The sequence below is a fragment of the Argonema antarcticum A004/B2 genome (genome assembly GCF_023333585.1).
GTDB classification, from domain to species: domain Bacteria; phylum Cyanobacteriota; class Cyanobacteriia; order Cyanobacteriales; family Aerosakkonemataceae; genus Argonema; species Argonema antarcticum.
This window is the reverse complement of record NZ_JAIQZN010000032.1, coordinates 17,569-71,587: the sequence shown is the minus strand read 5'-3', so window position 1 is coordinate 71,587 and position 54,019 is coordinate 17,569. Positions and strand designations below refer to the sequence as shown.

Annotated in this window: 55 protein-coding genes; 24 read left to right on the top strand and 31 right to left on the bottom strand. The window is 45.0% G+C overall.

Going from position 1 to position 54,019, the window contains the following annotated elements:
• The 5 genes from LAY57_RS15660 to LAY57_RS15640 all read right to left on the bottom strand — a co-directional run.
• Nucleotides 1-3,342 (bottom strand): CHAT domain-containing protein (locus LAY57_RS15660; RefSeq protein WP_249067713.1); only part of this gene is annotated, 3,342 nt, incomplete at its 3' end.
• Nucleotides 3,343-3,721: 379 nt separating this feature from the next.
• Complete coding sequence (locus tag LAY57_RS15655; RefSeq protein ID WP_249067712.1) at nt 3,722-3,988, bottom strand: hypothetical protein; 267 nt, start codon at nt 3,986-3,988, stop codon at nt 3,722-3,724.
• A 185-nt stretch (nt 3,989-4,173) separates the two neighbouring features.
• Nucleotides 4,174-4,374, bottom strand: coding sequence for a hypothetical protein (locus tag LAY57_RS15650; RefSeq protein ID WP_249067711.1), 201 nt, complete (start codon nt 4,372-4,374; stop codon nt 4,174-4,176).
• 134 nt (nt 4,375-4,508) lie between these two features.
• Complete coding sequence (locus tag LAY57_RS15645; RefSeq protein ID WP_249067710.1) at nt 4,509-4,742, bottom strand: hypothetical protein; 234 nt, start codon at nt 4,740-4,742, stop codon at nt 4,509-4,511.
• A complete protein-coding gene (locus LAY57_RS15640) occupies nt 4,739-5,083 on the bottom strand; it encodes a hypothetical protein (RefSeq protein WP_249067709.1) in 345 nt (114 codons plus the stop codon). Before LAY57_RS15640 ends, LAY57_RS15645 begins: the two co-directional genes overlap by 4 nt.
• 315 nt (nt 5,084-5,398) lie before the next feature.
• Between LAY57_RS15640 and LAY57_RS15635 the strand changes: the two genes are divergently transcribed.
• From LAY57_RS15635 to LAY57_RS15600, 8 genes are all read left to right on the top strand, one after another.
• Nucleotides 5,399-6,364, top strand: a complete 966-nt coding sequence (locus tag LAY57_RS15635) for a glutathione S-transferase family protein (RefSeq protein ID WP_249067708.1) — start codon at nt 5,399-5,401, stop codon at nt 6,362-6,364.
• A gap of 176 nt (nt 6,365-6,540) precedes the next feature.
• Nucleotides 6,541-7,254: a Uma2 family endonuclease gene (locus LAY57_RS15630; protein ID WP_249067707.1), complete on the top strand. Its 714-nt coding sequence runs from the start codon at nt 6,541-6,543 to the stop codon at nt 7,252-7,254.
• 138 nt (nt 7,255-7,392) lie between these two features.
• The gene (locus LAY57_RS15625; RefSeq protein ID WP_249067706.1) at nt 7,393-8,055 is read left to right on the top strand and encodes a DUF3318 domain-containing protein; all 663 of its coding nucleotides are present in this window, start codon (nt 7,393-7,395) and stop codon (nt 8,053-8,055) included.
• 177 nt (nt 8,056-8,232) lie between these two features.
• The gene (locus tag LAY57_RS15620) at nt 8,233-8,883 is read left to right on the top strand and encodes a Uma2 family endonuclease (protein ID WP_249067705.1); all 651 of its coding nucleotides are present in this window, start codon (nt 8,233-8,235) and stop codon (nt 8,881-8,883) included.
• A gap of 31 nt (nt 8,884-8,914) precedes the next feature.
• Entirely contained in the window at nt 8,915-9,268 is a 354-nt protein-coding gene (locus LAY57_RS15615) for a flavoredoxin (RefSeq protein WP_249067704.1), read from the top strand.
• Nucleotides 9,269-9,284: 16 nt separating this feature from the next.
• A complete protein-coding gene (locus LAY57_RS15610; RefSeq protein WP_249067703.1) occupies nt 9,285-9,542 on the top strand; it encodes a hypothetical protein in 258 nt (85 codons plus the stop codon).
• Nucleotides 9,543-9,586: 44 nt separating this feature from the next.
• Entirely contained in the window at nt 9,587-10,144 is a 558-nt protein-coding gene (locus tag LAY57_RS15605) for a hypothetical protein (RefSeq protein WP_249067702.1), read from the top strand.
• A gap of 207 nt (nt 10,145-10,351) precedes the next feature.
• A complete protein-coding gene (locus LAY57_RS15600) occupies nt 10,352-10,891 on the top strand; it encodes a Uma2 family endonuclease (RefSeq protein WP_249067701.1) in 540 nt (179 codons plus the stop codon).
• 18 nt (nt 10,892-10,909) lie between these two features.
• Here the strand turns inward: LAY57_RS15600 and LAY57_RS15595 are convergent, their stop codons facing one another.
• The 5 genes from LAY57_RS15595 to LAY57_RS15575 form a co-directional block, all read right to left on the bottom strand.
• Complete coding sequence (locus tag LAY57_RS15595; RefSeq protein WP_249067700.1) at nt 10,910-11,104, bottom strand: prevent-host-death protein; 195 nt, start codon at nt 11,102-11,104, stop codon at nt 10,910-10,912.
• A 35-nt stretch (nt 11,105-11,139) separates the two neighbouring features.
• Nucleotides 11,140-11,922 carry a 7-carboxy-7-deazaguanine synthase QueE gene (locus LAY57_RS15590; protein ID WP_249067699.1) on the bottom strand — a complete coding sequence of 261 codons (783 nt, stop codon included), beginning with the start codon at nt 11,920-11,922 and terminating at the stop codon, nt 11,140-11,142.
• Nucleotides 11,923-11,931: 9 nt separating this feature from the next.
• Nucleotides 11,932-12,825, bottom strand: a complete 894-nt coding sequence (locus LAY57_RS15585; RefSeq protein WP_249067698.1) for a hypothetical protein — start codon at nt 12,823-12,825, stop codon at nt 11,932-11,934.
• Nucleotides 12,826-13,016: 191 nt separating this feature from the next.
• The gene (locus LAY57_RS15580; protein ID WP_249067697.1) at nt 13,017-13,904 is read right to left on the bottom strand and encodes a hypothetical protein; all 888 of its coding nucleotides are present in this window, start codon (nt 13,902-13,904) and stop codon (nt 13,017-13,019) included.
• A gap of 52 nt (nt 13,905-13,956) precedes the next feature.
• Nucleotides 13,957-14,469 carry a hypothetical protein gene (locus LAY57_RS15575; protein ID WP_249067696.1) on the bottom strand — a complete coding sequence of 171 codons (513 nt, stop codon included), beginning with the start codon at nt 14,467-14,469 and terminating at the stop codon, nt 13,957-13,959.
• A gap of 622 nt (nt 14,470-15,091) precedes the next feature.
• Between LAY57_RS15575 and LAY57_RS15570 the strand changes: the two genes are divergently transcribed.
• The 5 genes from LAY57_RS15570 to sipA all read left to right on the top strand — a co-directional run bounded on the left by LAY57_RS15570 (nt 15,092) and on the right by sipA (nt 19,211).
• Nucleotides 15,092-16,090, top strand: coding sequence for an anti-sigma factor antagonist (locus tag LAY57_RS15570; protein WP_249067695.1), 999 nt, complete (start codon nt 15,092-15,094; stop codon nt 16,088-16,090).
• A gap of 376 nt (nt 16,091-16,466) precedes the next feature.
• On the top strand, nt 16,467-16,649 hold the full coding sequence (locus tag LAY57_RS15565; RefSeq protein ID WP_249067694.1) for a hypothetical protein: 183 nt from the start codon (nt 16,467-16,469) through the stop codon (nt 16,647-16,649).
• A gap of 158 nt (nt 16,650-16,807) precedes the next feature.
• Nucleotides 16,808-17,233 carry a nucleoside deaminase gene (locus LAY57_RS15560; protein ID WP_249067693.1) on the top strand — a complete coding sequence of 142 codons (426 nt, stop codon included), beginning with the start codon at nt 16,808-16,810 and terminating at the stop codon, nt 17,231-17,233.
• A 421-nt stretch (nt 17,234-17,654) separates the two neighbouring features.
• Nucleotides 17,655-18,782: a sirohydrochlorin chelatase gene (locus LAY57_RS15555; protein WP_249067692.1), complete on the top strand. Its 1,128-nt coding sequence runs from the start codon at nt 17,655-17,657 to the stop codon at nt 18,780-18,782.
• 180 nt (nt 18,783-18,962) lie between these two features.
• Complete coding sequence (gene sipA, locus LAY57_RS15550) at nt 18,963-19,211, top strand: regulatory protein SipA (protein WP_249067691.1); 249 nt, start codon at nt 18,963-18,965, stop codon at nt 19,209-19,211.
• A 531-nt stretch (nt 19,212-19,742) separates the two neighbouring features.
• Here sipA and LAY57_RS15545 read toward each other — a convergent pair.
• Nucleotides 19,743-20,495, bottom strand: a complete 753-nt coding sequence (locus tag LAY57_RS15545) for a HEAT repeat domain-containing protein (protein ID WP_249067690.1) — start codon at nt 20,493-20,495, stop codon at nt 19,743-19,745.
• Nucleotides 20,496-20,715: 220 nt separating this feature from the next.
• Between LAY57_RS15545 and LAY57_RS15540 the strand changes: the two genes are divergently transcribed.
• Nucleotides 20,716-22,296: an IS1/IS1595 family N-terminal zinc-binding domain-containing protein gene (locus LAY57_RS15540; protein WP_249067689.1), complete on the top strand. Its 1,581-nt coding sequence runs from the start codon at nt 20,716-20,718 to the stop codon at nt 22,294-22,296.
• A gap of 209 nt (nt 22,297-22,505) precedes the next feature.
• Here the strand turns inward: LAY57_RS15540 and LAY57_RS15535 are convergent, their stop codons facing one another.
• From LAY57_RS15535 to argF, 7 genes are all read right to left on the bottom strand, one after another.
• Nucleotides 22,506-23,048, bottom strand: coding sequence for a GNAT family N-acetyltransferase (locus LAY57_RS15535; protein ID WP_249067688.1), 543 nt, complete (start codon nt 23,046-23,048; stop codon nt 22,506-22,508).
• Nucleotides 23,049-23,237 carry a DUF8624 family small hydrophobic protein gene (locus tag LAY57_RS15530; RefSeq protein ID WP_249067687.1) on the bottom strand — a complete coding sequence of 63 codons (189 nt, stop codon included), beginning with the start codon at nt 23,235-23,237 and terminating at the stop codon, nt 23,049-23,051.
• Nucleotides 23,238-23,296: 59 nt separating this feature from the next.
• A complete protein-coding gene (locus LAY57_RS15525) occupies nt 23,297-24,565 on the bottom strand; it encodes an AmpG family muropeptide MFS transporter (protein ID WP_249067686.1) in 1,269 nt (422 codons plus the stop codon).
• Nucleotides 24,566-24,783: 218 nt separating this feature from the next.
• Complete coding sequence (gene lexA / locus LAY57_RS15520) at nt 24,784-25,419, bottom strand: transcriptional repressor LexA (protein WP_249067685.1); 636 nt, start codon at nt 25,417-25,419, stop codon at nt 24,784-24,786.
• A 298-nt stretch (nt 25,420-25,717) separates the two neighbouring features.
• A complete protein-coding gene (locus LAY57_RS15515; RefSeq protein ID WP_249067684.1) occupies nt 25,718-26,029 on the bottom strand; it encodes a type II toxin-antitoxin system RelE/ParE family toxin in 312 nt (103 codons plus the stop codon).
• The gene (locus LAY57_RS15510) at nt 26,026-26,295 is read right to left on the bottom strand and encodes a type II toxin-antitoxin system ParD family antitoxin (RefSeq protein WP_249067683.1); all 270 of its coding nucleotides are present in this window, start codon (nt 26,293-26,295) and stop codon (nt 26,026-26,028) included. Before LAY57_RS15510 ends, LAY57_RS15515 begins: the two co-directional genes overlap by 4 nt.
• Before the next feature lie 184 nt (nt 26,296-26,479).
• A complete protein-coding gene (gene argF, locus LAY57_RS15505; protein WP_249067682.1) occupies nt 26,480-27,403 on the bottom strand; it encodes an ornithine carbamoyltransferase in 924 nt (307 codons plus the stop codon).
• Nucleotides 27,404-28,054: 651 nt separating this feature from the next.
• Between argF and LAY57_RS15500 the strand changes: the two genes are divergently transcribed.
• Entirely contained in the window at nt 28,055-30,406 is a 2,352-nt protein-coding gene (locus tag LAY57_RS15500; protein ID WP_249067681.1) for an ATP-binding protein, read from the top strand.
• Between the two features lie 62 nt (nt 30,407-30,468).
• On the opposite strand, the gene LAY57_RS15495 is transcribed toward LAY57_RS15500, so the two are convergent.
• Both LAY57_RS15495 and LAY57_RS15490 read right to left on the bottom strand, forming a co-directional pair.
• Nucleotides 30,469-30,888: a hypothetical protein gene (locus LAY57_RS15495; protein WP_249067680.1), complete on the bottom strand. Its 420-nt coding sequence runs from the start codon at nt 30,886-30,888 to the stop codon at nt 30,469-30,471.
• A 56-nt stretch (nt 30,889-30,944) separates the two neighbouring features.
• Nucleotides 30,945-31,772 (bottom strand): FAD-binding domain-containing protein, encoded by an 828-nt coding sequence (locus tag LAY57_RS15490; protein WP_249067679.1) that lies wholly within the window; start codon nt 31,770-31,772, stop codon nt 30,945-30,947.
• A gap of 124 nt (nt 31,773-31,896) precedes the next feature.
• On the opposite strand from LAY57_RS15490, the gene LAY57_RS15485 reads away from it, so the two are divergent.
• Nucleotides 31,897-32,997 (top strand): WD40 repeat domain-containing protein, encoded by a 1,101-nt coding sequence (locus tag LAY57_RS15485; RefSeq protein WP_249067678.1) that lies wholly within the window; start codon nt 31,897-31,899, stop codon nt 32,995-32,997.
• 469 nt (nt 32,998-33,466) lie between these two features.
• On the opposite strand, the gene LAY57_RS15480 is transcribed toward LAY57_RS15485, so the two are convergent.
• Entirely contained in the window at nt 33,467-34,021 is a 555-nt protein-coding gene (locus LAY57_RS15480) for a Uma2 family endonuclease (protein ID WP_249067677.1), read from the bottom strand.
• Nucleotides 34,022-34,420: 399 nt separating this feature from the next.
• Here LAY57_RS15480 and LAY57_RS15475 point away from each other — a divergent pair, with 399 nt between their 5' ends.
• Both LAY57_RS15475 and iscB read left to right on the top strand, forming a co-directional pair.
• Nucleotides 34,421-35,584: a cysteine desulfurase family protein gene (locus tag LAY57_RS15475; protein ID WP_249067676.1), complete on the top strand. Its 1,164-nt coding sequence runs from the start codon at nt 34,421-34,423 to the stop codon at nt 35,582-35,584.
• A 225-nt stretch (nt 35,585-35,809) separates the two neighbouring features.
• A complete protein-coding gene (gene iscB, locus LAY57_RS15470) occupies nt 35,810-37,084 on the top strand; it encodes an RNA-guided endonuclease IscB (RefSeq protein ID WP_249067675.1) in 1,275 nt (424 codons plus the stop codon).
• A 93-nt stretch (nt 37,085-37,177) separates the two neighbouring features.
• Here iscB and LAY57_RS15465 read toward each other — a convergent pair whose 3' ends face one another.
• Together LAY57_RS15465 and LAY57_RS15460 are read right to left on the bottom strand one after the other, a co-directional pair.
• Nucleotides 37,178-38,365: a glycosyltransferase family 4 protein gene (locus tag LAY57_RS15465; RefSeq protein ID WP_249067674.1), complete on the bottom strand. Its 1,188-nt coding sequence runs from the start codon at nt 38,363-38,365 to the stop codon at nt 37,178-37,180.
• Between the two features lie 130 nt (nt 38,366-38,495).
• Nucleotides 38,496-40,142, bottom strand: coding sequence for a DUF2079 domain-containing protein (locus tag LAY57_RS15460; protein ID WP_249067673.1), 1,647 nt, complete (start codon nt 40,140-40,142; stop codon nt 38,496-38,498).
• Nucleotides 40,143-40,347: 205 nt separating this feature from the next.
• On the opposite strand from LAY57_RS15460, the gene LAY57_RS15455 reads away from it, so the two are divergent.
• Nucleotides 40,348-41,514 carry a histidine kinase gene (locus tag LAY57_RS15455; RefSeq protein WP_249067672.1) on the top strand — a complete coding sequence of 389 codons (1,167 nt, stop codon included), beginning with the start codon at nt 40,348-40,350 and terminating at the stop codon, nt 41,512-41,514.
• A gap of 130 nt (nt 41,515-41,644) precedes the next feature.
• Here the strand turns inward: LAY57_RS15455 and mutT are convergent, their stop codons facing one another.
• The 3 genes from mutT to LAY57_RS15440 form a co-directional block, all read right to left on the bottom strand.
• Nucleotides 41,645-42,040: an 8-oxo-dGTP diphosphatase MutT gene (gene mutT / locus LAY57_RS15450; protein ID WP_249067671.1), complete on the bottom strand. Its 396-nt coding sequence runs from the start codon at nt 42,038-42,040 to the stop codon at nt 41,645-41,647.
• Nucleotides 42,041-42,178: 138 nt separating this feature from the next.
• A complete protein-coding gene (locus LAY57_RS15445; RefSeq protein WP_249067670.1) occupies nt 42,179-42,523 on the bottom strand; it encodes a DUF760 domain-containing protein in 345 nt (114 codons plus the stop codon).
• A gap of 211 nt (nt 42,524-42,734) precedes the next feature.
• Entirely contained in the window at nt 42,735-43,691 is a 957-nt protein-coding gene (locus tag LAY57_RS15440; RefSeq protein WP_249067669.1) for an RNA polymerase sigma factor, RpoD/SigA family, read from the bottom strand.
• Nucleotides 43,692-43,959: 268 nt separating this feature from the next.
• On the opposite strand from LAY57_RS15440, the gene LAY57_RS15435 reads away from it, so the two are divergent.
• Nucleotides 43,960-44,709: a DUF561 domain-containing protein gene (locus tag LAY57_RS15435; RefSeq protein ID WP_249067668.1), complete on the top strand. Its 750-nt coding sequence runs from the start codon at nt 43,960-43,962 to the stop codon at nt 44,707-44,709.
• 138 nt (nt 44,710-44,847) lie between these two features.
• Here the strand turns inward: LAY57_RS15435 and LAY57_RS15430 are convergent, their stop codons facing one another.
• Nucleotides 44,848-46,017: a DegT/DnrJ/EryC1/StrS family aminotransferase gene (locus LAY57_RS15430; RefSeq protein ID WP_249067667.1), complete on the bottom strand. Its 1,170-nt coding sequence runs from the start codon at nt 46,015-46,017 to the stop codon at nt 44,848-44,850.
• A 183-nt stretch (nt 46,018-46,200) separates the two neighbouring features.
• Here LAY57_RS15430 and LAY57_RS15425 point away from each other — a divergent pair, with 183 nt between their 5' ends.
• Nucleotides 46,201-47,016 carry an ABC transporter permease gene (locus tag LAY57_RS15425; RefSeq protein WP_338022421.1) on the top strand — a complete coding sequence of 272 codons (816 nt, stop codon included), beginning with the start codon at nt 46,201-46,203 and terminating at the stop codon, nt 47,014-47,016.
• A gap of 114 nt (nt 47,017-47,130) precedes the next feature.
• Here the strand turns inward: LAY57_RS15425 and LAY57_RS15420 are convergent, their stop codons facing one another.
• The 3 genes from LAY57_RS15420 to LAY57_RS15410 form a co-directional block, all read right to left on the bottom strand.
• Entirely contained in the window at nt 47,131-47,298 is a 168-nt protein-coding gene (locus LAY57_RS15420; RefSeq protein WP_249067666.1) for a hypothetical protein, read from the bottom strand.
• A complete protein-coding gene (locus LAY57_RS15415; protein ID WP_249067665.1) occupies nt 47,295-47,645 on the bottom strand; it encodes a hypothetical protein in 351 nt (116 codons plus the stop codon). The genes LAY57_RS15420 and LAY57_RS15415 overlap by 4 nt, the downstream gene beginning before the upstream one ends.
• 161 nt (nt 47,646-47,806) lie before the next feature.
• Nucleotides 47,807-49,720, bottom strand: a complete 1,914-nt coding sequence (locus tag LAY57_RS15410) for a hypothetical protein (RefSeq protein ID WP_249067664.1) — start codon at nt 49,718-49,720, stop codon at nt 47,807-47,809.
• Nucleotides 49,721-49,905: 185 nt separating this feature from the next.
• Here LAY57_RS15410 and LAY57_RS15405 point away from each other — a divergent pair, with 185 nt between their 5' ends.
• The 3 genes from LAY57_RS15405 to LAY57_RS15395 all read left to right on the top strand — a co-directional run bounded on the left by LAY57_RS15405 (nt 49,906) and on the right by LAY57_RS15395 (nt 52,848).
• Entirely contained in the window at nt 49,906-50,823 is a 918-nt protein-coding gene (locus LAY57_RS15405; RefSeq protein WP_249067663.1) for an SDR family oxidoreductase, read from the top strand.
• Nucleotides 50,824-50,945: 122 nt separating this feature from the next.
• On the top strand, nt 50,946-52,178 hold the full coding sequence (locus LAY57_RS15400) for a succinate--CoA ligase subunit beta (protein WP_249067662.1): 1,233 nt from the start codon (nt 50,946-50,948) through the stop codon (nt 52,176-52,178).
• Between the two features lie 28 nt (nt 52,179-52,206).
• A complete protein-coding gene (locus LAY57_RS15395) occupies nt 52,207-52,848 on the top strand; it encodes a Uma2 family endonuclease (protein ID WP_249067661.1) in 642 nt (213 codons plus the stop codon).
• Between the two features lie 194 nt (nt 52,849-53,042).
• Here the strand turns inward: LAY57_RS15395 and LAY57_RS15390 are convergent.
• The coding region (locus LAY57_RS15390; RefSeq protein WP_275994026.1) for a calcium-binding protein at nt 53,043-54,019 on the bottom strand (977 nt) is incomplete at its 5' end.

Sequence of the window (54,019 nt, the reverse complement as noted above, 5' to 3'; positions counted from 1 at the left end):
CACTGAGATCTCTAACACATTGATGCTCAAACTCCTCTTGGGGTGGTGCGCCGCAGGCGCACCCCCTGAACGGTTACCTTCTACTTTAGCAGATTCTTGGCGATACCATTGGATTAAATCGGCGAAGGTGAGAGTAGAAAGCCAAGTTTGAGTTTGTTGGATTGCCAAAGCGGGAGGAATGTTATCCTTATATAATTGGTGAAATTTAATCATCATCAAAGCTGTTTCAATTTCCTCAACTTGCCAAAGCGTGCTGATAACATGAGTAACGCCTGTTGCCAAAAAGCCACTGACTAAACCAACATATTCATCGATGATACCTTGTTTGCTGGTAAGACCTGTTTCGCAAGCGGAAAGACAAGCGAGTTGGTAGCCTTTTAAGTTTAGTTGGAAGATATCTTGCAAAGTCAACATTTCTTTGTTGGCTAATTCCAAAGCTGACTCTAGGGGTTGATGGATATTGTGTTCGCCATGTCCGGTAAAATGGAAGATGTCGGCAGAATTGGAGAAAGCGGCGATAACTGTATTTTTGGTAGCTTTACCGCTTTTAATCCAGGTGAGATTATCGTAAAGTTGGGCAATAATTTGCGATTCGGTTTCGGCATATTCTAAACGACTGGGACTTTCGATGCTGAGGAGTTTTGTGGGAGTGGATTTGGCGACGGGGAAGGGCGAAGCAGATAAATCAATCCCAACTTTCAAACTGGGGAGATAAGTAATCGTAAAATCTTTTTCCCGCCACAGGTAATGCAGGGGTAGCAGGTGCAAGTCGCGATGGGGAATCAAAATTAAGTGCGTGATATCATCGCCTATCTTATTTAATATCCCCTCAACATCGAGTATGTTACCTAACTCATCCAACCTATCCGCCATTTTATCTCGCCAAGTTTGTTTTTCTTTCTTCGCGCCCTTCCCGTCTTTGGGGTTGGTTTGGTAGTCTTCTTTCCATTTTTTTAACCAATCTTCAAACTTTTGGAGTTGCTTAGCGGCGGAACCCCACCCCCAGCCCCTCCCCGCAACGGGGAGGGGGGCAAGAGTGTAGGTTGTTTTTTCTGTTTGTGTTTGAGTTTCATCTTCTCCTTCTCCCCTTCCTCCGTTGCGAGGGAAGGGGTTGGGGGATGGGGGTTCTTCATCTTCACCTTCTCCCTTTTCTCTTTGCAGGGGCCAGGGGGTAAGAGAATCCCTGTCATCTTCTCCTTCTCCCCTTCCTCCGTTGCGGGGGAAGGGGTTGGGGGATGGGGGTTCTTCTGCTAAATGAATCTGAATGCCATCATATTTGATAATAAAAGTAGTAATCGCAGCAGGACTGTAGTGCCAGTAAATTGCTGCAATACCCGGAGAGAGAAATTGTTCGATTTCGGGATATTGTAGCGGCGTTTCATCCCTCATCCCCACATAACGGGATTCGCGCAACCAACGCAAGCAGAGATTTTTCCGTTTTTCCGCTAACAAAAGTGCTTCTTTTGGTTGCGATGACTGCGCTAACAGCACTACTCGCAATTGACTGAATGTAGCGAACTTTTTGGCTAACTGGATTTTCCTTTCTTGTGATTCAGTTTCCAGTAGCAAGTTTTCCAGCATGGTATCGCCAATATCCAAACATTGCTGAAAATCTTCTTGGTAGTTGAGGGCGTTACAGACTTTGGCTAAGTCTTGCAATATTTCCAGATATCGTAACTGGAAGCGGGGGCTAACTTGTGCTACCAGAACTTCTCCTAAGATGGAAGTTTGGGAACCGGAAAGTGTTTTTAGGGCGGTGATATAACTGTTTCTTGATTCGCGCCAGTAGGGGTGGGGATTTGGTTGTCGTTTTCCGTAACGATAGTGGGCATCGCCTTTACACTGATGTAAAACAGTGCAACCTTCCTGATAGTCGGGTGTTTCTGGTTGGAGAGATTGCAACCCCTCATCCCAGTTTCGCAATGCTGCTTGATAGCCGTGTAAGTAATAGATTGCCTCACCTCGATTTGCCCAAGCATTAGCGTGTTGATAATTTGTTAACTGCAAGGCACGTTCAGAAGAAGTAATCGCTTTTTCATAAAGCCCTAATTGTAACTCTACAATTCCCTTATTATTCCAGGCATAATGGTGGTTAGAATTTATCTTCAAAGCGTATTCAACACTTGACAAAGCTTCTTTATAGCGCCCTAATGTGGTGAGCGTATCACCTTGATTATTCAAAGCAAAATAGTCGGGTTCAATATCTATAACACGACGATAGCTTGCCAGTGCCTCTTCATAACGTCCTAAGTTATGCAACGCCCAGCCCTCACGAATCAAAAGATTGATGTAGTTACGGAATGACCGACTCTCACGAGTCAAAAAAGTGATGTTATTAGGATAATTTTTTAAAACATAACGATAGCTTTCTAGGGCTTTTTCATAGTAACCTAAACTATTCATTAATTCCCCCAACCTATACCAAGCATATTCATGGTTAGGGGAGATTTCCATAACTTTTTCAAAAGCATTAATTGCTTGTTGGTACTGCCCTAATTCACTCAGCGTAGCACCTAAATTATACCAAGCATCTTCGTCGCCAGGGGAGATTTCTGTAACCTTTTGAAAAGCATTAATTGCTTGTTGGTACTGCCCTAATTCACTCAGCGTAGCACCTAAATTATACCAAGCTATGTGGAAATTAGGAGAAATTTTAACAGCTTTTTGAAAGGCATCAATTGCTTGTTGATACTGCTCTAAAACTCTCAGCGTAGTCCCCAAATTGTTCCAGGCATAGTGTAAGTTAGGGTAAATTTTGATCGCTCTTTGAAAGTAAGCAAGTGCCACGTCAAAATTTCCAACATTAGCTTCATAAATACCTTGGTTATACCACTCCGCAGCTTCCTGATTTTCGGGAACTTCTAGAATATCATCAGAAACCGAAATTGTTGTATTGGCAGTTTGCTTATCAACAGTTGGGATAACAGATGTGGCGGCAATGCTTGTTTGAGTTTCTGAATTTCCCAATAATTCCCTACCAATTTCTCCCGCCACAGCTCCCAATTCCCCACCAGCAACCTTACCCAATTGCACCATCCGCCGCCCTAATTCCTGATGAGTTTCTGGTGATTCCAATAACTTGCTGCCAAAGCGACGCAACCACGCCACCAACTCATCTTCATCAATTAGTTTGGTAATAAAAAAGCCTTTAATATTCTCCCGACTTGCGCCTTCTGCCACTATATCCAGCAGTTGCAAAAAGAAATTTTTATATTCTGCATCGCTGAGGCGTGGATTTGGTTTACTCCCAGAAGTTTCCGCGCCACGGGGGGAAGGTTGGGGTGGTTTTCCCAATAGTTGCTGCCACAATTTTTTCAGCCAGCGCCAGATTTTTGCCAACATCTGCTGCACCCAAGGGTTGCGAATATTGTCGATTGTAGCGATTTTTGGGGTTAAGAAACCCGGTTTTTCCAAAAAACCGGGTTTCTGGGGTTGCTACAACGTACCTGGGAAAGAGCGCTAAAGCGCAACAACATACCTGGGCCTGGGGAGATGCAGGTTATTAGTGTAGCGTTATAGCGAAGGTAAGGGCGGGTTTTGTTGTGAGATTATTTGTAAGAAACAAAGGATATCTGCTAAACCCGCCCCTACAAGTGGACTTAATATTAATCTTTCAGTCCGTTTAAACGGACTTTCGCTATTAGCCAAGGAATTGATTCCTTGGCGGGTGTGGGGCAAAATTAGGAGTGCGATCGCCATCTTTCACTTCATACCTACACCATCACTCTTTGCTTTCTGAAGCAATCACTAGCTTATTTCTTCTCTCAAGTCTTTCTAACCGCTGGCGACGCAAATCTACTTCCACCATTGCGTTTAATTCATCCAACTTCAAATTCAACATATCCAGTTGGTAGATAGTTTGCTGAAAGCGTTGGTGCGTCCGCTTTAATTTTTCCGGGTCTGGTAATCTTTTGGGCTGATTCATAGTAAATCCATGTCTCAACAGATTGAAAATTGTAGTTTTAGTTTCTCCTGGTAATTTTGCCATTAATTTTCATTCCCAATCCATCACTTTTACATATTAATATAGCGATCGAACCACGTAAGCGCGATCTCTTTCAGTCCGTTTTAACGGACTTTCGCTATTAGACAGGGAATAAATTCCCTGTCGGGTGTGGTGGGAAAGCAAGGGCCGATCGGGCGATCGTCTTTTTTCTCTCCCCACCCAGACTATCACTCTTTGGTTTCTGATGCGATCAACTTCTTTCGCCTCTCAAGTCTTTCTAACCGCTGTTGACACAATTCTACTTCCATCATGGCGTTTAATTGTTCCAACTTCAAATTCCAAATATCAAGCTGGCGGATAGTTTCCTGAAAGCGTTCGTGGGTGCGCTTGAATTTTTCTGGATCTGGTATTCTTTTTGGCTGGTTCATAGTAAGTCTAAGTCTCTTTTTGCTTCTCGAATACTTGCATCTCCTGCATCGAGGTTAGCTTGTCCTTCCTCGATGGACAAAAGAGGATTTAAAAATAGTGCGATCGCACTCTATAACTTCCCTATCTTTGGCTTTTAAAGTTCTTTGTTTTCCACCTCTAAATTTTGTTTTTTTAAAGCTTCTAACTGTTTCTCTACTCGACGGCGACGGCTGGCATAAAGGGGGCTATTTTGCAAATCCATTTCAGCTTGTGCGATCGCTTGATCCAGCATCATATTCAGTTCATCCCACATTAGATTAACTTCGCGCCACCTCGCAATAGACTTGGCTCTAGTTTCCGCATCAGGGATCTTTTTTTCGTTATTCATGGTAAACTCCAATTCCTTTTTGTTTCTAGGGCAGTTGCTTCTGTAGCATCGGCTGTTGCCTCTGCCTGTTCGATTGAGCGATATAGTAAATCTATGGTAGCAGAATTCGCTACTGGTTGAGACTCTGCTACTTGCAATACTAGCCCGTAAAGACGATTGTAGTAATTTCTTGCTCTTTCGGCTGCATTTTTCACTTGTTCTAGTTCGCCAATCGTTTCCTCTGTTTCTCCATACCGATCCATTAACTTAGCCTCTGTTTGCAGCGCCAGGTTTATGACCTTAAACAGGCGCGGTAGCAAGTTAGCGATCGTTCTTAAAGTTTCTTCTGGTAAATCTGCCATTATTGTCGATTTATTTCTCTGCAATTTAAATAATACACTTATTAATCGGCTATGTCTACATCTGATAAATTATGGCTTTTACCATTACAAATATAAATTGCCAATATAGTTTTGTGGTACTTATTTAATCGTTGAAATTTATCAAAATAAAAATACTAAGTGGGTGGACATAATTAAACGTAAAACTCCAGGCTCTTAGAAACCCGGTTTCTTGGAGAAACCGGGTTTCTGGAAGTTAAGTTTATTTACGCCCACCTACTTACCTTTGCCGATGCTGTTGATATAATCAATTATATAAACACAAAGGAGTTAATTATGGGTTTAGGTCTTCTCGCTGATGGTAGATGGGTATCCGAACGGGAACAAGAAGATTCCCAAGGAAAATTTATCCGACCAGTGACCAGTTTTCGCAACAAAATTACTGCTGATGGTTCCAGCGGCTTTAAAGCTGAGGCGGGTCGCTATCATCTTTATATCTCTTGGGCTTGTCCTTGGGCGCACCGCACTGCAATTATGCGAAAATTGAAGGGACTGGAAGATGTGATCGGTCTTTCAGTTGTTCATCCCGTAATCGATCAAAATAGCTGGGAATTCGCCGAGGAACCGGGTTGTATTCCGGATACCGTTAATGGTACAAACTATCTTTGGCAAATCTATCTCAAAGGCGATCCAAACTATGAGGGACGAGTCACGGTTCCCGTACTTTGGGATAAAGAAACGGGGACGATCGTAAATAACGAATCCCGCGAAATTATCCGAATGTTTGATACGCAATTTCAAGATTTTGCTAAGTCAGATTTGCATTTCTATCCTGATGATTTGCATGAAGTTATTGAGCAAACGATCGACGCCATCTATCAACCTGTGAATAATGGTGTTTATCGAGCGGGATTTGCTACCACTCAGATGGCTTATGAAGAAGGTGTGACAGATTTATTCAACGCCTTGGAACACTGGGATAAATTGTTGGGTAACCAGCGATATTTGTGCGGATCGCGCATTACGGAAGCCGACTGGTGTATGTTTACAACTCTTCTGCGTTTCGACCCGGTTTACTACGGTCATTTCAAATGCAATTTACGTCATATTTGGGATTACCCAAATCTTTGGAATTACCTTAAGGAACTGTACCAATTTCCAGGAGTTAAGGAAACCTGCAATCTCGATCACATCAAACGTCACTACTATATCAGTCATAACAAAATCAATCCCACTCGGATTGTTCCCAAAGGGCCGATAATTGATTTGGAGTCACCGCACGATCGCGACAAGCTTGGATAGGTGTTAGAAATAATTGGTAATTTTTTTTACCACAGATATCCACAGATAAACACAGATGAACACAGATAATTATCTGCGTTCATCTATGGTTTATATAAAAAATATGCTTTGATGAGATAGCGCTAAGATAAAAGTTGGCTATGCTGTAGTATTATGAATGGGGGAGAAAAGGCAGTATGTCAGTTAATCCCACAGAATTAAATATAACTTGGGAAAAATTACCAGACAATTTTGTTTTGGATGACGAACCCGTGGACAATATCAACCAGCCAGTGTTAGCATCTGCACTGACGGAAGCTTTGGAACTATCGGGAAAGCTACAGGAATCAATGCTAGTAGGAACTAATTTTGGGATTTGTGCGACTGTCGAGGGAAAAACGGTCGTGAAAGCGCCTGATTGGTTTTATGTGAGCAATGTATTGCCTACCACTCCTCCAAATCAAAACCGTCGCAGCTATACTCCCAATTTAGAAGGGGAAGTTCCGGGTGCAGTGATGGAGTTTTTGTCTGAGACTGAGGGAGGCGAATACTCAATCAAGTCAAAATATCCGCCAGGTAAGTGGTATTACTACGAGCGGATATTGCAAGTGCCGAACTATTTCATTTTCGAGCCAAATGCAGGATGGCTAGAATTATATCAATTAAATGCTTCGGGAAGATACCAAGTAGCTCCAGCGGATGCTAACAATCGCTACTGGATTCCTCAAATCGGACTATTTCTGGGAGTTTGGCAGGGAACTAAGGCAAACAGGACGGGATTTTGGTTGCGTTGGTGGGATGAAACCGGACAGATGTTATTGTGGGGAACGGAGTTAGTGGAACGGGAACGCCAACGGGCTGAACGTTTGGCAGCTCAGTTGCGATCGGCTGGGATTGAGCCAGCAGTGTGAGGGCGAATGGCGTCTAAGCGCTACTACAAAGCGGTTTATCGCCACTCAAGTCAGACTTCTGTGTTAACCCATACAATTGTAAAGGTATACTCTAAAATAGACCTTTTTTTCTGCTGCTAACTTGCTGGGGTTGGACTTATGACATCTTATGCAACTTCCTCTGCTAGATCCGAAATGAGTGAACTGCGGCGTTTGAAAAGCTTATTGCCGCCAGAAATGCAGAGTTGGGTCACAGTTGAAGGAACGACTGAAGTAAATCCAACCCTGATCCGCTGCGAAGAAATCGGGAAAGACCAGGTGGAAATTCAAATAGACTTGGTGAAATGGGAGCAATTGGCGCTGGATCAGCGCAATTTGCTGTTTTGGCACGAGGTCGCCCGCGTTCAAAACGATACAATTCCCAGAGATGGGTGGGAAATGGCGGCGCTAGCGATCGGTTTGGGTGGCGCGGTGGGAGAATTGTGGGTGCAAGATGGCTTGTTGCTGGTGTTGGCGCTGGCGCTGTGCGGCGTGTCGGGTTGGCGGCTGTATCAGAAAAATAATGCCGATCGCACCTTGAAGGAAGCTTACGACGCCGATGAGAAAGCGATCGCACTCGCTACCCGTTTCGGCTACTCTCTCCCCAACGCCTACAAAAGTCTGGGAAGCGCCTTGAAAGCGATGATCGACCTCACCCCCGCTAAACGCCAGCGCAACAAGTACGAAGCGCGACTGCAAGCCCTCAAACGCAGCGCCAACAAGGCCAAAGCCAAAATCAAATCCAATCGCGAAGTTTCCCAATCGGAAGATATTTACGGTTAGGCGATCGGTTTTGCAAAAGAAACCCGGTTTCTTGAAGAAACCGGGTTTCTGGACTCAAGTCAAAATTTAACAGCTTATTTTTTATCCTATTTATCATCAAGAAATTATTGGTTTGGTCGCCAGATCTATTCATCCTTGTGGTCAATCCAAAATCCAAAATCCAAAATCTAAAATCCTATGACCACTCTTACCCTTACCCTCAAACCTGTTAGCCAGATAAAATTAGATCCCGGTAGTGTGGTAACGATCTCAAACGTGAGTTGGTTAGAATTTGAATCGATTTTGCAGGAATTGGGAGAAAAGCGAAGCACAAGAATTGCCTACAGCAAAGGTACTTTACAAATCATGGTTCCTTTACCAGAACACGAAATTCCCAAAGATCTGATCTCGGATATTGTTAAAACATTGCTAAAGGCAGTAGGCATTCGATACCAGCCTTTTGGCTCAACTACATTTAAACGTGAAGGAGTAGCAGGTGTTGAACCGGATGCTTGCTTTTATATTGAAAATTATCAAATTATGATCGGTCGTCGCCGACTTGAACCAGGCGATCCGCCACCCGATCTGGCGATCGAGACAGATGTTACTTCTAAAACTACTCTCAATGCTTATGAAGCGATCGCAGTTCCAGAATTATGGGTTTACGATCGTGGTAAACTCACTATCTATTTGCTTAGAGATGGAAAGTACATCAAATCTGACACCAGTCCTAATTTTCCAGATATTGCGATCGCGCAGATAATTCCCCCTGTGGTAGAACGTGCTTGGCAAGTGGGAAGTTATCAAGCTTTGGAAGAGTTTGAAACTGCGATCGCTGAGGGAAAATAGCAACAAACTTAGTTTTAGTAACTAAACTGTAATGAGTGCCCAAGAAGAACCTATAATTGTAGAGAGAATTCATGATGACGCTTTAGTGGTTCGAGGGGGTGCTAACCGTCCGGCAGACATTCAACGAGGAATAGGAACTCATCCCAGTGGTGTAACTGGAGTATCAGTACAGAGTGCAGCAGGAGTATCTTTAGCAGAATTGGCAGCAGGAATTCCTCACCGACTTGTCGGTGTTACAACTGTTAAAGAAGTTCGTTTATCGGGTGGAGATGTAATTCGCACTTCTGGAAGGACTCCATATCATGCAACTTTGACGGGATTATCTCCAGAACAGATAAGCAATCTTTTAATACCTACGATTTCCAATCCAATAATAGAACGATAAGTAATGGAGAAAAGAAATGGAACAGTTGAAAGTTTTTGCAGATTTCCATAATGCAGATGTGCAGGGACGACTGCGTTTAAACTGCATTGGAACGCTAGAAGATCTAGCCCTTCAGAAAATCTCATTGCAAAAGGGACAACTTCTGAGAATCTACAGCGAGGATTTGCAAGTTGATGGTGTAGTTGAGTATTCTGAACAAGAAAAACTATGGGTGGCGGTAATAGATTGGAATGCCATTCGAGAAAGAGAGCTAGTAATCCAAACAGAAAAATAAGGGGAGAATTATCATAAGTTTATCTAGGATCTAAAGGTAAGTTAATGGCTAAATATTTTGAACGCCAAACCTTAGAAACGACGGAGGTTGTATTCAATGCTAAAAAGGTTAAATGGGATATGCCTTGCATCCAAGTCACCCATAAAGCACCGAAAGCATTACGAGCGACAATGTTGCTAATGGGTCGAAACATGAAGATAGAAACAAAAGCGTTTAATGTTACGCCCTATTCAGTTGCACTGAATGAAGGCGCTGACTGCATTGGCTACTTGATCCATGACCAGACATTAGGCGATTATGAAGAGATGTACGCTAACATTGTGGGCGGTGCGTGTTTTCGTTGGCGTCAGTGGGAAGGTCAAAACCCAAATTGGTGGTTGCAGTGGGTTTGGATTTTTCCCTCTTACCGCAATCACGGGATGTTCGATCGTATAAAAATGGGCAGGAATTTGAGCCTGATGGATAAAGCTTGGGAGGTGTTTGAGCGGCATCATCCTGAGTTTATCGTTGAAGGGCCTTACAGCCAAGCTATGAGGGCGTTTCTCAAAAAATCTCCTGACAGAATGAAGCGATGTCCTAATCCTAAATGGCTAGAAAAGTAGTGGATTGTATTATTCTTAAAGATGTATAGCAGCCGCCAAGGCGGTTAAGACAACTCCAACTCTTACCTCTGGTTCATAATCCCTTACGGAGTAACCTTTTCCCTCTTAGATCTTCCCTAGCCCCTAGCCCCTAGTCCCTAGCTATAGCAGGTGGGCAATGTCTACCTGATTTTAACCACTAATTAATATGAAATAAACCGAAACCTGATGGCTACCTCTACCCAAAGACTCACCCTGCAAGACTTCCTGAAACTGCCCAATATTGAGGAGTCGCCAGCTTGGGAATTCGTAGACGGACAAGCAAATCAAAAACATATACCCACAATTCACCATAGCATTTTGCAGAAACGCTTGACTGCTGCGATCGATCGAGCAAACTCACCCTACGAAGCTTTTCCAGAACTACGCTGTACTCTCAGCAGCAATTCTGTCGTTCCCGATATTACAGTTATCCACAAAAACCGAGTTCCTACTGGGAATACTCCTGTTGAAGGCCCACCCGATTGGATGATTGAAATCCTTTCTCCTGACCAAAGTACTACTAAATTGATTGCCAAAATTCAAACCTGCTTGCAAGAGGGGACAAAGCTAGGATGGTTGATCGATCCGACCGAGGAGGTGATTGTGGTGCTGTGGCCCGATGCTCGTATTGGTTTGCACAAAAACAGCCATCGCCTGCCTGTCCTGCCGGACATGACCTTAGATTTGACCGTTGTGCAGGTGTTTGGTTGGGTACGCGATCGATGATATTATGGTGGCGCTTTTCTATTCCCATTTAATATCTTCTAAACGAATTCCCTCACCAGAACGGATGCCTTTTCTTGCTGCTGCAATTCGTTTCAAAAAGCGAGGATCTTTTTCTAGTTGATAATCTGCCAAATCTTCTTGTGATTGCAAACCAAGCAACATTCCGACAGGTTTTCCTTGATGGGTGATGAGAATATCTTCTTGTTCTGCCATTTGTAAAAATATCGATAGGTTATGGCGGACGTAATTTACAGTTGATTCATCATTTTATGAGTCTGCGGGATAACTCGCACTTGTTTGACGAAACGCTTCATCAATGATTGCCATTCTAATACGCGATCGGGCCTTGGCGCAACCACCGACTCCTTACCCGGTATTGGCGTTACGGGTTGCAAAAATACTGGAATTGAGGCATCTACAGAAGCTACCAACTCTCCCGCCTGTTCTAACTCGGCTGGATTGGTTTGGCTGGAAATAATTATTTTGATAAATACTTCTACTTGTGCATCGTGACAAAGATGTAAAAATTCCTGATGAACTTGCCAGCGATTTTCGCCACTGACGCTAGGCAACTTGATGTCCATACCAACGGAATCCAAGTATGGCAAAACCTGGGATAATTGCTGTGGACGATGACCGCCAGTTTCCAAGTATATTGGCAAATCGGTGAGCGATCGCACTTCTGGCAAAAATTGCACCAAAAAAGGCACAGAAAGCAGCGGTTCCCCACCAGTCAAACTAATGCTATCGTGCAATCCCGGTTGATTTTGCCTCTCCACCCATGACAGCAAATCTGGTAGCGCCACGGGATTGGGGTGAGTTTCAAAGTCGCGCAATCCCGGCGTTTTCTCAATTTGGCATATCTCTGGAAGACTCCAAGTATGAGCGCTATCGCAAAAATGGCAGCGCAAATCGCACAACGCAAAACGGATGAAAATTTGCCGCGTACCCACATTGAGTCCCTCCCCTTGAATAGCGGAGAACACCTCAATTAAACGCGCCTTTGGTTGTTCTGTGATTTGCGTTGCCATATTTTTTCTCTAAATTTCAGAAGCAGCTCGTTCGATTAAGCGACGAGCCACAGTTTGAGTTCCTGTATGTTCAAAATAGTTGGTTGTCATGTCCAGAAAAGCAGCCACATAATCCAACTTATCATCAGCTATGTCCACATATTGTTTCAAATTGCCAAGAAAAATTTGTGGCGTTAAATGATGAGAACCTACGAAATTACCCATCCAGCCTTGCACCGAGGCAAAGCTTGCACCGATAAAGCCCAGTTTGTCCCCTGCACTACCTCCTGGAATCAAGTTGCTCAGGTTTTGAAAAGTAGAATTTTGTTGTAATAGTGAAGGATTAAGTCCGCCGAGAGTTGACTGCACTTTCATAATAAAATCGGGGCCAAGCGGAACCAAGCCATCTACGCAAACCAACGCTGCCATCCTAATGAGAGATTCATGATGATAACTGCTCAATGCTGCTTTAAAATCATCAAGTTCGATCGCAGCAGAGCCATTCATTTTGGAGAACGCGATTAACTCTGCTACCAATTTTATCGCCAAATCAATAGTTTGAACAGTATCAGCCTTGGGAGTTAGCTTGTTTAAAAAAGACAGAAAACCAACCTTTTCGCCAATTTTGTTAGCCATTGCGGCTGCACCCAGCGCACTATCCGCATTATCTACCGTTTGGTAGATCCACATAGCCTGCTGGTATGGTAAGGAGCGATCGCTGTACAGATCCAGAGCGCGATCGCGTATTTTCTTCACCGTTTTTTTATCCGTTTCACCAGTAACAGCCCGAATGGTGTTTTCAAAACCAACTAAATTTTCCCACTCGCCAGGAACAACAGAATCCAAAGCTCGCAACAAATAAACCGTCACATTTTTAGTTGATAGATTATCAACTAACTCATCAATCGATTTAGTCTGACTCATCTCGATTTTAGATTTTGGATTTTAGATTTTGGATTGCTTGTGCATTTAAAGCAGCCTATTGAAGAAGGGGCTAGGGAAGAGGGAAGAGAGAAGAGGGGGAAATTCGGCTCCTCTGTTCCTCCGATCCTCTGCTTCTTTTGAATGAGTGACTTTTGAATGAGTGACTTTTCTAGACCCTAGCCTCTTCTCGATCAAATTTCGGCAACAGCGCGTTCAATTAGACGACGAGCCAAAGTTTGAATGCCAGTGTGTTCGTAGTAGTTGGTTGACACATCAAGGAAAGCACCGAGATAATCTAGTTTGTCATCAGCAACGTCTATAAAGCTTGACAAATTTTTGGCAACATTGTTTGGTGTCAAACCGCGAGAGTTAACGAAGTCGCTCATCCAACCAGAAACGGAACTAAAGCTTTCGTTAATAAAACCCAGTTTACCTGAAGAATTACCGCCCGGAATCAAATCATTAACACCTTTAAAAGTCTGATTTTGTTCCAACTCCTGCGGGCTCATGTTGTTGAACTTTGAGAGAACCATTTGGATAAAGTCCGGGCCAAGGGGAATCAGACCATCAAAGCAAACTAGCGCCGCCATCCGCATCAGAGACTCGCCGCTGTAATCGCCTAAAGCTCCCAAAAAATCGCCAATGCTATCACCGGGAATCCCGTTAATTTGGCAAAAAGCTACTAACTCAACCACCAATTTGACAGCTAGATCAATAGTTTGAGCTTTGTCCGCTTTGGGAGTGATATTGCCTAAGAAACCCAAAAGAGGAATCTTCTCACCAACTTTGTTGGCTAAAGCAGCTGCACCCAACGCAGAAGAAGCGCTATCAACAGTTTGATATAGCCACAGGGCTGTTTGGTATCCCTGAGATTTGTCGTTGTACAGATAGATGGCGCGTTCGCCAATTTGTCGGATTAAATCTGGGTCGGTTTCGCCAGTGACAGCACGAATGGTGTTGTCAAAGCCAACCAAATTTTGCCACTCGCCAGGAACGGCAAAATCGAGCGCGCGCAGCGACATCACCGTCAGTCCGCCAGTAGGCAGTTCATCCACCAATTGATAAATCGTTTTGCTCACAAAAAAAATCCTTGTTTAATGGTTGCGATCGGTCACGGTACAGCCAGAAAATTTACTTGAGTTGGGCAAGTCCGCTCAGGTTAAATTTTTGCAGCCAAGCTACGCGATCGTTCTTCGTAAACGAGTCGTCGCGTGATGCCACTTTTACCTGGTAGCGATTATTTACAAGAATCCCAGTACCTTTACCCGGAGCTTCAGCAGCTGGATAACCGGCAATTTTTTCGGTGCTGTTCTGGTATTTATCCTTTGCAGTTGGGGTGCTGGTTATATCGTTAATAGACAGCATGGCAACATTCTTGCCGCCTTTGTTCAGCTTATACTCGGCAAACCCTTTCTTTTCCTGTGCTGCTACGACTTGGTAGCCATCAGCAGATTTGGGAAAGAATTTGTTAAAGCTGCTGCCCTGTTCGGCTTTCCTGGCAACAGCCGGAGTAGCACCCCTCTGGGTACTTTCCTGCTGTGTCTTGGCATAAGGAGAGGTATCCTGCGCCCTACAGGAAGTTACAAGCAGCAACACGGCCAGTAGGAAGGCAGGTAGAATTCTACGCAAACGACGAAAAATCATTTAAAACCTCGCGGGAATATGGAAACCACCATCTTTTAAGTGGTGGAGGAAATGTGGTGCGGCATTTTTAAATGCCGTCCCCTTTTTGGGGTGGACAAGCAGAGGAATAGTGCTTGTCCAATTTCCCTGTATGCCGGGAACGCCTTGCTATTCCAGTAAAGTTAGCCTTGCCAATGTTATCGGTCGGTACTATCCAGACAGCACTGTCTTACCCCTCGTAAAACTGTTTAACCATTTGGTTCTAGAGCAGGGAGCTGGCTACGCACTCCTTGGTAGGAACTTCAACACTTGCCGATAACGTAGTCCTGTATAGGACTGAGGCTGGTCAGCTAACTGAAGATGGAGGTATGATACCCAGTCATTTCAGTGCGGGGTGCTGACCGCATTCTCCAAACGATCGGGGTTACAGTACCAATTTTCGCTTACACTTTGCCGATCTGTGTTGAATAAGTGGGGACACAACACGGATTTAAACACAGATGTACTGATGAGCCCCTACAAACTCAAAACTCACCCTTCCCCTTTCCTCGCTATAATCATTAAAACTATAATTTGTCAATAGACCCTAAACAGTTTCTGGCGTTTGCTTTCCATACTGCTGTATGGTTATATTTAGTTCCTCGTGATTAGTCACATCTCAAAGGTAGATTTTCGGGTTAAGTTCTTGAAAGAAATTCCCTTGATTCAAGTACCCCCTCGTTTAAGCGTGCTGGAGGCAGTGGCCTTCAAGCAAAACTTTAAACAGCTTTGCCAGGGAAGTCCTCTTCCCAACCAAATTATCATTGATTTTAGCCAGACCACTTTTATGGATAGCAGTGGTTTGGGCGCTCTGGTCAGTAATCTCAAAACCGCACAGCAGCAAGGGATTAACTTAGTACTCCGCCACGTTCAACCTCAAGTTATGGCGGTGTTGTCTCTCACGGGACTGGACGCAGTTTTTACTATTGAGCAAGCCCGCGAACCCGTTACGCCTACAGTAAACCGCCGCAGCGAATGGAAGCCCCCAGTTACCCATCCTTCTGTCCGTTCCTGGGTTAAACGTGCCATAGACGTTGTGGGGGCGCTGGTAGGTTTGGGAATTACGGCGATTTTGTTTATTCCGATCGCAGTCGCGATTAAGCTGGATAGTCAAGGGCCCATTTTCTTCGGTCAAATCCGCTGCGGCTGGATGGGAAGGCGGTTTCGGATTTGGAAGTTCCGCTCAATGTGTACCAATGCCGAAGCCCTCAAGTCAACCGTCGAAAACCAAGTATCGGGAGCCATTTTCAAAAATGATAAAGACCCCCGCGTTACAAGGTTAGGCCGCTTTATGCGTCGAACCAGTCTGGATGAACTGCCTCAGTTTTGGAATGTGTTGATTGGAGAAATGAGTTTAGTTGGTACGCGACCACCTACTCCAGATGAAGTGGAAAGTTATGAGGTTCCTGAGTGGCAGCGTTTAGATGTCAAACCTGGTATGACTGGGGAATGGCAGGTAAGCGGACGCTCTCAGCTTCGCAGCTTTGAGGATGTAATTCGTTTAGATTTGAAATATCAACAAAATTGGAGCCTAATCTATGATATAAAGCTTATTTTGAAAACTATTGTCGTCGTGTTCCGTAAGAATAGCGGTGCTGTTTAGCTCATTGGTCAGAGGGGGAGAGTGGGAGAGTGGGAGAGTGGGAGAGGAGAAAATCAATAAAAATGTTCTTATGTGAACAAAAGCATCGCAACTCCGAAAGAGCCACCCCTCTTCCCTCAACGCTCGCCCCTAGCTCCTCTTCCCTAGCTATAATTTGGTTTTTATCTCAAAATTGTGATTTTATTAACAGAAAAATATTTTGGGTTATGTTCTAATAAATTATAGAACATAAGATTTCTACACAGTATCTCCATATTGTTGGTTTACTGTCAAAGTAGGATCTGCTCAGTGGTTAATTCGACCAGAGTTAATGGTTTTAATCTCACAGATCTGAATTTGATTAACCGTAATGACTATATTTAACAGGAGGATTATCATGACTAAGTGTCTTTGTTGCTCTAATCAGTTACTACGCCACATCAGACACAGCCGCGTTTACTGGTTTTGCTCCCACTGCTGGCAAGAAATGCCAGATCTTACGGAGGTAGTTACGGCCCGTCAGCCGTATGTGCCAACAATCAAGCACTTGGTCGATCGGCCTGTCTTAACTACCAGCTAAAAAGTATTTCCAGTTAATTCGCCAACAGTATCCGGCTGAGGTCAGGGGGCTTTAATTTGTATATAAAGATTAAATAATGGCACTTTTGGCTGGCAGCTTTGGAGTATTCTCGTTATCCTTAGAAATCGTTGAAGTTCCAGCCAGGGATGTTGTAGCGGATGAACCACGAAGATTTTATGAAGATAGCGATCGCACAAGCAAAGCTTGGAGATACGCCATACGGTACTGCGATCGTGAAAGATAACCAAATTGCGATCGCGGCCCATAACACCGTCAAGCAAGACAACGACCCCTCAGCTCATGCAGAAGTCAACGCCATTCGCCGTTTAACCGCTAAACTTCAAAATCGTTCTCTAGAAGGTTATACCTTATATAGCACTTGCGAACCTTGTCCTATGTGCGCTACAGCCTGTATTTGGGCAGGCATATCAGAAATTATCTTCGGTGCTTCAATTAAAGATTTGATCGAGTTTGGCGCAGCCCAAATTGATTTACCTTGCGAAGAAATCATTGCCAAGGGCTTTAGAGAAATCAAAGTCACTCCAGGGATCTTAAAATCTGAGTGTATGGCATTGTTTAAGTAGGGTGCGATCGGAAAATTTAACCTCCTGAATTAGGTAAATCTAGTAGGGACAATAGGTACACACACTTTATTACTTTTGTCAACAACGATTAATGGATTGGTGTTATAGGGGAAGAAGAGAAGACAACCCGGAAAAGTGGGGGGAAAAATCATGTACCTCATCCAAGCGCAAACGGCTATATTTATTTTGACTTTTGACTTTTGACTTTTGACTTTATCCCACTCCCCCGCATTTTGGAAAATAGCTCGATCGGTTAAGATATCAAAGCACACCCAAGCCATAAACAGGATAGGGAAACTTCGGTGTAAGTCCGAGGCTGTGCGGCAGCTGTAAACGAGGCAATTTAGCCTTGTAAGCCAGAATGCCTACCTGTTAAACGTTCACTTTAATTTCCCGCCTTGCACGGGAAAGGATTTTGTTGATGCCTACAGTAAATTCATTTAGTCCCCCTTCAGACTCCCACTCCGAGTCCTTTGAATTGCCACCCCTGCCGCTACAACGTCCGCTGTTGATGATCGGTCACGGCACCAGAGATGATGAGGGAAGGCAAACTTTCCTGGATTTTGCCAATGCTTATCAAGCTTTAGACACCTCCCGCCCTGTCGTACCCTGCTTTCTGGAACTCACCGGCCCTACAATTCAAGAGGGAGTAGATAGGTGCGTGGAACAAGGCTACACTGAACTGTCAGCGCTGCCAGTGTTGTTATTTGCAGCTCGACACAATAAGTTTGATATTACTAACGAGTTAGACAGGGCAAAGCTTCGACATCCTCAGCTGAAATTTCACTACGGGCGTCATTTTGGGATTACCCCTGGTATTTTGGAATTGTGGCGATCGCGTCTTGCCTCACTCGAAAAGCCCGATCGCAACAGAGAGGACACCGCCCTGCTGTTTGTCGGTCGAGGTTCCAGCGACCCCGATGCTAACGGCGATGTGTACAAACTCGCCCGCATATTGTGGGAAGGCAGTGGTTATCTCACCGTTGAAACCTGCTTCATCGGCATTACTCATCCCCGTTTGGAAGAAGGTTTCCGTCGCGCCAGACTCTACCAACCCAAACAAATTATTGTCTTACCCTACTTCCTTTTCACAGGAATCCTAGTTAAAAAGATTTTTGATGTCACCGCCCAACAGCAAGAGCAATATCCCAATATTTCAATGACTTGTTTACCGGAAATGGGACTTCACCCCCAGCTTTTCCGGGTATTGCGGGAGAGGGAAATTGAAACTCAGCTGGGTCAAGTGCAGATGAACTGCGAGATGTGCAAATTTCGTCTAGCATTTGTAGGAAATAGTCATGGTAATGGTCACAGTCATAGCCAAGATCATTTCCATCAAGGACACGAACACCCCCATCACCACAATCACGACCACTCCCACGATAATTACGCTCACACTCACGACCATGAGAAGAGTGATGAGCATTTGCACTCTAGCACTCACGGACACAATCATCACCACAACGGCAGTGCAAACCATTCCCACCCCGCTGTTGACCCTTATGCCAATTTAGAACAATATCATCAAAAAATTTGGCAAGCGCCCTAAACAATTTTGGATTTTGGATTTTGGATTTTGGATTGTCAATTTTAAATAAATTTTTAATTGGCAATTCCTCACTTCAATATTCCCTTTCCTAATGACAACTGACAACTGACCACTGACAACTGACAACTGACCTGACAACTGACAACTGACCACTGACAACTGACAACTGACCACTGACCAATGACTAAAGAATTTACAGTTGGTGAAAAAGTGCGGGTGGTAGCAATGCCACCTTACGTCAAAACAGCCGAACCAATGCCAATGCTGCGTTCGCCAAACTTAATTCAGCTTGGCGAAGAAGGAGTGGTGATCGATCGGCGTCCCGGCGGTTATTGGGGTGTCCGCTTTGCTAAGGGAGCATTCCTCATGGATACTCAGTATATTGAGGCTGTGGGGAACATTCGGGAAACCTCAGAAAAAGAGGAATAAACTAGATTTTGGATTTTGGATGAGAGGATTTTATCCCAACCGCCAAGGCGGTTAGGAGGTAGTTACAGCGGTTCCCGCTATTATAAGATACAGTAGCAGCAAATAATACCGATTCAATGTCTGTTGCGGCGCTTTATTGACGTAGTGGCAATTCATGAATTGCCACTACGCCAATAAAATTGACTTGTACCGAATTACAGCGGGAAACGCTGTAATTGCTGAAACTCTAGCCCCCGATCCCTAGCTATATCATGTCCTTACGCATAGGTTATCTAAAAAATTCTTGTGATTATTCTTATCTGCGTTAATCTGCGTGTATCTGTCTTCATCTGCGGTAAAAATTAAACCAAACGATAACAACAGACAATTTGACGATATCACTCATGTACTAACGATGCAACCGGACACGATATGAGATAGATACCCGACTTCTTGAAGAAGTCGGGTATCTATCTATTTAGATTTCAGATTTGAAAACTTTACTTTTAAATCTGAAATTTTAAATCTAAAATCTGAAATTTCCCCCTCCCACTACCCTTCCTGTTCTAGCGCTTCAATCACTTGCAGTCCGCGAGGGTCGCCAACTCTCAGCAGAGAGGCTTTGGCGTCTTCTCTGACTCCCATATCTCTATCTTCTTCTAAAGCCATGATTAAACCATCGATCGCACCAGCATAGACAATATTGGAAGGCAATTCGCGGCAGAGTTGTCCTATAGCCCAAGCACAGTTACTTCGCACTGCGGCTACCCGATCTTGGATTAAGGCTTCAATCAGCGGCGGAACGGCGGCTACTACTGCCTCATAGCTTACATCAGCCATTTGTGCCAACCCACTAGCGGCCCACAAACGCACCGCAGAAATATCGGTTTTCAGGGCATCTATCAATGGTGGCAAAGAACGGCTAGAGCGGCAATTTCCCAAAGCCCAAACGATACCTTTACGAACATAGCCATTCCAATCGCGATTCAGCTGGGCGATTAACGGCTCAACGGCATCTCGGCTGGGATTTCGTCCCAACGCATAAGCTGCACTTACCCGCACTAACGGACAGACATCTGTCAGGAGGCGAATCAGATGGGGTATAGCCCGTTCGTCCTGAAGTTCGCAGAAAGCCCGCGTCGCGATCATACGTTGCTGCGTTTCGTGCGCCGTCAGCAGCGCCAGCATTGCCTCTGGATCTGGCTTTGCCGCCTCTGATTCTGCTTCCAGCGGTTCTAGCCGATCCAAGGGACTTTCTAGGTCAATTTCTGGATCGAGTAGGGTCAGGTCGTCATCGTCATACATAATTTTAAAGTACCTTAATCAGAGCCGATCCCACCAGCTTCTCTACGGTTAAATCTGAGAAATTTCGGACTCAAACAGTTCCAAGGACAGCCTACTGACACTCACAAAAGTTAAGAAACTTAAAATTATAACGTATTTTTTAATATTCAAAATTTGAATTTGGTATAGTACACCACATCAAGGGCTGTACAATTAAGTGCCTCAAGACCAGGAGTATAATGTGACAGATTACTTAGAACCCTATCGGCAGATGGTTCGTGGGATTCGATTCGCTCCCCCGCAGGGACAACATGAGCGATTCAATCGATTGGTGCATCAGCCGCTTCCAGTACCGCCGGTGCATGATTCTCATCAAGCAGAGGTTGCACCGATATCTTTTGTTGCACTCGATCCGGGGCCAAATCCCGATCCGTCCGAACACGCGGCGGCGCTAGTTCGTGGAGCGGTTTCTAAGCATACCGTTTTGCCACTTACCTACAACATTCAGGAGAATGTAGGCGATCGCATCAGCCGCTTAGCCAGACCCAAACAGGCCGCACCGCTAATTATAGCGCCTAAAATTCCCGAACCAGATCCTAACTGGACACCGCCGCCTCCACCTCCTATCCAGCATTTAGTCATCTCCACACCAGCGCAGACTCAAGTACCTGTTGCTAGTGAGCCTATTCTCCCTCAGACAGAAACGCCAATCGACTCAAATCAAATCCCTACAACTGTGGGAAAAACTGAGGATTTATCTCCTCAAGAACCTGAGTTAATCGACTCAAATCAAATCCCCACAACTGTGGGAAAAACTGAGGATTTATCTCCTCAAGAACCTGAGTTAATCGACTCAAATCAAATCTCCACAACTGTGGGAGAAACTGAGAATTTATCTCCTCAAGAACCTGAGTCAATCGACTCAAACCAAATTCCCACAATTGTGGGAGAAACTGAGGATTTATCTCCTCAAGAACCTGAGTCAATCGACTCAAACCAAATCCCCACAATTGTGGGAGAAACTGAGGATTTATCTCCTCAAGAACCTGAGTCAATCGACTCAAACCAAATCCCCACAACTGTGGGAGAAACTGAGGATTTATCTCCTCAAGAGATTCAGCCATTAGATTTAAGTGAAGCTACCGCAACAGTTGAAAATGAGTCTGTTATCGCTGAGAAAGAAACATCAGTAGATTTAAATCAAATTCAGACAGGAGTTGAAACTAAAGAGGTAGCCAATCAAGAGAATCAGCCGCTCCAAGACAGCCAAATAGAAACGAATTTTGTTGAAAATGAGGATGTAGTTGCACAAGAAAATCAGCCAATAGAGATAAGTCAAGTTTTCCCGACAGTTGAAAGCGAGTTAGCGGCTGAGACTGAAAAAAATACCGTCACAGTTGAAAGTGAATCTGCTATTTCCGAACCGGAGATAGCCGCAAAGGTAAGTCAAACTGCTGTCGAAACTGAGGAAGTAGTTAAACAAGACAATCAGCCAGTGGAGTTAAGTCAAACTCTCATAACTGATGAGTCGGAATCGACTGTTTCTCAACTGGAACCATTGCCAATAGTAGAAAGCAAAAAATCAAAAAGTGAGAAGCTTCAGATTACCTGTCCCAAATGTAACTCTGGTGATCTCCGCAAGAATGGTCGTCAAAAGGACAGGCAAAAATACCTTTGCAAAGATTGCGGTAGACAATTTCTCTGGGCTGGTGAGGTAGAGTCAGAACCAAAGCCTGCTGATGAAGTCTTCACCAGTAAACCAAAAAGTTCTAAGGGCAAAGTTAAGAAACAGTCCAAAGGATTTGGCCGTAACAAGAGATAATATCATGTCCGGTGGCATCGGTTGCCTAAAAAATCCCTGGTTTTATCTGTGTTCATCTGTGTTCATCTGTCTACCCTACGGGAAGGCGAAGCGCCTACATCTGTGGTAAAAATTTAACCACGGATGACAATAAACAATTTGGCGATATCACTCTTAAACTAACGATGCTACCGGACACCAAAATCGACAATCCAAAATCTAAAATCCTTTCATTCAACATTTTTGGGAAACAGAGGTTTAAGCATCCAGAGGGACTGAGTTTGGTAGCCCAAATTACGGTATAAATTCATAGCGGGTTGATTGACTTCAAATACCTGAAGACCCATTTGCCGATCGCCTCTGGCTTTGGCCCAATCCTCGGCATGACGCATCAAAGCAGTACCAACGCCCTGCCGACGGTGTTCTGGCACAACATAAAGCAAAAAAATATGGGCATGGCGATCGCCATTTACCTGATCGATCGCATTACCCAACCACAGACAAGCCACCCATTCACAGACTTTTTGCCCCCCTTTCCCCCCCTCGGTCCCCCCGCCACGGGGGGAAGAATCGGGATGATCTTCCCCCTTTCCTACAAATTCCACCCACCAAAGAGGCGTTTCCTTGGAAAAGTATCGATCGACTGTTTCAGCCAAATGGGAATAATTCTGGACTGGAAACAGTTCTTGGTAAGTCCGCTGCAAAAACTTTACCAGCAAGGCCCGATCCAGACCCGACCCAGCGTGTAGCTGATAGCCTGGTAGCAACAGCATTTATAGCTCAGTCTGTAGGGTGGGTAATACCGAGCCTACATCTTGTGTAGCAGCGGAACCGACTTCCTCAATTGGTGCTGGTGCAGCCATATCGCTGGGCAAAAATATCCGAGCGCTAACGGCTACTAAAGCCACTAAAAACACCAGCAAAATTAAAAACGGAGTTACATATTCACGAAAGAAAGCCATATTTATCGTGCAGGAGCTTATGGTAAAGAGACTTTTGTGAAAAATCAGCTAAAGATTTGTTAATTTTCCCCTTTATCATCATATAACTCATAGGAATCCTTATCTTCATCATCCAGTCCCGGTCTTGGCATATATGCAGACTGAGAGTTCCAAGGCGCAAACACTGGTAGCAAGAGTAATCCCGGTAAAGCAGCCGCAATAGTGATCAGGAAAAACACAGACCAACCAGTAGATTGTACGATCGAGCCAGCTGGTGCTACAAAGATATCGCGACTGACAGCCATAAAGCTGGAGAGCAAAGCATACTGAGTTGCAGAAAAGCGCTGGTTACAAAGACTCGTCAAAAAGCCCAGAAAAGCCGCTGTTCCTAACCCCCCACAGAAATTCTCTATATTAATAGTCAGTACTAACAACTGATAATTTTGGCCTGCCTGGGATATAGCAAAATAACCTAAGTTACTCAATGCTTGCAGGCCACCAAATACCCAAAGCGATCGATTAATCCCGATTTTGCTAAGAATTGCCCCACCTGCTAGAGTTCCCACAATCGTTGCCAGTAAACCCATGCCGCCTTGAATTGCGCCGATGTCGGTTTTGGTGAAGCCGACATCAAGCAAAAACAGCCTGGACATATTGCTAAGTAGGGAGTCGCCAAATTTGTAGAAGACGACGAATAGCAGAATTAAGACAGCCTGAAACCAACCATTACGTTGAAAAAATTCCAAGAATGGTAAGATTACTGCTTCTTCTAATGATTGGGGTTTATTTTGGTCTGAGACTGGTTCTGGTGCGAAAATTGAGGCAGCTAAACCGATCGCCATAAAAGCCGCCATGATTAAATAAACTGTAGGCCAAGGCAGACGATCGGCAAGGATAAATGCCAGGGAACCTGTGACGAGTAGGGCAATGCGATAACCTAAGACGTAAACTCCTACACCAGCGCCCAATTCCAGTTTGTGTAAAACGTCAGTGCGATAAGCGTCAACGGCGATGTCTTGGGTTGAACTGAAGAAGGCAATCAATAAGGCGTTTAGGGCGACAAATTGTAACGCTTGCGCGGGTTTTTGGAGAGATAATGCGGCTATAGCCAATACCAAAACCAATTGCGTTAAAAACATCCAGCCGCGACGCCTTCCTAAAAAGGGCGGCACAAACCTATCTAGGAAGGGTGCCCAAAGAAACTTTAACGAATAGGGCAAACCTACCAAACTAAAGTATCCGATCGTACTCAGATCTACACCCTGTTCCTTCATCCACGGTTGCAAGGTAGTACCCGTCAAAAACAAGGGCAATCCTGATGAAAAACCCAATAATAAAAGAGCCGCCATCTTGCGACTCTGGAAAACTCGTAGAAAAGATGATGCTGGTTTCACGACAAATTACATAACATTTGTGGACTTGATGTATCTTCCCACAGCAGAGAACATCTATCAGGAGAGGTATAGCCACAGTCACATCGGTGAGGACAGTATTAAACGCTCAAAGCAAAGCGGGAACTGTCTTTGTACTCAGCACTCACCACTCACCACTCACCACTTTGCTATAGCTATCGCCGCCTACTTGTCGATTTGGCGGGTGGGTCGTAGCCGCGCCAAACGCCAACTAATACGCCTTGCACCTGCACTTGGTCTGCTTGCGCTTCAATGGGCGCGTACCGGGCATTTGCAGGCTTGAGGGTGATGCGATCGCCTCTTCTGTAAAAGCGTTTCAAGGTGGTGCCGTGACCTTCTACCCTTGCCGCTACAATTGTGCCGTTTTTGAGCAAATTTGGATCTGATAGGGGTCGCATCATCACCACATCCCCTTCTGCAATCATTTCTTCGATCATGCTGTCGCCCATTACCCGCAAGGCAAATGTTTTGTCTGGCAATAAGACTGTGGAAAGATCCAGTCGTTCTATCGCATCGGTGAAGGGTTCGACTAAATATCCAGCTGCGATCGATCCCAAAATCGGTACGCCTTCCGAGGACGGTTGCATAATCTGAATCGTGCGGGCTTCTCCTTTTGTCCAGGCAATATATCGTTTAGTCCGCAAATGTTCCAAACGACTTTGCACCGGCGCGGGGGATTTTAGGTTCATCGCCCGCATCATTTGGCGAATCGAAGGGGGGTATTGATGCTGGCGAATATAGTCTACCAGCCAGTCGTACAGTTCTTTCTGAGCTTCTGTGAGGGTTTCCATAATACGCTTGAGAAAGAGTTACAAGTTATTTCGTTATGAGTTATGGGTTTTTAATTCATAACTCATAACTTTTCCTCTTAGAACATTCGTACTATTAAAATACCCAATTTGTCCAGTAGGCTCTTAAAAAGACGGGCTGAGGTTTAGAGCGTCGAGGCTAGGGAAGTTATCAGTTTTGAGTTTGTAGGGGCGGGTTTTTTTGTGAGATCTGCTTTCCCACAGGTATATCTGATAAACCCGCCCGTACTAAGTTTTGAGTTGTACCGTCAGGCCAGTGTGGGTAGTTTACCAACCTCTATCACTCCTCAAAAGGATCTTCAAAAAGCGCTGACAAATCGCGGTAGCCACTGACAACTCGTAAAATCTCAATACCCCCTTCAATTGGGCGATAGAAAATCAGGTAATCATCAACTGGAAAACTTCGCAACTCCTGAAGAAGTTCATCACGCCGACGCCCCATGTTGGGAAAATTCGCTAAATTATTGCACTTTTGATTGACTTTTTTCAGGAAGCGCTCCGCCGCATCAAAACCACTATTGTCAGCAATCAAGTCGATAATGGTTTCAATATCTCGACTAGCTGGAGCAGTAAACCGAGAAATATTACTCATGAACTAGCCTGAGCGCGACGTTGTTGCAGTTTCTGTTGCAGTTGGGAGAAAACCGTCTCTCCATCAACAACCTCACCCCGCTCAGAGGCTTCAACGCCGATCGTAATTTCCCTTCTCAATTCCTCAAACCGCCCTTTGTAAATGTGTTCTCGTTCTTCTAGCAGCCTGATCCCTGCCACAATCACTTCTTCCGCAGAAGCATACTTACCGCTTTCTACCTGAGTTTCAATAAACTGCGAAATTTCTGAACTTAAGGATACATTCATTTTTGACCCCGCGTGTCTTAAACTATTTTAAAGCACTCTTGGAGGTCGATTAACTTTGAATCTTATATTAGGTAGCTGGGCTGAAAGCCCAGCCGAGCGAGAGATTTGACGGGGTGGTCACCCCGTCAGTTTCATAATTGAAAACTTTCCCAGTCTCAACTTTTTATTTCCTGACCCTTAGCCCCTAATTCCCAGCGCCTAGTAAACTGGCAAGCAGAGCCTTTTGGGCGTGCATCCGATTTTCTGCCTGATCCCAAACCATTGACTGGGAACCTTCGATTACCTCATCCGTAATTTCTTCGCCACGGTGAGCTGGTAAACAGTGGAGTACGATCGCGTGTTTGTCTGCAATCCTCAACAACTCTTGATTGACCTGATAAGGTTGGAAAATTGGGATGCGATCGTTAGCTGAATCTTCTTGACCCATGCTAGCCCAGACATCGGTGTAAAGCACGCAAGCTCCATTGGCGGCGACAATGGGATCGTTTGTCACCATAACTTCAGTGCGATCGCCTGCGATCGCTCTTGCCTGTTCTACAATGGCAGCATTCGGCTCGTATTCTGCTGGTGTGGCAATTCTGACATTCATCCCCGCCATCGCACAGCCCAACAGCAGCGAGTTTGCCATATTATTGCCATCGCCTAAATAAGCCAACGTCACACCCTTGATCGAGCCAAAGCATTCCTGAACAGTTAACAAATCTGCCAACACTTGACAGGGATGTTCCGTATCGCTAAGCGCATTGATGACCGGAATCTTGGCATAATCAGCAAATAGTTGCAGATCCTTCTGCTCAAACGTCCTCACTGCTAAAATGTCAAGATATCGATCCAGAACTCGCGCCGTATCCACCAAAGGTTCCCCTCGACTCACTTGGGTGACATTGGGATTAAGGTCGATCACCTGACCTCCCAACTGGTACATCGCCACCGAAAAGCTCACCCGCGTCCTGGTCGAAGCTTTATAGAACAGCAACCCCAAAACTTTGTTACACTTTAAGTTTATCTTTCCTGCCTTCATTTGCGCGGCCAGTTGCAAGAGTTCGTCCAACTCCTCTGCACTCAAGTCTGCCAGACTCAGTAAATCTCGTCCTTTCAATGTATCCATCTTCATCCTCGATCCATAATATTAAATCCGCTTTTAGAGTATATTGGTAAAATTTTCAACCCCAAGGACATAAAAAGATTCAGTATTTTAAAAGCAGATATTTTACGATTAGCCTAGAGTTCGATCCACTCTCGTATTTCCAGGTGTCTGCTTAGCTCACAACAGCGATACTCTTGCTGCAAGAGTTAGATTTTCTGTGCAGGTCAGATTGTATCATAAGCTTGTCGCCAAATTTGGTATTATAATTAACAGAGTAAGTAGGCCGGTGCAAATAAATCATTATTGATACGTTGTTGCGCTTTAGCGCTAAAGCGCAACAACGTACCAAATCCAGAAATTTGGGGATATCTACATTTCAGGTCTGGCCCAAAATTTGATTATGTTCTAAAAAAATCAAATTTTTGGCCATAAATATGCTTGTATTTGGCTTTGATCGAGGAGACAAAAAGGAATAAGCATCAATCGCAAAGCCAGCGACTATCTGAAAATACTCTATTTTTCTTGGCCATGAGTAAAATCTGTCTTTAGATAGGTAAAGCATAAATATTTATGCTTTAAGGCAAGAAAAGAAACTTTTTTAAAGATTGGGTGCATTTTCTTTAGGTGAAAACCTAGTTAAAACATTTTTTTTCAATTTCCAAACATAACATCATGATTTATCAAACCATGACAAAACTGGAGAATCAAGGCTGTCATATCTGCCTGCCTTATCAAGAACTGTTTCACCTATTAATAGAAAATGTACCAGCTGCGATCGCCATCCTCGACGCTCGGATGTGTTACCTAAAAGTCAGTCAGCGCTGGTTAAAAGATTATGGCTCAAATGACGAAGATATTATTGGCAAATCCCACTGTCAAATTTATGGAGGACTTCCCGAACACTGGCAAGAAATTTACAAACGCTGCCAGACAGGTGTAGTCGAGACGTGGGAAGAAGTATTACCTAAACAAGAATCATATATAACCTATAAAATCAAGTGGGAAGCTCGGCCTTTGTACCTCAAAAATTATGCCGATCCGCAGGCATATTGTAGTGAAGATGCGCCGATAAAAGATGAAATTGGAGGACTGATATTATTTGCTGAAAAAGTTGTTTTTGATCGAAGTTCAAACATTAAAAATTGCGATTTTGAAGCGAAATTTGTTGTCAGTTCCGAAGACAAAAATTTAACTTTAATACCTAACATTACCGACTGCAAGGAAGCAGAAATTGCCTTGCGCCAGAGCGAAGAACGTTTGCAAGCGGTGATTACTAATACGCCTATAGTACTCTACGCCCTAGATACCAATGGCGTGTTCACACTTTCAGAAGGGAAAGGCTTGGAATCAATAGGTAAAAAACCAGGGGAGGTAATAGGACAATCAGTTTTTGAGCTTTATAGAGAAAACACCGATATTTTAGCAGAGATTAACCGCGTTTTGGCAGGTACGGAAGGAAGCTGGACAGCAGATTTTGATAATGTAATTTATGAAAATCGAGCTGCCCCAATGCGAGACCAAAATGGGGAGATAATTGGGATAATTGGGACAGCGATCGATGTTACCCACCGGGTGCAAGCAGAATATCAGCTAACGCAGCTTCTTCAGCGAGAAAAATTGCTCAATCGCCTTACTAACCAAATCCGCAATACTTTAGATTTTAATACCATTATCGAAACAGCGATAGATGAAATCCACCAATTTCTGCAAATATCCCGCTGTCAATTCGTCTGGTATTATCACGAGAGATCGGAACCATATTGGGAAGTAGTAAAAGAGGCTTGCAATCCAGGTAATCCCGATTTAAGAGGGCGCTACGAAGCCAATAAAATTGGCTCTTTACCCGGAAAGCTATTAGATTTGGAAATATTGCGAATTGAGGATTTAGAAAATGTGAGCGATCCAGTTTGGCAGCAGTTGGTTAGCACTTTTGGTTTTACTTCTCTTTTAGCGATACCGATGCAATCTAGAAACGGTGCGATCGGTGTGATAAATTGTATTCATACAGGACAGGCACGACCTTGGATCGATAGTGAAGTAGAACTACTTTTGGCTGTGATGGATCAATTGGCGATCGCAGTTAATCAAGCCGAATTATATGCCCAAGCCAAAGAAAAAGCAGAAGAATTAGAGCGGAGTTTGCACAAACTTAAAACCACCCAAGCTCAACTCATTCAAACTGAAAAAATATCCAACTTAGGACAACTTGTGGCAGGAATTGCCCACGAAGTAAATAACCCCGTTGCCTTTATATGCGGTAATCTCCATATCGCCAAACATTACAGTTTCGATCTGCTTAAGCACCTGCAACTTTATCGTGCTGCTTACCCCAATCCTACAGCGGAAATTAAAGCTCATGCGGAGGAGATGGACTTGGAATTTACGATCGAAGACTTGCCAAAAATGCTATCTTCTATGGTGTTAGGGACCGATCGCATCCGGGAGATTATGGAGTCGCTACGTAACTTTTCACGAGTGGACCGATCGGAGGCAAAACCTGTTAATATTCATGAAGGCTTAGATAGCACTTTAACCATCTTGCAACATCGGCTGAAAAAGCAATCCAAACGTCCCGCCATTCAGGTGATCAAAGAATATGGCGATTTGCCACTTGTAGAGTGTTATTCCGGGCAAATGAATCAAGTGTTTATGAATATTCTGGCTAACGCTATTGATGCGATCGATGAATACAACTCCGGTCGGACTTATGCCGAAATCGAGCTAAATCCAAACATTATTCGGATTCGTACTGAGTTGGTAGATCACCTTCATGTAGCGATTCGGATTAAAGATAACGGGCCTGGTATACCAGAGACAGTGCTGTCTCGGTTGTTTGATTCATTCTTTACAACTAAACCTGTTGGTAAAGGTACAGGATTGGGATTGTCTATTAGCTATAAAATTGTGACTGAAATACATAAAGGTCAGATCGAGTGTATATCAGCACCCGGAAAAGGAACAGAGTTTGCGATCGAAATTCCGATCGAGCAAAAACTAAGTATCAAGGAGTGTCCGGCAAGTTGAAATAAATGTTAGTTCTCAGCCGCTGAGTGAAGTCACGACTTCTCAAATAGTGGAGCATTTTACTAACCAAATAAATAGCGTTCGGCTACTTTCCAGTAGCGCGAAAAGCGCTTGAGGTCGATGTAGCCGTCATATTCAAGAAATCGATCGACGGCCAGCACTTCCACCTGCACAGAACGCTCAATTTCATGGCAGATGGCATCAAACCGAGGACTGGGACTTTCTGCCGTCACAACCAAGTCGGCGTTATGCTCTTTAGCAAAAGCTACAACTTCAACTGCTACGTTACCGCGACGAATGACGACTGGCAACTCTAGCAAACACTCATAGATAAATGCGATGCGTTTAAGACCAATTTGCCACTCTTCGAGCAGTGCGTCGTCCCAAACCCAAATAGCTGGTGCGTCAGGATGTTTTTCTAATCCTGGGTTATCGGGACTCAGACAATCACCATGCACCCATACAATTGGATTATTGTTCATTGTTTATTAGTCATTAGTTATTAGTCATTCTTGTTTTCCCCTCTTCCCCTCTTCCCCTAGTCCCTAGCCCCTTTGCCCCCTCCCCTAGACCCTACTTTGGGAAACAGACGTTTTTCTAGTTCTTCATAGCTGCCTTCAAAATCACAATGACCGTAAAGAGGACATTGGCGACAATAAACACCTTCGGTGTACCGTTCCAAATTTTCGCGATTGAAAAAATATGGCTTGTGACTAAAGGTGCTGGAAATCCATTGCCAGGATAGGTTGTTGCTAGCTGGATCGCCATCTAGCAAATGTTGGAGAAACCATTTGGCACCCGTTTGCCAACGAATGCGCCGCCAATGCACTACGTAAGCTGCCATCCACATCCGTGCGTGGTTGTGCAGATAGCCGATTTCTTGCAAGTCGCGGCTGAAATTGTCGATGCAAACTAAACCTGTGGTTGCAGATGCAATGTCATCTGGCAGGGTATCGCTGTATTCTTTGAGGGAGTAGCCAGTTTTGTATGACTCTTGGTCTTTCCAGATATCATCGCCCAATTGAGCATACAACCGCTGCCAATAATCGCGCCAGCCGAGTTCGTTAATCAGTTTGGTAGCATCGTTTTGGTTTTTTATTTTACTCAGCACGGTATCTCGCACTTCTGCGAGACTGAGGACGCCGTAGCGGAGATAGGGTGACAGGCGCGTTACGGCACCTGTGAGGAAATTGCGGGATTTGGCATAGCGTGCGGGATCTACCTTTTCCAGCACTTTCTGGGCGGCTTTACGTCCGCCTACTGTCTCGCTGATTTGGTTATCGCGTGCAGTAGCCTCTGGAAATTGCTTTCGCAGGTACGTAACCAGCTTGTCTCGGCTGGCAAATTCGCGTCGCATATCAGTCATGGTTATGCCTTGTATTTAGCCTGGAGTTTGTGTAGCCGCGATTTCAATCGTCTGTCTGGGTATTTTTTCCTTACGTCCTCAAAACTGACTAAACTGCTTTGTGTTGATTATTTGGAGACAAACAATGCGCCCTCTTGCCAGAGTATCAACTGCGATCGGCTTGGTAAAGCTTAAAAATCATCTGTATACCAGTATTCCCCTGTTGCTGTTGGCAGTAGTGGGGACGCAACTCTATGGGCGGACAGTGGCGCTGGAATCGCACACCACTCAGCCTGTTATTACAGGCGGGGACGCCCGTACTGCTGTCGTAGCCCAAAATACTCCTAGAGCAAATTTTACGCTAGCGAAAACCTTGACCGAGCATTCGGGGGGAGTGGGTGCGATCGCCATTAGCCCTGATGGTCAAACTCTGGTAAGCGGCAGTACTGACAAGACTATCAAAATTTGGAATCTCGACACAGGTGAAGTAAAAAGGACTTTCATCGGACATAAAGCCCCGGTTTTAGCGATCGCTTTTAGTCCCGACGGTCAAACTCTAGTAAGTGGCAGTAGCGACAAAACTATCAAAATTTGGAATCTCCGTACTGGCAAATTGCGACGTACCCTTTCTGGACATTCGGGCGGAATTTATTCTGTTGCGATCGATCCTCAAGGTAGAACGTTGGTAAGTGGTAGTGGAGACGGTACGATAAAAATTTGGAATCTTAGAACCGGAGAGTTGCAGCGCACTCTATCTCCCCGTTCTGGGATGATTTTATCTGTTGCCATTAGCCCCGATGGCGACACTCTCGCCACTGGCAATCAAGATTTAACGATTAAACTTTGGAATTTGTCAAGTGGTGAACTGCTGCGTACTCTTTCAGGACATACTTATTATGCAGTTTGGTCGGTTGCTTTTAGCCGGGATGGTAAAACTTTGGTTAGCGGTTCCCAGGATAGTACGATAAAGATTTGGAATTTAGAAAATGGAGAACTTCTCCGCACCCTGACCGATCAAAGCCCGGTTTTTACTGTTGCTATTAGTCCCGATGGAAAAACAGTTGCTAGCGGGAATCAAACTAACGAAGTGAAACTTTGGGATATTAATACAGGAGATTCGATCCAAACACTTTCTGGACATTCAGATCGAGTGCGATCGATCGCTTTTAGTCCCGATGGGAAAACATTAGTTAGCGGTGGTAGCGGCGCGGGAGATAAAACGATTAAAATTTGGCGATTGCAGTAATAGAGATCCCCCCCTTTTTAAGGGGGGCAAAAGGCGATTTAGCGGTAAGAATTTTGGCTCTTCCGTACTTACTATGCTATTTGAGTAGAGTGGGAGAGGGGGAGAGGGGGAGAGGGGGAGAGTGGGAGAGTGGGAGAGTGGGAGAGGGGGAGAGTGGGAGAGTGGGAGAGGAGAAAATCAATAAAAATGTTCTTAAGTGAACAAAAGCATAGCAACTCCGAAAGAGCCAGAATTTTGGGTCTTCCGTACTTAGTGTGCCAAATGATTAGTTTTTTTGTACCCTACGCGCAAAGCTTGGTAAGGATTTCAAGGTTATTGCTCTTTACCGCAAGTTGCCATATGCAAGCTTTGGGTGTAAATAATCTCAACGCCTTACGTAGCAAAGCCTTATTACTGAATCGGTGTCATAGGACGGGCGAGACGCCCATCCCACAAGAAGTTGTTGGATATTTTTTTATTTGGAAGTCTGTTACTCAAACACAGGAGGCCAAAGTTCGGAAATCTCGATTTCCCAACCAGGAAATAACTCTGCAATTGTCAATTTATCCGCAGACGCCAGCACAACTGGTTCGTTATTTTGACGATAAACAGTTACAGTTAATTTATCGGGATCGATCAGTATCCCCACCAAAGCACCTAATGTTAAAAATAGCTCAACTTTCTCTTTCAATACACGGATGCGATCGCTTTGAGATTTAATCTCCACTACCAAATCTGGAACCAGTTCAGCAAACGATCGTTGACTTCTTCTAAGTCTATCTGCTGAAACAAACGAAACATCTGGAGCCCGCAAATCTGTATTTGGCATAATAAACCCGCCGCTGGAATCAAATATCCGTCCAAGTCGTCGAGGCTTAACCCAATTACCCAGAAGTCTGATTAACTCAGCGCCAATTTCGCTCGATTCGATATCTGATGGCCCCATAACGACAATGTTTCCTTCCTGTAGTTCTATCTGGTAATCGCGATTATCTTCTTGCAGCTTTTCTTGCAGTCTTTCTAAATCTTTGATAGTCAGATTCATACTTGCTCTCTACTGGGATATCTGAGCTACTGACTATTGTATCTTGAGTAGTTAAAAATTTGCCATTTTCTACACGCTTTATTCCATGCCTTGGATAGTATTTGTGCCAAAAATTACAATTAAAACAAAAATTATTGTATTTGTACCAAACTGGTCAATACTTTGCAGGTATAATGAAATCAGTACCCTAAGCATATTACGATGGTTCAAATCATCCAAGCCCAAAACCTGTCTCTCGTTGAGTTAACAGAAAGATTTGGCTTAACAATTACTTATGACGCAACAAGATATACCCAAGTATGCTTTATCTGATAAGTTCACGCTTTTGAAACGAGAAAATGAACTGTATCGCGTACTGAGTATTATGAAAAAACTAGGTCAACTTTTCAGCTAATCGCCATGTCTAATCGTCCTATCTATCTCGATAACCACGCTACCACACCTCTTGACGAAAGAGTTTTAGCCGCAATGCTTCCCTATTTCACAGAACATTTCGGTAACCCCGCCAGCATCAATCATCTCTACGGTTGGGAAGCAGAAGCTGCTGTGAAACAAGCACGGCAAATCTTAGCAGATGCAATTAACGCCACACCTGAAGAAATTGTCTTCACGAGTGGTGCTACCGAAGCGAACAATTTAGCTATCAAAGGCATTGCTGAGACTTATTTCCAAAAGGGGCGTCACGTCATCACTTTACAAACAGAACATAATGCTGTTCTCGACCCTTGTCACTATTTAGAATCTCTTGGTTTTGAAGTTACATATCTCCCCATTCAAAAAGATGGGATTGTTGACTTAACTGAATTAGAAAAAGCTTTCCGTCCCGATACAATTTTAGTTTCGGTGATGGCTGCTAATAACGAGATTGGGGTGTTGCAGCCTTTGGCAGAAATTGGGACAATTTGTCGGGAACATCAAACGCTTTTCCACACGGATGCAGCACAAGCTATTGGCAAAATACCTCTAGATGTAGAGGCGATGAAAATCGATTTGATGTCTCTGACGGCTCACAAAATATATGGCCCCAAGGGAATCGGCGCACTTTACGTCAGACGCCGCAATCCTAGAGTCAAATTGGCACCTCAATTGCATGGTGGGGGACACGAACGGGGTATGCGTTCCGGCACATTGTACACGCCGCAAATTGTGGGATTTGCGAAGGCGGTGGAACTGGGAATCTCGGAAATGGACTCGGAGACGGAACGCCTCACTGCTTTGCGCCAGCGTCTTTGGGAAAATTTGGGACCAATTGGGCCAATTTTTCTGAACGGTCATCCCACCCAGCGACTACCGGGAAATCTTAGTATTAGTGTGGAAGGCGTGGATGGATCGGCCCTTGGATTGGGATTGCAGCCTGTGGTGGCTGTATCTTCCGGTTCGGCTTGTACTTCTGCTAAAACCGCTCCGTCTCACGTTTTGATGGCTTTGGGACTCTCGGAACAGTTAGCTTATGCGTCGATTCGATTTGGGATTGGGCGATTTAATACGGCGGATGAGATTGATAAAGTAGCAGATCGTGCGATCGCAACTATCAAAAGTCTACGCAAACAGGCTATCCGCTAAACACTGGATATAACTGGACAATCAGTACATTTAGTGGAGAGATAGCCAGTCTAAGCCATAAGTTGGCTACGTTACTTAGGTCATGGCACCTGCTAGTGCTTTCCAGCTTGCAGCCCTGCCGTTCAGTTTTAAACATTCCTATTTAGCTAAGAAAGTGAACTGAACCGAACAAGCCTAAGTAACATTGACGAGGAAAAAATTACCTGAGAAATCAGAGTTTCAAATATGTCTAACTTTGTTTTTGCGCTCGACACCAATAAGCGACCCCTTGACCCTGTTCACCCAGCCCAAGCACGGACACTCCTGACTCAAGGAAAAGCTGCTGTGTTTCGACGTTTTCCTTTTACCATCATCCTCAAAACCGCGTCAACAGAAACAACTCAACCAATTCAGTTAAAAATAGATCCAGGTTCTCAAACTACGGGGATAGCATTAGTATCTGATGGCGCACTTATTTGGGGTGCCCAATTAACTCATCGTGGGCAAGCCATAAAAGATTCACTGCTGGCTCGTAAAGCGATTCGCCGTAATCGTCGAAACCGTAAAACTCGTTATCGACGAGCGCGATTTCTTAACAGAACTCGTAAAAACGGTTGGTTAGCTCCTAGTCTCGAACATCGAGTAAAAACTACTCTGACTTGGGTAAATAGACTAATAAAGTTTGCACCAATTACAGGGATTTTCCAGGAGCTAGTACGGTTCGATACACAGGCTTTAGTTAACCCAGAAATCAGTGGTACAGAATATCAGCGGGGTGAGTTAGCGGGTTTTGAAGTCAAGGAATACTTGCTGGCTAAATGGGGCAGAAAATGCGCCTACTGCGGAGGAGAAAATACTCCTTTGCAAATTGAGCATATTCTAGCTAAAAGCAAAGGAGGAACAGATCGAGTTAGTAATCTTGCCTTGGCTTGCCACACTTGCAATCAGAAAAAAGGTAATGAGCCTATTGAGAAATTCCTGAGCAAGAAGCCAGATATCTTAAAGCGAATCTTGGCTGGCGCTAAAGCACCTCTTAAAGATGCCGCTGCTGTTAACTCTACTCGGTGGGAGTTATATCGAAGACTGCAAGAGACAGGATTGCCAGTTGAAGTGGGAACGGGAGGTAGAACCAAATTTAATCGCGTCAAGTTAGGTATCCAAAAGAGTCACTATCTAGATGCAGCCTGCGTAGGAGCGATCGAGAAATTAATCCTGAAAATTACCAAGCCATTACTGATAACCGCAAAAGGATGGGGAAATCGCCAAATGGCTACCACCAACAAATATGGATTTCCTATAACGCATCGCACCAGACAGAAAGCTTTTTTTGGTTTTCAGACTGGCGATATAGTTCGTGCTATCCTCCCTACCGGAAAGAAAGCAGGAACTCATATTGGGCGATTAACTGTTCGCGCAAGTGGGGTGTTTGAAATGGTGACAATAAAAGGTAAAGTTAGCCCAGTTAGGGCTAAATACTGCCAAATGGTTCATCGAGTTGATGGATATAGTTATGCTCCATAGTCCACATTTGTCTAGTGAATCTGCGATTAGAGGTGATGCGATCGGATTTCGCGGTAGTAGGTAATGGGGAAGAATTTTAGATTTCCCCTTCGACTACCAGACCACTTGCTCCCGCTCCTCCACTACCCGCCTGTAAACTTCTTCCGTCTGCTTAGCCAACTTGGGCCAGCTAAACCGATGTTCTAACTCTGCATAGGCATTGTCAACCAACCACTGAGAATAAGATGGATTTTTCAGCACTTCCAAAATTCCCCACGCCAAAGAATCAGCATTGTTAGCCCAAGTGACAACACCTGTTTTGTTGTGTCGCACTACCTCTGGTAAACCACCAGTATCGGAAACCACCACCGGAACGCGAGCGGCAAAGCTTTCTAATGCTACAATGCCAAAAGGTTCGTAAAGACTGGGAAAAACAGCGCAATTAGCTACAGTTTGGAATTTATCCAGCTCCGCATCTGACATAAAGCCAGTAAAATTGCATTTATCCCAAATTCCTAAGTTCCAAGCTTGAGTCTTCAGGTGGTTGATATTGCCCCCACCAATAATCACAAATTTAACGTTGCCTCCCATCTCCCAAATTACTTTTGGGGCAGCATTCAGCAATACTGAAACCCCTTTTTCATGGGACATTCGGCCTACGTAGTAGACAATTTTTTCTTCATCCTTGGCAAAGCGGCGACGGAAATCCCAAGCGTTAAACTCGTGCCAGCGCGGTTTCTTGTCCGCTCGAATACCATTGTAGATTACATCTATCTTGTCCCAAGGACTTGCCAGAACTCTTTCTACCTCCTGCCGCATATAATCGGTACAGACAATAATCCGCCAAGCGTTATAGACGAGCAGTTTTTCTTTGCCGCTGACGTAGCGCTGATCGTTGTTATGAATACCGTTGTAGCGACCGTACTCTGTGGCGTGGATAGTAGCAATTAGGGGGACTTTAAAAGTGTGTTTGAGTGCGATCGCGGCATCTCCAACTAACCAATCATGGGCGTGAATTAAATCAAACTGCCCTTCCTCCAACATCAGTTTACCGCCGTGGGTGCCCATGCTAATATTTAGATTGGCTACCCAATGGAAGAGGTCGTTGCTCCAGCCAACTGGCACTCTGTGAACTTGTATCCCTTCCACTATTTCATACAGAGGTGCTTCGCCAAATTCTGATGTAATCAAGTGGATTTCGTGCCCCAGTTTGACAACTTCTGGATACAACTCTGCTACATGACGAGCAATTCCTCCGACAAGTCGAGGCGGAAATTCCCAAGTTAACACCAGAATCTTCATCAGCGCCCATCCCGAAGACTTAATTTATCTACACCAACTTTTACATTTCTCAATATCATTAGCACAGCAATTGTAGCTAATACTTCTATTTATATGACAAAAATGTCATATAAATAGCTACTCCTTACACTTATTTGTTCAAAATTGCTTCTGTCTCTTGACGGAACTTTAGCCAAGCAGAAACTGCATCTGGATTAGAGGCTGCTGCTCTCTGCATTAAAATAACTCCATCTTTAAACCCGATAATTCCGTATAACTTGTTACCGAATGTCAGATCGATGGTGCGAAAGCTGTCCTTTAAGACTTGGCGATCGGACTTAAAGGCGACTTGATACTGCTGTAACTGCCACAGATCGGCTAGAGCATAATCCACATAGACAACTTCTCGCGCATCGTTTTGTAGCTGTAACCCAGGAAATCGGATGATTTCTCGGCGGCCAGAAAGATGAGGTACAAGATAGGTCGTTGCTGCCACACTCCCATCTGCTGGAATTTTAGCGAATAGCGATCGAATTTCACCTGCGTGTTGCCATTGGCGAGGTAAAGAAACATACACCCACGGTTTAAAGGAATCTGGCACGAGGAAAGACAAAGTTCGATTTGGATTGGCAACGAGCGTAAAAAATAGCGAAAGACAGATGCAGAATCCCCAAAACCGCCGAAAAGACAGCTTTTTATACCATTTTGGATGTTGCGACAACCAGAGAATCGCCCCATAAAATAGTCCCGGAACCACAGACATGGCATAGCGAATATTGATCGCCAGAACTGACTCTCCCTTACCCACGAAGAGTTTGAGGAGAGGAAATCCAGCGATAGACCAAGCTGCTGGAGAAAGTGCTGGCACAAAAGCCAAAGGCAACCACTGAGCCAATAAATATTTTATCGTGCCAGGAAAGGGTGAAAACATCTCAACAACCAACCGCCAGGGGTTTTTAATCATTCCCCAGATAATTTCCACAGTGGAAGCTTCTTCTCCATCAGCATACTGACCAAACCGTTCCATCATGAACCGCTGGGAAATATCCGCAGAAAACAACGGCATGATTAAATTGGTCAGTAAAATCATGTAAAGGAAGCTGAGAACGCAGACGCCAAGACCAATTCGCGGAAAACGTTTGCTGGCTATCATGTATATACCTACACCAAACAGCCCCACACCCGCATCTTCACGTACCGCCAAAATTAAAACAGCTAATACGCCAAACAACCACCACCAGCGTTTTTCCATTGCCAGCAACAGCCCAAACGTGAATAATGGGATCTGGCAGATGTCGTGGAAGTTACACAAAGTAGGGCCGACAACCGCGTTAGCTCCGTAAAAACTGACTGCGATCGCAGTCGCTATCGGCGGGTTAACATACTGTCGGGCAAGTACGTATAGAACTAACCCAGCAGCAGTAACTAATGTAACTTGCAAAACCGTCAGCGTTGCTGGTGAGGGAAATAAAGCATACAGAGGTATCCAAAGCAACAAAGCTGGAGTAAAATGTTGTCCCAAGCGATGATAGTACACAGCCGGTACTTCGCCGTTGTGGACGACGTTAGTAGAGAGCTGGGAGGAGAGAGAGCTTTGAAAAAACCGACCGTGAATGCCGTTCCAAAAAACTTGGTTGAAAATGCCTTGGTCGTAAGAAGAATAAAAGGTGTAGTGTCGGTGCAGCGTCAAAATTAGGGCCAACACAAAAAATGCGATCGCAAAGCGTGTAGCTTGGCAACGTATCGCCGCACCAACTGTAACCCTTAGCCACTGATACTTCTGCGAGTTTAACACCATCCCTCACTTACACTTCTAGAACTTGTGGACTTAGTATAAACCTGCCAAGTGCATTCTCTGCCCAAAACCCATGATTCCATAAATAACCTCTATCTTGGGACTGGTGTTTAGCGCCAATAAGCAAACTACGGTACGAAAGTTCCCAGAACAAGGTAGCTTAGAAGTACGAGCATAAACAAGCAGGCATTTTCTTCACTCAGATTACATGGCAGCAAATGCTGAAAAGTCTATTCATTCGCACACGCCTCTACAATTGCTATTATTTGTAGACGAGCGTCCAAGTTCCCAGGAACAGCTCCTGCGGCTGCACAACTGTATCCAAGAGTTAAAGACCGACTATCCATTTGAACTGGAGGTTGTAGATGTTGGGGAACAACCTTACTTAGCCGAACATTTTAAACTGGTAGCCACCCCAGCTTTGATCAAAATCCACCCACCGCCGCAACAGACAATTGCGGGTAGTAATTTAGTACCTCAACTGATAGACTGGTGGCCACGATGGAAACAGTATATGGATGATTTTGTCAACCTAGAAACTGAGTCATGGGCAACTACAACAAATCAACCACAGATGCGGTCTTTTTCCCATGTTGCAGAACTAATTCGCATCTCAGATGAAAATTTTCGCCTCAAACAGGAGAAAGAAGAGCTTCAACAGCAGTTGCTGTTTAAAGACCGGATCGTTGCTATGTTGGCCCACGATCTCCGCAATCCCCTGACGGCTGCCTCTATAGCTTTAGAAACCCTCGAATCTAACTACAATACCCAAAACGCTAACCTGTCTCGCCTGACACCGGCCTTAACTGCTCAGTTAATTAAACAAGCCCGAAACCAAACTCGCGCCATTGACCGACTGATTATCGATATTCTTCAAGGAGCCCAAGGAAACAGCTCGTCTCTCAAGATTGTACCGGAAAAGCTAGATTTGGGAGATCTGTGCCGGGATGTTGTCAATTACCTCAAACATCTGTTTGAAGTGAAATCCCAGCAGGTAAAAACTGATATTCCCAAAGATCTGCCCTATGTTTATGCCGATCGAGAACGGGTGCGTCAGGTGCTGGTAAACTTGTTGGAGAATGCCCATAAGTATACGCCAGAGGGGGGTACGATCGAAGTTTTCATTCTCCATCGCATCGCTCAGAAAGTCCAGTTAACTGTTGGCGACACTGGCCCTGGCATTCCAGAGGAAAATCGCTCTAGGATTTTTGAACAGAACTTCAGGCTCAAACGCGATGAAGCTCAAGACGGATACGGCATTGGATTATCTTTGTGTCAGCGCATCATCCGGGCTCATTACGGTCGCATTTGGGTAGAGTCGGCTCCCGATCGAGGCAGTTGCTTCCATTTTACTCTCCCAATTTACCGATCGTAGAGACTGGAAAATTTGGCAGAGGGGCACAGGAGAGCAGAAAAGAAATAAAAATCTTCTTAAGTGAACAAAAGCATAGCAGAGCCAAAAGAGCCTAAAAATGTGATTTTTTTGAACAAAAGCCCTATTTTTACTACTTATTTCTCAATGCGTTAATAATCTGAACGTTGGCTTCGGGAAAGGTGTATTTATCTAGCTCATCTAAAGTAACCCAGCGAATCTCATCGCATTCCAAAGGCTGAGGTTCACCGTTTGTGTGACGGCATTCATGTACTGTGAGGGTAACAGCAAAGAGACTGTATATATGATTGATAACTATGAGGCGCGAGCCAACCTCAATTTCAATTCCCAACTCCTCCCAGATTTCCCTTTTGATACACTCCTCAACAGTTTCACCGGGCTCTATTTTGCCCCCCGGAAATTCCCACAATCCTCCCATTAAACCATCTTGGCGGCGTTTGTCAATTAAAATTTCTCCTCGATCGTTCCAGATAACGGCAACGCCAATAAATTTATGGGGTAAAGTCATAGGGCATGGGACATACAGCTGCTGAAAACTACCATGACTTCCCAAATAGTAGAACTCGGCAGAGCAACTCTACAGCCCGCCGAGCAGAATTTGCTCGCAACATCAACACTTTTTGCGAGCCAAGTTAAAGCCAACTTCCTAATCAGCTTCCCAGGCATTGGCTTCACTGGCTAATAAAGATTTCTCAAAAGCCATACGCTGTTCTGCATTGCGGAGAAAATAACCGCTAATCATCGCCGAGGCCAACAGCCGACCAAGATTTTCCCGATTTGTGGTAATTGTTACACCAAAATGTTCGGATGGTAAATTGCCCAAAAGACCGACAATATTGCGTTCCATCACCTGATATACATCTCCAGACGAGGGCTTGGAAAGCTGTGAGATCATCTCTGGACTCATAGACTGCACGTATTGCCACAGCCAATTACCTGACTCCGAATCGTTTCCGAACAGCTCTGACCCTTGATTCGATGATTTGTTCACTTTTTACCTCCGTTGCAGTTGAGTCTTGTTAAACTTTGACTTTTAATTGCCAAGAGCAGCTTGTTATTTCCAGAGATTCGGATATCTACTAATTGTTTCTAAACACCACTGTAGCAATCCGGTCTTGGTAATGAAGTCGTTTTAACCGAACCAAAAATGCCGGTCAGCTGTAATTGTCACCCAGCATCGGCAAGCGACAATAGTTTTCTCATTAGCTGGCGATAAATTCATCCATATCGGCTTTTCGCTTGCGGAGCTTGCTTAAAGCTTCCCTTTCAATCTGCCGTACTCTTTCCCGGCTAATATTGAGGAGATCGCCAATTTTAGCCAGAGTTAAAGCTTGTCCGTCTTCCAGCCCAAAGCGCATCGCTAATACTTCCCTTTGCTGAGGAGTCAAATCCGCCATCAGCTTTTCTAGGTTTGTTTGAAGAGCCGACTGGATGGCAAATTCTTCTGGGGAAGACCCAGTATCCTCCAACAGTTCTCCTAGCTCCGTATCCTGATTATCTCCCACGCGCAAATCTAGCGACAAAGGCTGGCGTGCCCTTTCCAAATATTCGCGCACCAGCTGGGGCTCTAAATCCAGTTCCTTAGCTAGCTCCGACGCTGTGGCAGCTCGTCCCAGCTGTTGGGACAAGTAACGCTGAGCTTTTTTAATTTTGTTTAGCTTCTCCGTGATATGAATAGGCAAGCGAATCGTGCGCCCTTTCTCAGCTATAGCGCGGGTGATCGCCTGACGAATCCACCAATAGGCGTAGGTTGAAAATCGATATCCTTTGGTAGGGTCGAATTTCTCTACCCCTCGCTGCATTCCAATGCTGCCTTCCTGGATTAAATCTAGGAGGTCAACGTTGCGCTTGATGTACTTCTTGGCCACTGACACTACCAGTCGCAAGTTAGCTTCCACCATCTTGCGCTTGGCATTTTCACCTTCTTTAATCTGCTGCTCTAGTTCTGCTTCAGACAGCCCACATAGCTGCGCCCACTCGGTTAGAGTAGGTTCGTGTCCTAACTGAGCTGCCAGCGCCTCTTTCTGAGCCTGCAATGCTGCTGAGCGCTGTACTTGTTTGCCGTACATGATCTCCTGCTCGTGAGTGAGTAGGGGAACTCGGCCTATTTCACGTAAATAAGTGCGCACAAGATCTGTGGATGTCTGAGCGGTCTTCATGGCGCTTTCTGGGTCAAAATATTAACAATTGTAACGTTTATTAGGAGTGTTTGTACACTACCTTAAATTTGTTGCTGGTGCTGTTTGGCTCTTTGAACTGGGAATCGTACTTAGAGATTAGCCATAAATGGGGTAAAATACTGCATCCGGCGACACTTCCAAGCCTTAAAGGGCGTAAAATTTTGGGGCCTTCGCGAATACAGCCTCTAGCTTCTAGCCACAGTGAGTGCAAAAATAATCCATACATTTTTTGAGTGGAAATTACAGCATGAAGATTCATCCTATACTACAGCGTGCTTTTGACCAAGGCCGCGCTCTCAAAATTATCAGTGGCTTGAATAATTTCGATCGCACGCGAGTAGCCGCGACGGTGAAAGCAGCAGACCTTGGTGGCGCAACATTTGTGGACATTGCCGCCGATCGCGATTTGGTGACGATGTGCCGCCAGTTGACAAATATGCCAATTTGTGTATCGGCTGTGGAACCCGAAAAGTTTGTCTCAGCTGTGGCTGCTGGTGCCGACCTGATTGAAATTGGTAACTTCGATAGTTTCTACGCGCAAGGACGTCGATTTGCAGCAGCTGAGGTGCTGGATATTACACGGATTACGCGATCGCTCCTGCCGGAAATTACTTTATCGGTGACTGTTCCTCATATTCTGGAACTATCCGAGCAAGTGCAATTGGCAGAAGCCTTGGTAGAAGCCGGTGCGGATATTATACAGACGGAAGGCGGCTTCTGTGCCACCCCAACTCACCCCGGAACCTTGGGAACGATCGAAAAAGCCGCACCCACTCTTGCAGCAGCATTTGAAATTTCCCGTGTAGTCTCAGTCCCAGTATTGTGCGCTTCTGGCATATCCAACGTCACCGCTGCGCTAGCCATTGCTGCTGGTGCTGCTGGTGTCGGTGTTGGCTCAGCTGTCAATCAGTTGAATAGCGAAATCGCTATGGTGGCAGCTGTCCGCAGCCTGGTGGAAGCATTGGCTACAGTCAATCGTTCCCGGATTCCAGTCTAGAACACCGATTTAGCGATCGAAAATTCCTCCCCCTTGCCTACGAGGGAAGGGGGACAAGAAAGTCAAAAGTCAAAAGTCAAAAGGGGGATAAGAAAGTCAAAAGGGGGACAAGGGGTACACTTTCTGCCAACCAACTACTTATGACCGCACCCAAGCAGCTAAGGAATCTTTCAAACCATAAACCACCTGTTCTTGCTGCGCTGGAGATAATTCTGGGAAAATTGGCAGGGAAAGCACCTCAGCACAAGCCTGCTCTGCTAGAGGCAATTTACCGAGTTGGTAGCCTAAACTCTCGTAGACAGGCTGGAGATGGAGTGGCAAAGGATAGTAAACCATTGAAGTAACACCCTGCTGCTGCATCTGGTTGCGTACAAAATCCCGAAAGGAATTTTGAGTTAAAGACATAGCTGGCTCGTTTGCTGTTTCTCTAGCTATTACCCGAATCGTGTATTGATTCCAGACACTTTCACCTCCAGCTAAAGCTTGGGGTAAAGAAATTCCTGAAATTGGCTCTAGCATCTGGTGATAACGCGCGGCAATTTCACAGCGTTGAGTATTCCAGATATCGAGATACCGCAATTTAACTTGGAGAATGGCAGCTTGGAGAGTATCGAGGCGACTGTTGATGCCGATCGCTTCGTGGTGGTAGCGACTGCTACTACCATGCTCTCGGAGCATCCGTATTTTAGCCGCTAGGTTGCGATCGTTGGTGGTTACCGCACCGCCATCGCCACAAGCCCCTAGATTCTTAGTCGGGAAGAAACTAAAGCAACCGATATGGCCAATACTACCTACTTTGCGTCCAGCCCATACTGCCCCTATAGCTTGGGCGCAGTCCTCTATTACTGCCAAACCGCGAGATTCAGCTAAATTCATCAACCGTGTCATATCGACTGGTTGTCCAAACAAATGCACTGGCAAAATTGCCTTAGTCTTGTTTGTAATCGCAGCTTCTAGGCGATCGACATTTAGATTGAAAGTTTGGGCCTCAATATCAACAAACACCGGCGTCGCGCCGACAGCACTGATTGCCTCGGCTGTGGCTATAAAGGTAAAGGGCGTCGTAATCACCTCATCGCCATGTCCAATCCCCAAAGCCCGCAATGCCAGGTAGAGTGCATCGCTGCCAGAATTGCACGCCGAGCATTCTGAAACGCCCACATACTTTGCAAACTGTTGCTCAAAACTTTCAACTGGGGAACCGCCGATATATCGGCCAGAAGCCAGTACGTCTGATACAGCTGCATTTATTTCTTTCTCAAGGCTTTTGTACTGCCGCGCCAAGTCAACAGGGGGAATGTTATTCACTCGCTTACCACAAGTTTTTAGTTTTAATCGTTAGAAGTACCGGATGGCCCGTCAGCCCCGCAGTCGCGCAGTCGAGGTGAATGGCTTACTCCGATGTATATTTTTCAACGATTATGGTAGATTATCTTAGGTCAGAAAAGGATCTTGTCAACCAGTTAACACAGACTACTGTGAAATAGATTTGTGTTCCTCAATAATGCGATCGCACCTCACACCCCAAAAGCAGTGGATTTAACTAATCTCGACCCGACAAACTTTATCTGGGCATTAGGTTTGATTGCAATTGCGATCGGTTTATCTGCCACAGAAAAGCTCGGTTTGGAATGGCCTCTAGCGATCGCCGCCGGTAGAACCATCTTACAGCTTCTCGGTGTAGGATTTGTATTAGAGGTGGTTTTCGCAGGGCCAAATCCTGCACTGATTGTGGCTGTCTTGGCGGTAATGCTGATAATTGCGACCAGGGTAGCTAAAAGCCGCATTGGCAACAAAATACCCCAGATGTTGCCCGTCGTAGGCGGCTCGCTTTTGCTGAGTACTGTCCTGACGCTAGCCTATATCAGTATTTTTGTAATCAAACCGCAAACCTGGTATGAGCCGCAGTATCTAATTCCGTTTGCTGGGATAATTCTGGGGAATGCTATGAACGGTGCTGCGATCGCAGGTGAACGTCTCACCAGTACTCTGAACATAGCACGCCTAGACATTGAAACTCACCTCAGCTTAGGCGCTACGCCTCAACAAGCAGTAGCCAACTATCGCAAAGAAGCGATTAAAGCCGCAATGATTCCCAATTTAAACACGATGATGGTTGTCGGTGTCGTTACATTGCCAGGGACTTTCACAGGTCAGATATTGGGTGGTGCAAGTCCGTTCGTTGCCGCATTCTACCAGATGTTAATCCTGTTCGTGCAGGCTTTGGCAACTTTGATTACCACTGTTTTAATCACGCAGGGAATTTGTCGGCAAGTTTTCAACTCAGACGCACAACTAAAAATTTAGAACTCAAATTATGAACATTTTTGTAGGGACACGGCATCATAAATATGTCGGTCATACAAAAGATTTAATTATGCCGTGTCCAAATCAGCATATTTGACACGAAAGAACCGTTACTTACTTCTGTGCAGATGCTATTGTAGCTTTTTTAGCTTCAGCCCTCAGTCGCCACTTTTTTGTATTAGCGGTTATTATCTCACACATCTCTCTGGCTTTCTGTTCTGCTTCCCTAGCAAGTTCCAGGATTTCTAGCAGTTCTTTTTCATCGGGTTCTTGTTGTGTCATTGTAAGTTCTCCAAACGAGTTTTAATTCTACTAACTCTCATTTTATTTTCCAGGACTCGACCTAGCTCTATTGCCAAATCTTCTCCCGCTTCCTGAATGTCTTCATCCCTGGGAATAGCACTTGCAGAGAGAGCTTCAACACGCATCTGAAGTTGTCTTCTGGCATTGTCTGCAAAAAATATACTGGTATTCAAAAAGGCGAATAGTTGAATCACTGTAAAATTATCTGGAAAGCGCTTTAAAATAGCTCTGGCGAGGGCGATTCCCTCTGTTGCCGAGCGCTCCATTTGATTCAACTCATCGTTTAATCGCTCGATGAGAGCGTTAATTTCTGCTGGAATAGGCATAATTATTAAATTGTATCATGACTTCTGAGCGCGATCGATGCCGGTAAAATTGAAGAGCGATCGCCTTCGAGAGAGAGACAAAGAGCATGAGCCCTTCTCCACACTACTCAAACTTCCTGCTTTTGTCCAGCCGCAGCCCGTTTAGCTAATGACAATATTTTTTATCTCGGCTTGGGAATATATCTCCCAATCAACGAACGATTGTGATCGTAAATTTCCAGAGTTATACCCGCGTTTTCGCTAATTGCTTCTAGTGCTGCTTGTAACGTTTTCAAATGATCGTCCACGCCTGCAATGGTATTGGCGTCCCCTTGTAATCCAGCAGTCATAGCAGTCCGTCTCACACTGGCTACATAAGCGGGAGTTAGATATGCTTTGATTACTTGAAGATTAACAGTCGCATCGCAAATCTTGGGTACGCCAGCACAGATTCTATTAAGATCGGTACTTGCTTTTTGGACAATTAAAGTGGTTTGCAGTTTGGTTTGCGCTTGCCTTAAAGAGTTTATATAGTTGTCGCTAAGTGGCTGGGATAGATCGTAGTAATAAGTGCCAGGGAGTACTTGCTTGGCGTAGGTTGATGCTCTACGCCAAGTGGCTACAGCTTGCGTCAATTGGTTTTGTTGTTCGAGGTTTTTGGCAAGAGTAGCAATGGAGATTGCCTGATTGTAAATCTTAGCGGAAATCTCCTCCTGATTTTTGCGATCGCGCACCGTTGCAAAATTAGGCTGGTAACTAGCAATCAATTGCTGTGCCTCCTCATAAGCCATTGTGGTTTTCGGAATGGAAGAGAGAGAATTAAGTGCTGCTTGCCAAGTTGACTCAACTTGTTGCCAGTGATTCAAAGTCTTGGCTACGCTTTGACGCATTTGGGCTAACCGTGCGGTTTCTTTGCCTGCTGCCAGTCTTGTTTTAGCCTGCTGCTCTTGCTTGACTCGGTTATTAATCGCTGCTAAATTAGCTTGATAAGTTTTTAATTTTGCTTGGGTTATGGGATAAACAGCGCTATTTTGAGGTACTTTTTTAAGAGAAGCTAGAGCCTGATTCCACAGTGTCTGTATTTCTTGCCACTGCTGTACTGGATGGGGAGGATTTTGGCTTTTTTGAGCGGCAACTTTAGCCTTGTCCACAGCGTTTAAAAACGAGTCTACCTTAGAAACAGCGCCTTTGTAAATTTGCAACTGTAGTTGAGATGAAGAGTGATATTTAGACCAAAAGGGGATGCTTTCCAACTGTTCGATCGCTTGAGTTAATTTTTCTTTTCCCTGATTGACATCTCGATCGTTTTTTGCATTTCTCAGGGTTTGTGCTGACGACTGACTCAGCTGCTTAGCCGTTTGAATCGCCGGACACTCCCCCACCGCGCAAGGGCGACTCAAAGCGTAAATACCACCCAAAGCACCCACTATTACCATGCCAGCGCCAATCTTCCATACTGACTGGGGGACTTTAAATGGGGGCTTTTTGCGATCGACTTTTGCCGGTGGTATATGCTCTTGGGGAATAGGATCGGGCTCTAAATCGGTCGTCGGCTCCTCTAGAGGCAAATCCGCCATTAAATTCGAGTTTAAGGTCGATTCAGCTACTGCCTCCTTACCGGCGTCTTCTGTCGCTTCATCCAAATTCGACTCATCTTGTAGTACAGATTCCCAGATATCATCTGATTGCTCTTGCCAGAACGCATTATCATCAGAATTACCCTGGATAAAAGCAGCTTCTGAGTCTGACAAAGAGAACTCATCAGAGTCAGCCGATTTTTCAAGCTTAAACTCTTGGACAGCAAAGGGTTGCCTTTGTCCTGTCGCTCTCAAGAAAAGGCGTACCTGTTGAGTTCGTTCCCAGACTGAACTGGGAAATGATAGATGCAACCCTTCAATGGTTTCTTGTAGTACCTTGAAGATTGGTTGTGCTTGGTCAACAAGAGGATTCGCCTCTTGAGCCAAAATCAGCAAAATGTCGTTCTGGAAAGTACATTTGACCTCAATGGGATTTTTGGTCGCTAACTCTGAGTTTAGTAGCTGCTGCAAAAGTTGCCCCAGTTCTTGTAAATCATCCTTCTGAACTGCTGTTTCCATCTAGCACCACCTTTTAATTCTGGATATGATTCGACTTGGAAATTACGACTTAGGATAGATGATTCGTTGGTAATTATAATTGAAGTTACATTTTCTGCGATCGAACCTGCTTATTACCTTACTACGAGCTTAAAGTAGAAAATAGGCGTCGTTCCCATTCGCGTTCTGGGCAATTCTATATTGTGATGTCTCCAAACATTCCACTGTCTGAACAAGTTGTAATAATTACTGGCGCTTCCGCTGGGATTGGCGCTGCTCTGGCACAAGTTTTAGCCAAACAGTTTCCGGGAATCCGATTGGTGCTGGCTGCTCGGAACCGGGCAAAGCTGGAAACAACTGCCACATACTGTAGCAAAGCAGGGGCAGTTGTTTTAGTTGTCCCTACAGATATGTCGCAAGTCGAGGAAGTTGAGGCTTTGGCAAGAGCTGCTATCCTGCGGTTCGGTGGGGTCAATGCGTTGGTGAATAATGCTGGCTACGGTCAAATGGGGCCGTTGGAATTTATTCCACCAGAAGCGGCTCGGCGACAGTTTGAGGTGAATTTACTGGGGCCACTGGCTTTGATTCGAGCTGTAATTCCAACGATGCGCGACTCTGGCGGGGGCAGAATTATCAATGTTAGTTCTTTGGGCGGAAGACTGGCGTTTCCGTTTGGGGGTATGTACAGTTCCTCTAAATTTGCCTTGGAAGGACTTAGCGATGCTCTACGGATGGAGCTAGAACCGTTTAATATTAAGGTCAGCGTGATTGAACCGGGGCCGGTGAGTACGGATTTTTTTGATGTGGCAGCAACAGCGGTCGATATGGCGGTTGCTGAGCCTGAAAAGACTCCTTACCGCGCTGCTTTTGAGAAGTTAAAAGGTTTACGGGAACAAACGAGCGGTCAAGCTTGGACTCCCGAACGGGTGGCGGAGGTGATTGTGCGATCGCTTACAGACCTCCGTCCCCGTCCGCGCTATACTGCTGCTACAGGTGGCGATATGTTGCTGTTTTTAATGACAAAAGTCTTGCCGACTTGGGCTGTAGACCGCTTCTGGCAAAAGTTCTACGGGATCGATCTGGTCGCTAAAGACTGGCAGGAGCAATTAAAAAATAAAAATTGAAGAGGAAAGGGGGGAATGCACTCGTTTATCTTTAGAATGCGATTTCTATTAAAAAATAGAAATGCTAAAGTAAAAATGAAGCAGCTTTCTTTTCTCTTTGGTTTTTAATTATTAATTTTGATATGGACTTATTAGAGTATCAGGCAAAGGAATTATTTCGCGAAATCGGTATTCCGGTTTTGCCTTCTCAAAGAATTGACAGTCCCAGAGAGATAAAGGCGCTGAAGATTCCCTATCCGGTAGTGCTGAAGTCCCAGGTGCCTACTGGGGGACGGGGGAGAGCTGGTGGGATTAAGTTTGTGGAAAATACGATCGATGCGATCGCAGCTGCTCAAACAATCTTCCACCTACCCATTATGGGTCAGTTTCCAGAGGTGCTGCTGGCAGAGGCGAGATACGACGCCGAGAAAGAGTTTTATCTGGCAGTGGCTCTAGATTACACCCTTCGTCGCCCTGTGCTTTTGGGTTCTCCACAGGGAGGCATCGATGTGGAGGCGGTAATGGAGCAAATGCAGCAGGTAGTAGTAGAGGAGGAATTTTCTCCATTCTATGCACGACGGTTAGCGCTGAAAATGGGATTGCAGGGCAATCAGATTCAGTCCGTAAGTGCGATCGTTGAAGCTATGTACAAGCTATTTGTCCAAAAAGACTTGGATTTGGTGGAAATCAATCCCCTTGGAGTAAATCTCAATGGCGAAGTCATGGCTCTGGATGGTAAGGTAACCGTCAACGACTGTGCTTTGGAACGCCATCCTGATTTGGCCGTATTAGCAGCAAAAGTACGGCGGGGTAAACCTCATTCCTGCCACACCACTGAAGAGGACACAGCTTTACCCCTCAACGGCAATTTGTGGGCATTGGACGGCAATATCGGCATTGTGTGCAATGGGACTGGTTTGGCAATGGCGATTTTGGATTCACTGTACCAAGCGGGAGGAAAGCCCGGTAGCTGTCTGAATGTGGGGGAAGAGGTGCCCAGCAATGCTACAGACACGCTTTGCGATCGTTTGGAACGAGGACTGGAAACGATCGCACACGAAAATAGTATCAAAGTCTTGGTAGTGAATATCTTGGGCGGCGTAACTTCCGGCGACGAAATTGCTGGCGTTATTAGCAACTTTATACAGCGAAACTATGGCGAGGCGCTAGTTTCGCCGTCAACTACCGGGCGAGTGCGCCGCAAAAGCACCAGTGGTAACGGCCACTACCCTCATTTTGTCGTGCGTTTGACTGGTGGTGAGGTTGAGGCTGCAAAACTGCTTCTAGCAGAGTTGGGAGTGTCTGTGGCAAACAGCTTGGATGAGGCGGTGTCGCAAGCGATAACTTTGACAAAGCCAACTGGTAAGCGTTCTTGATGTAGGGGTTAGGGGTTAGAAGAAAATAATGGAATTAGTTCTCGAACAAATTATCGTGCAACCAGGGCAACAATTGTTGCTGAAAGATATTAGCTGGCAACAATTTGAAACTATTTTAGAGGAATTGGGAGAAGGTCGTGGTGCTAGACTTTCCTATAGTGATGGATGGTTAGAAATTATGGTGCCTCTACCAGAACATGAAAAAGATAAAGAAATTATTGGCGAATTGGTAAGAATTTTGTTAGATGGAATGTCGATCGATTTTGAAGTTTTGGGTTCGACAACTTTTAAGAGCGATCGCATGACGCAGGCAGTAGAACCGGATACTTGTTTTTATATACAAAATTATGCGGCTCTTATCGGTAAGAATAGTTTGGACTTGACTGTCGATCCGCCGCCAGATTTAGCAATTGAAATTGATATAACTTCTCGGAGTAAGTTTGATAACTATCGACGTTTAGGCGTGCCTGAATTGTGGCGCTATACGAGACGCGGTTTGGAAATTAACTTGTTGCAAGAAGCTCATTATGTAGTTGCCGATCGCAGTCCAAATTTTCCCGGTATTCCTATTATAGAATTGATTAACGAATACGTACAAAAAAATCTAACTGTAGGGAGAAGCGCAACTATTAGAGCTTTTAGGAATTGGGCAAAGGAAAATTTGGGGTAAAAAAATCAAGGTATGTAGTTGCGCTTCAGCGCTCTTACCCGGGTTATAATAAGAGCTTATTAATGCAAATTGCTAATTATTAAAATCAAGGTATGTAGTTGCGCTTCAGCGCTCTTATCCGGGTTATAATAAGAGCGCTAAAGCGCAACAACGTACCAAATAATAGCCCTAATCTTAATAACTAGCAATTTGAGTTATTGCAGGTTCGTGAAGATATCCGGTGCGATCGAATTTGCTGGTAATCCTGTGAGAGAGGCTAACAGTTCACCACTGGAGGCGATGCGGATCAGGGTATCTTGTGCTTGACTGCCAGTACCTTGAGTAATGGTAAGTTGGTCAAAAGCGATACCGCTCAATCCTAGTAGGTCTTGTCCGGGGTTGAAGTCAATAATGGTATCAATTCCAGCACCGGGTGTCAGTACAAAAATATCGTTACCCGCGCCACCTTTGAGCCAATCATTGCCAATGCCACCGTTGAGCAAGTCGTCACCAGTACCGCCGGTGAGGGTATCGTTACCAAAGCCACCAAGGATGGTATCGTTGCTGTTGTCTCCGAAGAGGTTGTCATCCCCTGCGTCGCCAACTACTAGGTCATCGTTTTGACCGCCGCGTACTAAATCGTTCCCTTCGCCACCGTAAACGCGATCGTTACCTTGGTTGCCATTGATGATATCGTTACCTTCACCGCCAAGTACGGTGTCATTGCCGTTATCTCCGAAGAGGGTGTCATCTCCTGTATCGCCAGATACTAGGTCATCGTTTTGACCGCCTCGGACAAGATCGTTGCCTGGGCCACCGTAAACGCGATCGCTACCTTGGTTGCCATTGATTATATCGTCGTCTCGATCGCCAAATAGTTGGTCATCGTTGTGCATTCCGAAGATGGTGTCGTTACCTCGTCCACCCCGCAGAGTGTTCTGATTGGCATCACCACGGAGGAAGTCGTCGCTACCGCTGTCACCGGGAAGACTTTCTTCGCCACCATCGATAGGAGGAGTGGTAGTTCCGCCATCGATAGGAGGAGTGGTAGTTCCGCCATCGATAGGAGGAGTGGTAGTTCCGCCATTGATAGGAGGAGTAATAGTTCCGCCATCGATAGGAGGAGTAATAGTTCCGCCATCGATAGGAGGAGTAATAGTTCCGCCATCGATAGGAGGAGTAATAGTTCCGC

Excerpts from the sequence above, each read along its gene's own strand:
- mutT (WP_249067671.1), bottom strand. The coding sequence starts at position 42,040 with ATGACTTTACCCCATAAATTTATTGGCGTTGCCGTTATCTGGAACGAT.
- LAY57_RS15615 (WP_249067704.1), top strand. The coding sequence starts at position 8,915 with ATGAGTGCCCAAGAAGAACCTATAATTGTAGAGAGAATTCATGATGAC.
- LAY57_RS15510 (WP_249067683.1), bottom strand. The coding sequence starts at position 26,295 with ATGAATGTATCCTTAAGTTCAGAAATTTCGCAGTTTATTGAAACTCAG.
- LAY57_RS15475 (WP_249067676.1), top strand. The coding sequence starts at position 34,421 with ATGTCTAATCGTCCTATCTATCTCGATAACCACGCTACCACACCTCTT.
- LAY57_RS15435 (WP_249067668.1), top strand. The coding sequence starts at position 43,960 with ATGAAGATTCATCCTATACTACAGCGTGCTTTTGACCAAGGCCGCGCT.
- LAY57_RS15460 (WP_249067673.1), bottom strand. The coding sequence starts at position 40,142 with ATGGTGTTAAACTCGCAGAAGTATCAGTGGCTAAGGGTTACAGTTGGT.
- LAY57_RS15395 (WP_249067661.1), top strand. The coding sequence starts at position 52,207 with ATGGAATTAGTTCTCGAACAAATTATCGTGCAACCAGGGCAACAATTG.
- LAY57_RS15440 (WP_249067669.1), bottom strand. The coding sequence starts at position 43,691 with ATGAAGACCGCTCAGACATCCACAGATCTTGTGCGCACTTATTTACGT.
- LAY57_RS15640 (WP_249067709.1), bottom strand. The coding sequence starts at position 5,083 with ATGGCAGATTTACCAGAAGAAACTTTAAGAACGATCGCTAACTTGCTA.
- LAY57_RS15535 (WP_249067688.1), bottom strand. The coding sequence starts at position 23,048 with ATGCTGTTGCTACCAGGCTATCAGCTACACGCTGGGTCGGGTCTGGAT.
- argF (WP_249067682.1), bottom strand. The coding sequence starts at position 27,403 with ATGGATACATTGAAAGGACGAGATTTACTGAGTCTGGCAGACTTGAGT.
- LAY57_RS15650 (WP_249067711.1), bottom strand. The coding sequence starts at position 4,374 with ATGAACCAGCCAAAAAGAATACCAGATCCAGAAAAATTCAAGCGCACC.
- LAY57_RS15545 (WP_249067690.1), bottom strand. The coding sequence starts at position 20,495 with ATGTATGACGATGACGACCTGACCCTACTCGATCCAGAAATTGACCTA.
- LAY57_RS15595 (WP_249067700.1), bottom strand. The coding sequence starts at position 11,104 with ATGGCAGAACAAGAAGATATTCTCATCACCCATCAAGGAAAACCTGTC.
- iscB (WP_249067675.1), top strand. The coding sequence starts at position 35,810 with ATGTCTAACTTTGTTTTTGCGCTCGACACCAATAAGCGACCCCTTGAC.
- LAY57_RS15455 (WP_249067672.1), top strand. The coding sequence starts at position 40,348 with ATGGCAGCAAATGCTGAAAAGTCTATTCATTCGCACACGCCTCTACAA.
- LAY57_RS15565 (WP_249067694.1), top strand. The coding sequence starts at position 16,467 with ATGACTAAGTGTCTTTGTTGCTCTAATCAGTTACTACGCCACATCAGA.
- LAY57_RS15630 (WP_249067707.1), top strand. The coding sequence starts at position 6,541 with ATGTCAGTTAATCCCACAGAATTAAATATAACTTGGGAAAAATTACCA.
- LAY57_RS15575 (WP_249067696.1), bottom strand. The coding sequence starts at position 14,469 with ATGATTTTTCGTCGTTTGCGTAGAATTCTACCTGCCTTCCTACTGGCC.
- LAY57_RS15590 (WP_249067699.1), bottom strand. The coding sequence starts at position 11,922 with ATGGCAACGCAAATCACAGAACAACCAAAGGCGCGTTTAATTGAGGTG.
- LAY57_RS15500 (WP_249067681.1), top strand. The coding sequence starts at position 28,055 with ATGATTTATCAAACCATGACAAAACTGGAGAATCAAGGCTGTCATATC.
- LAY57_RS15555 (WP_249067692.1), top strand. The coding sequence starts at position 17,655 with ATGCCTACAGTAAATTCATTTAGTCCCCCTTCAGACTCCCACTCCGAG.
- LAY57_RS15610 (WP_249067703.1), top strand. The coding sequence starts at position 9,285 with ATGGAACAGTTGAAAGTTTTTGCAGATTTCCATAATGCAGATGTGCAG.
- LAY57_RS15600 (WP_249067701.1), top strand. The coding sequence starts at position 10,352 with ATGGCTACCTCTACCCAAAGACTCACCCTGCAAGACTTCCTGAAACTG.
- LAY57_RS15465 (WP_249067674.1), bottom strand. The coding sequence starts at position 38,365 with ATGAAGATTCTGGTGTTAACTTGGGAATTTCCGCCTCGACTTGTCGGA.
- LAY57_RS15480 (WP_249067677.1), bottom strand. The coding sequence starts at position 34,021 with ATGAATCTGACTATCAAAGATTTAGAAAGACTGCAAGAAAAGCTGCAA.
- LAY57_RS15515 (WP_249067684.1), bottom strand. The coding sequence starts at position 26,029 with ATGAGTAATATTTCTCGGTTTACTGCTCCAGCTAGTCGAGATATTGAA.
- LAY57_RS15410 (WP_249067664.1), bottom strand. The coding sequence starts at position 49,720 with ATGGAAACAGCAGTTCAGAAGGATGATTTACAAGAACTGGGGCAACTT.
- LAY57_RS15525 (WP_249067686.1), bottom strand. The coding sequence starts at position 24,565 with ATGGCGGCTCTTTTATTATTGGGTTTTTCATCAGGATTGCCCTTGTTT.
- LAY57_RS15585 (WP_249067698.1), bottom strand. The coding sequence starts at position 12,825 with ATGAGTCAGACTAAATCGATTGATGAGTTAGTTGATAATCTATCAACT.
- LAY57_RS15655 (WP_249067712.1), bottom strand. The coding sequence starts at position 3,988 with ATGGCAAAATTACCAGGAGAAACTAAAACTACAATTTTCAATCTGTTG.
- LAY57_RS15420 (WP_249067666.1), bottom strand. The coding sequence starts at position 47,298 with ATGACACAACAAGAACCCGATGAAAAAGAACTGCTAGAAATCCTGGAA.
- LAY57_RS15405 (WP_249067663.1), top strand. The coding sequence starts at position 49,906 with ATGTCTCCAAACATTCCACTGTCTGAACAAGTTGTAATAATTACTGGC.
- LAY57_RS15620 (WP_249067705.1), top strand. The coding sequence starts at position 8,233 with ATGACCACTCTTACCCTTACCCTCAAACCTGTTAGCCAGATAAAATTA.
- LAY57_RS15625 (WP_249067706.1), top strand. The coding sequence starts at position 7,393 with ATGACATCTTATGCAACTTCCTCTGCTAGATCCGAAATGAGTGAACTG.
- lexA (WP_249067685.1), bottom strand. The coding sequence starts at position 25,419 with ATGGAAACCCTCACAGAAGCTCAGAAAGAACTGTACGACTGGCTGGTA.
- LAY57_RS15645 (WP_249067710.1), bottom strand. The coding sequence starts at position 4,742 with ATGAATAACGAAAAAAAGATCCCTGATGCGGAAACTAGAGCCAAGTCT.
- LAY57_RS15560 (WP_249067693.1), top strand. The coding sequence starts at position 16,808 with ATGAACCACGAAGATTTTATGAAGATAGCGATCGCACAAGCAAAGCTT.
- LAY57_RS15400 (WP_249067662.1), top strand. The coding sequence starts at position 50,946 with ATGGACTTATTAGAGTATCAGGCAAAGGAATTATTTCGCGAAATCGGT.
- LAY57_RS15415 (WP_249067665.1), bottom strand. The coding sequence starts at position 47,645 with ATGCCTATTCCAGCAGAAATTAACGCTCTCATCGAGCGATTAAACGAT.
- sipA (WP_249067691.1), top strand. The coding sequence starts at position 18,963 with ATGACTAAAGAATTTACAGTTGGTGAAAAAGTGCGGGTGGTAGCAATG.
- LAY57_RS15605 (WP_249067702.1), top strand. The coding sequence starts at position 9,587 with ATGGCTAAATATTTTGAACGCCAAACCTTAGAAACGACGGAGGTTGTA.
- LAY57_RS15530 (WP_249067687.1), bottom strand. The coding sequence starts at position 23,237 with ATGGCTTTCTTTCGTGAATATGTAACTCCGTTTTTAATTTTGCTGGTG.
- LAY57_RS15485 (WP_249067678.1), top strand. The coding sequence starts at position 31,897 with ATGCGCCCTCTTGCCAGAGTATCAACTGCGATCGGCTTGGTAAAGCTT.
- LAY57_RS15495 (WP_249067680.1), bottom strand. The coding sequence starts at position 30,888 with ATGAACAATAATCCAATTGTATGGGTGCATGGTGATTGTCTGAGTCCC.
- LAY57_RS15490 (WP_249067679.1), bottom strand. The coding sequence starts at position 31,772 with ATGACTGATATGCGACGCGAATTTGCCAGCCGAGACAAGCTGGTTACG.
- LAY57_RS15635 (WP_249067708.1), top strand. The coding sequence starts at position 5,399 with ATGGGTTTAGGTCTTCTCGCTGATGGTAGATGGGTATCCGAACGGGAA.